Below are 57671 nucleotides of genomic sequence, written 5' to 3' on the forward strand. Positions count from 1 at the left end.
ATTGTATCTGGCCAATTCTAGTGCCACTTCGGACTTAGTTAAAAATGATGCCATTCCAAACAATGACGTTGATAGAGCAGAAACAAAAAACACTTCAACCATAGATGCTATTATACAAGACCGTATAAATTCATCAGATGCCGTGGCAGAAGTGGTTAAAGACAAAGAAGAGCCTACAGAAAACATCAGTTTAGGTAATTCATATACCAAAAAGTATAAAATAGAAGAGCCATCCCAAACTAACCGTTCTAATGTTCTAGCTGAAACCAAATCAACAATAGCAGAAAATAATAAGGACAATACAAATTATAACAATCGTTCTAAACGATACAAAACCTTCTCCATTCCAGATGTAGAAAGTGGTAGTTATGTTATTGCCAATGTTTACAAGGGCACCAAATACATGTCAGAATTTATGGATTCAATGGCAAGCCAAGGTATAGAAACAGATTACTTTACCAATCCAAGAAACGGCCTTAACTATGTTTACATCAAAGGTATACAGAACAAACAAGATGCAATAGCAGCCCAGAAAAGTAATTTAAATGGCCAATACCAAGGAAATACTTGGGTAATGGACGTAACCAATAGTTATACAGAAGGAGCATACGTAGAGAACTCCCCCAAGTCTTCCTCTACCTATAACGACTCTGTGTTGGAACAAAACCTAAATCATAAAAGTAAAAAATCAGGTATTGCCTACGAGACTTTACAGGTAAATGGTTTAAAAACTGGTTACTACATAATTGCAAATGTCTTTGCTAAACCAAGAAATGCTACACGTTTTATAAAAGAACTCAATGAACAAGGATTACATGCCAGTTATTTTATTAATCCAGAAAACAACTATAGGTATGTGTATCTAAAAAAACATCAAGAATGGACAGATGCTTTGGTCTCTTACTATTCTAACATTAACAACGCCTACGGTGATCCTATGTGGATCATGCGAGTAAAACCAAACTATAGCGCATAAATAACCATAATGAGTAAGCCCCTACTAACCAAGTTACTCTTTGTAACCCTATGCCTCTTTACCCTGCAATCAATATTTGCACAAGTAAAGAACAATTTTGATCCAAGATATAACGACAACCTAAGAGGTGATTTAACCTTAATAGGAAATAATATTGTTAACCGGGATGATGGTACTTCTACTACAGAGCCAGAAGATCCCTATAACACCACGGGCTTTAGGCTTGTCTATTATAGAGGGCGACTCTATAGAGTTCCAAACGCTACTGCTAACGATAGCTTTGACATGCAGTACATAGATGTGGATAATGATCCTTCCACTTTTAGTTCAAGTAGCGCAGATTTAAACGTACCAGACACAGATTGTTCTAGAGTAAGATATGCAGGTTTGTACTGGTCTGCTGTTTATGTTAATACCAACAGAAATGGCATAGATCAAGTACGTTTGCGTACACCTGGATCCACTAATTACATAGACATAAATGCCACAGAGGTGTTATTTGATGGGCAAGGAGATGCGGATTTTGGTTATTATAGTCCTTATGCCTGTTATGCAGATATTACAGGGTTAATTACAGGTCTCGCAAACCCGAATGGTGAATATACCGTGGCCAATATTTTGGCTAGTAATGGGGGAGGTATCTCTGGAGGAATTTCCGGAGGATGGACCATGGTGGTAGTTTATGAAAACCCAAACTATCCAGGTAAATATATAACCACTTTTGATGGTTACGCAGGTATAAAATCTGGGGAAAGTTTAGATATTCCAATTACTGGTTTTACAACTTTACCAGCTCCGTTTCCTGTTAATGCACGTTTAGGCGTTAGTACCTTAGAAGGTGATAATAACATTGAAGGAGACGGCCTAGCTTTTAGAGCAAACATGAACGGTGGTTTTACCCCGTTGGGCAATGGTGCCAACCCAAATAATAACTTCTTCAATAGTAATATTACCTTTGAAGACAACGTAATCATGGACCGTAACCCAAACAGTATTAACACACTAGGTTGGGATATAGACCATTTTACCATACCAAACACGCTTAATAACGTAATTCCAAATGGAGAAACAGGTGCTGTTTTAAGAGCTTCTTCTTCCCAAGATAAATACGATATCTTTTTTACTTCTTTTGATGTAGAGATTATTGAACCCAATATTCTGCTGACCAAAACTGTGGAAGATATTGGTGGTAATGATATTACAGGACAGGGTGTAAATCTTGGACAGTTATTAGACTATGTATTAACTTTTGAAAATACAGGAAACGATGATGCAATTAACTACCAAATAAGAGATGTTTTACCCATAAACGTAACCTTAGATGAGAGTAGTATAGTTATGCCTTCTGGCGTTACCTACACGTTCGATGCACCCTCAAGAACCATTACATTTAATGTGCCGGATAGTTTGGTAGAAGAATTTGATCCAGCATCGACTATTCGAATGCGCGTTCAAGTTGCGGAAAACTGTTTCGACTTTATTAATGCCTGCTCAGATTTAATTGAAAACCTTGCCTATTCTACGTATAGAGGTGCTATTAACTCTGCAACCATTACAGATGATCCTTCAGTAACCGATTTTGATAATTGTGGATTTGTAACCCCAGGGGCAACCAACTTTTTATTGGACGATTTAGAAAATTGTGATTATTCTAGAACCGTGTTGCTTTGTGGTGAAGATGTCTTGTTAGACTCCGGTGATAATTTTGATAATTACATCTGGTATATAGACGAAAACGGAGATAGATTAATAGACGCAGGAGACACGGTAATTACTGATGCCGATAGCGATAATGACCCTAGTACCATAGTGGTTACCGAACCGGGAGTCTATATTGTAGATAAGCAAGTTGCAGATCCTTGTAAAGGTTTTCAAGAAATTATAACTGTAGAATTATTTGGACAAACACAAAGTAACCCAATTACTGCGCTAATTAACGATACTACAAATACAGTTGAGGGTAATATTCTTGTTTGTCCAGATGATGGGGAAGAATTACCGGAAATCTTTTTGTGTGGTCTTAACGATGTAGAACCCATTCAAATTAATATCCCTGATGCGGTAAGCATTGTTTGGCAACAATTAGACGAAGCTAGTTGTGCCGAAGCCAATACAGATTGTGCCAACAAAAATAACACCTGTACTTGGAACCAAGTAGAGACTGGTTTTACCTATAACGCTTCAGATGCTGGCCAATTTAGGTTACAGATCAACTATGAAGATGGTTGTTTTAGTAGGTTTTACTTTAACGTATTTAAAAATCCTTTAGACCCACAGGTAGAAACACAAGATATCATGTGTGGTGTAGATGGCTTTATTCGTGTTACCAACATGCCGGTTAATTACGAATATCAATTGGTAAATGATGCTACAAATGCAATTATAACTCCATATAGTGCTGGCCAAGGCCCAGAATTTCCAATTGATCAGAACGGTGCCTACCGTGTAGAAATGAGACAAATTGGTGTTACTGGCGGTTGTGAATTTGTATTAGATAATATTGGTATAAGAGAACGAAATGTTAGTATCACAACAGACATTAACAATGTTAGTTGTAATGGTCTAGGCTCTATAAACGTTTCCCTATTAGATGCAGATGTACAGTATTACTACAGTTTAATACAAGGCGGAACGGAAGTAGATAGTTTTGGCCCCTCTGATGATAACAATTATACTTTTGAGAATAAGGCTGCAGGAGATTATACGGTACGTGTAACTACGGACGCAGGATGTGATTTAACTCAAGATGTTACAATTTTAGATGAATCTGATTTAGAACTAGAAGCAGTAATATCGCAACACATTTCTTGTAGGGAAGGTAATATTCAGATGAACTCTACAGGTGGGCAAACGCCACATACCTATGCCATTTATGAGTTTGTAGATGAAAGTGGCACAACCGTTACTTCTTATAGTGATCCTTCTAACGTTCCTAACAGTGAATTTCAAACAAGTGTAATCTTTGATATTCTTATACCGGGCACCTATACTTTTGTGGTAGTAGATAGAAACAATTGTTTTGCTTTCTCCAACCCAGTAGAAATCGTATTAGTTCCATCCGTAGAATACACCACCAGCTCACAAGATGAAAGTTGTTTTGGTGCAAACGATGGTAGTATTAATATAAATTTGGTTACCTCCAATGGATACAATGTTACCTATTATTTGGAAGATGAAAATGGAAATCAATTAGCTAGCAACAATTCTGGTCAGTTCTTGAATTTAGCCCAAGGAGATTATGATGTAATCATAGATCAACGTAAAGGAAATACCCAGTGCGATTTTGTGGAGTCTTTCACCATTGGTGGCCCTACAAGTGCGGTTACTGGTGATATAGCTTTGATTCAAGATTATACTTGTTTACAAAATGGAATTATAGAAGCACAAAACGTTACGGGTGGAGATGCACCGTATGAATACAGCATAGACGGTGTTAACTTTGTAAGTGGAGTAGGGGCAGAACGTTTTAGCAACCTTACGGATGGTACTTATAGAATTACCATTAGAGATGCCAATAATTGTACGTTTATTACAGACCCTATTACCTTATTGCCACTTAATCCGCCTACAGATTTAGATTTTACGGCTAGTGCAGTTACCTGCCCAGACAATACATCCAATGTTACTGCAACGGTAACCGCGGGTACGGCTCCTTTCGTTTTTGAAATAATTGCGCCTTCTTCGGTTACTCCTGATTCTGCTTCTGGGTCTACCGCAACTTTTAATAACTTAAGCCCAGATACCTATAACTTTAGAGTTACGGATAGTAGAGGTTGTGTGTATACGGAAACCTTTACCATTGCTCCAATCACTCCAATAAATGTAATTGGTCAATTAGAGAGTAATATTAGTTGTTTAAATGCAACAGACGGTGAGGCAAGGTTTATGGTAAATGGCTTTAGTACCAACTATAATTATACCATTACAGGACCACAAACTTTTAATGGTACCAATGAAACGAACACCACTATAGACCTGACTAACCTAGCGGCAGGTACCTATACTATTTCGGTAACGGATAATACCACCAATTGTACCGATACGGCATCGGTTACTGTGGAGGCACCAACAGCACAATTAGCCATTTCTATTGTAGAAACACAACCAACTTGTATAACAGACGGAAGTGTAGCTGTAACAGCAAGCGGAGGTTGGGGTAGTTATACCTACACCTTAACAAACCCAGATACCACAGTATTTGGTACCAATACTACCGGCTCTTTTAACGGATTAACACAAACTGGACAATATACGGTACAAGTAGAAGATGCAAACGGTTGTATAGTTCCTGGTAATTTTACCTTAAACGCAGCTATAGCACCCGTTTTAGAACTAGTTCCTAACGATTTTTGTTATGATAATACAACCGGATTAACGCTAACCGCAAATGTAACTAGTGGTGGCGACGGCAATTTTGAATACAGTATTAACGGAGGTGCTTTTTCTAGCAATAATAGTTTTATAAATCTTTCTGCAGGTACATATACCGTGACTGTACAAGATGGAAAATCTTGTACCGATACAGAAACAATTACAATTAACCCACAACTAACGGTAACAGCCACGGCAAGCAATATCACTGCTTGTGCTACCTCTACTACCGTAGATATTACGGCTGCGGGTGGTGATGGTAATTATGTATACGCAGTTGTTTTAACGGGTACTACTCCGGCTGCCACAGATTTCTCAACAACAAATCCGACAACAGTTAACGCTACAGGTACTTATGATGTTTACGTAAGGGATAATTCAGGTAATACAGATTATTGCGAAGCAGTAGATACGATAGTAATAAATCAAGACCCTGCCCTTAATTTATCGATTTCTAATACAGCAATATTGTGTAGCGGTGATGCTTCATCAACACTTACGGTAACTATTACAGGCGGTGAAGGTCCATATACCTACAGCATTGACAATGGTGCAACCTATCAACCAGAAAACACATTTGATAACCTTGCTGCAGGTAGCTACCATGTTAGGGTTAGAGATGCTAACACTTGTGAAATAGACCAGATTAATAACATTTCTGAACCATTACCTTTAAGCGCTTCTGCAGCAGTAGCACAACTGGCAGAGTGTAACCCTAGTGGTGCAGAAATAAGAATTACAAACGTAATTGGAGGTACAGCTCCCTATACCTATAGTTTTGATGGTGGTACCACGTATGGCGCAAGTTCTATAGAAAATCTTTTACCAGGAGACCATACATTATTTGTAAGGGATGCAAATAATTGTACTTACCCTATGACAGTTACCGTACAGCCAGAACCAACCCCACCTAATGCAACGGCTACAGTGGATTATGAGTGTGATGGTGAAGGTATAATTACAATTACACCAGACAGTGCAGATTTTGACTACACCTATTTAATAGATGGTACCCCAAATACGCCTGATACTTCTAATATTTTTAATAACGTACCTACTGGTAATCATACAATAACAGTAAATTATACCAGTAATATTGCACCAACGCCAAGTATACTTTTAACTGAAAACTTTGGTGCGGGTGCCAATACCCCAATTAGTGAAATTGATCCAGCATATTGTTATGAACCTCAAGACGGTTCTACAAGTTTATGTGGCTTTGGAACGGATACACATATCCAAGATGGTGAATATTCTGTTACCAACTTGATAGTTAATCCTTACGGTTCTTGGAGGTCCCCTAGTGATCATTCTGGACTAGCCAATGGCAGATTTCTAGCAATAAACGTAGGAGGTGTGGCCGGTGTAGGTGGTATTGTATATCAAAAAACTGGTGTTGAGGTTATACCAAATCAAGATATCGAGATATCCTTATGGGCATTTAACCTATTAAGAACAGGTTCAACTGGAGGTGATCCTTCTATAGAAATTCAATTGGTAGATGGTAGTGGTACCATTATTGCCAGTACTACAACAGGTAATATTCCTAAAAACAGTAATGCTAATGATTGGCAGAACTATACGGTTAATTTAAATCCTGGTGCCAATGCCAATTTAGATATCGTAATAAGAACTAACTCTGCAGTTACACAGGGTAACGATATTGCTATAGATGACATTCAAGCATTACAATATCCAGAGGCATGTCCTTCTAGTATTACCCTAGATGTTCTAGTAGAAGAAGGTAATGAACTAGCTGCTAGTATTACCAATTTTACCAACATCAGCTGTAATACCGGTAGTGATGGTGCAATTACCTTTCAAGTAGAAAACTTTGATACTACCAATGGTTACGAATACCAAGTAAACGGTGGTGGTTACATAACCACAACTAATGCCAGTGTAACCCTACCAAACTTAACAGCAAACACCTATGTTATTGATGTTAGGGATATCAATGATAATAGCTGTGCTATACAACTTACACAAGTTTTAACGGAGCCAACTTTAGTGGAAGTAACGGCTACATTAGATGCACAAGTTACCTGTACTGCTGGGGCAACCATTACGGCAAATGCTACTGGAGGTACCCCCAATTATACGTACCAATTAGAAGATAATGCAGGTACACCAATAACCAACTTCGATTTTGCTACTAATGGTACCAATACCGTTTTTTCAGATTTGGCAGCTGGTACCTATATAGTACGTGCAAGAGATACCAATGGTTGTGAAGATGTAATTGATTCTCCCATAGTAGTAAATGCACCTGCCGTGTTAACATTTATTACAACTGCCACTGCTTGTTATAGTGGTGCTAATGATGGACAAGTAATTGTTAACGTAACTGCTGGTAATGGCGACTACTTATTTAGTTTGAATGGTGGACCGTTTATAGCGCCTGTACCATCAACATTAACAACATATACTTTTGATAATTTAGGTCCAGGTACGTATACGGTAGATGTTATTGACGCATCTGGTTGTACGGCACCGCAACAAAGTGTTACTATTACAGACCAATTGGTTGCAAACGCTGTACTAAACCAAGATTTAACTTGTTTGGTTGATGCACAAGTAACCATAAATACCACAGGTGGTTCTGGTACTTATTCGTACGAATGGTCTAATGATGGCGGAACTACATATAATACAACTGGATTTACTGGGAATGTTTTTACAACCAATGTAGCCGGTACGTATCAATTTCAAGTAACGGATACTACCAGCCCAACATCTTGTAGCGTGGTTACCAATACTGTGACCATTACACCTGCTGTACAACCAGTAATAAGCTCTGTAACGCCAACTCACATTTTATGTCATGGAGAAAGTACTGGTGCTTTAGATGTGGTTATTGATACTTCTATAGGAGTGCCTCCTTATGTTATAAATGTAGTTGAAACCGGTTCTGGTACTATCTACAATACACAAACTACCGGATTACCGGCAGGGGATTACCAAGTAACTATTACAGATGACAAAGGTTGTGTGTCTAATCCTTTCTTGGTAACCATTAATCAACCAGATGTTATTGATTATGATGTTGATAGTCAACCAATAACATGTGATAATATAGGAGGAAATACTATTCCTGGTTCTATTTCAATTGAAAATACGACTGGGGGAACAGCAGAATATACTTATTATTTAACTGGTAATAATGGCTTTACGGATAGCCACACCACTACAGCAAGCAATCGAGATTATACTTTTACCATTTTAGAATTTGGAATTTATCAAATAGATGTTGTAGATGCCAATGGTTGTGCTGCCTTTACTACAGAAATAATAGCATCACCACCAACTGATTTAGATATTACAGTAAACACTACTCCTACAAATTGTACAGATGGAGGAACCGCAATAGTAGAGGTAGATCCAGCACTGACAACGGGCAGTGGTAGTTATGAATTTGGAATTTTAGAAACTATAACTTTTCCATACACTACTAACTGGTTTAGTAATGGAACAAATATTATAACTTTCTCTTCTGCTGACCCAGATACCGGTACCTATTTAACACCAGGTATTACCTATACCTTTGTTGTTCACGATTTAGTAACAGATTGTTATTATTTTAAAGAAGCAGATACACCAATAGATACACCTTCTAACTTAACAAATACATTGGATGTTGTTGCTAATGTTAGTTGTACAGGAGCGGCAGATGGTAACGTAACATTCACTTTTGATAATTATGATGTAGGAGCTACGGCTATTGACTATGAAATATTTTATCAACAATCTAATGACCCTATAACCCCTATGCCAATAAATGGTTCTTCGCCAGTTTCTGGACCCGTTACACCAGTAACAATTTCAAATTTAGGTCCATTGGCTCCAGGTGAATATTATATTTTACTTACTGAAGTGGGAGGTGCAAATGCAGGTTGTAGTGTCTTTGGAGGTGAATTTACCATAAGGGAATCCGTAAACTTATTATCAGTAGACGTTACATCACCAACAAACGATAATTGTAATCTTAATGCGGGTGTTATAACTGCCACAGGAAGGTTTGGTACCGCTCCTTATGAATATCAATATTTACCTGATACTGCAGCAGCTCCTTTAGCCACAGATGCTGGCTGGACTACCAATACTAGTGCTAATGTAGAAGCAGGAGATTATATCGTTTATGTAAAAGATGCTTATGCTTGTATCCAGCAAGCACCAATTACCGTTTTAGAAGATGTACGCCCAGAAATAACGCTTGCTATAGTAGATGAATGTGTTGCTGAAGGTAGTTTTGAGGTATTGGTAACCCTTGATAATCCAGCAGCTGCTAATGCTCCTTTCCAAATAAGCATTAACGGTGGTGCTTACCAAAACTTTACATTCAATGCAAGTAATGAATATACGGTTACTGGTTTAAGTTCTGGTTTAACCCAAACCATAAATGTTAGGGATGTAAATGGCTGTGAGGATTCAGATACCATAGATATTTATCCTCCTTTACAATTTAATGCTCGTTTAACCACTGCTTTGGATTGTGAACCTGCACCTGCAAACAATGCAGAGATTACTATTGATGTATTAGCTGGTTCTGGTTCTTATGATTATGCAATTGATGGTCCTGGCACGGTAGACCAAGCACAAACAAACATGGTTGGTTCCAGTGTTGTTTGGACGGATGCTAGCGTAGCTGGTGATTATGATATTACCGTGTATGATACCAGTACGGCAATTCCTTATTGTTTGGGTACAATTACTGTAAATGTGCCAGCTGCGGTACAACCTGTATTTACGCATACACCTACAGATGTTACTTGTAACGGAGGTGCAGATGGTACTATCCAATTATTTGAAACAAATACGGGTATTAATCCATTAACTTATACCATTTCACCAGCTGTTGGTTCTTTCAATAGTACAACATTAACTTTTGAGAATCTACCGGCAGGTACATATACAGTTACTGGTACAGGAACCAATGATTGCGAGTTGGTTATCAACAATATTGTTATAGATGAACCTACGCCGGTATCCATAGATACTGTAACTACTACAGATTTCCTTTGTACCAACGGTAATAATGAAAATAACGCTACTATAAGCGTAGATGCCATTACCGGTGGTAGCGGTACTTATGTGCGTTATGAATTTATAGAAGAAGATGACCCTAATACAGTTCCTGTAGAAACACCCGTAATTGTACAAAACGGAAATAACCCAGTACTTACCGTAACCGATTTTGCTGGTGGGGTATATACCATTAATGTGTATGATTCTGCAGGATGTATGGACAGCACTACCGCTACAATAGTTCCTTTTGATGAATTACAAACGGCTACAGCTGCCATTACCAATCCGTTGAGTTGTTCTCCAGGTTCAGATGGTGAGATAACTATAACAGTAACCTCAACAGCCAACGATGTTAATCAATATGAATATAGTATCGACAATGGTGCAACTTGGCAAAATACTGGCAATAGCGCTACACCTAATGTATTTGGTGGTTTAACCGCAGGTACCTATAATTTCTTGGTAAGACATCTAGTAACGGGTTGTACTATTAGTACTTCTGAAACCCTTACAGACCCTAACACGTTTACCATAGACGTAGACGTGGTTAGTGATGTAATTTGCTTTGGAACGGCTACGGGTGAAGTTACCTTTGAATTGATAGATGCAACCTATACTAGCGGATTCTCTTGGGAGATATTCAATACCAATGGTACACCAACCAATCAAGGTGACGATACCTCTGAGGGTACTGGTTCAATAGCCACTACAGGTCCTACAGCTGGTATTAATTTACCTGCAGGTAGCTATTACGTAGTAATTACGCAAGATAATTTCCCAACCTGTGAAAATACACAGGCCTTTACCATTGCTGGTCCTAATGCTGCTATTACCGCAAACCATACAACAACACCAATAACCTGTATGTCTGCTTTATTGGATGATGGTAGTATTACCATTACCAATGTACAAGGCGGTTGGGGAGGCTATACCTACTTTGTAGGTGCAGATGGTGTTATACCAACAGCTACGGATTTTGTAACTAATGCTTCTTTTGGTAACCTAACTGCTGGTACGTATGATGCTTGGGTAAGAGATAGTGAAGGTTGTGAACAATTGGTACAAGATGATATCGTCCTAACCAATCCAACCCCAATCCAAGCTACTTTACTAGTAACCAATGACAACTGTACCAACTTTGAGGGCGAATTAGAAGTAGTTGGTATACCGGTAACAGACCCAGTTAGTGGTGGTCAAGGTAGCAACTACACCTACCAATTATTCAGAAATGGTACTGCATTTGGTTCTCCACAAACCAGTACCACCTTTATAAACTTAGGCGAAGGTAATTATGAAGTGGTAGTGTTAGACCAATGGGGTTGTACTTCTACTACTAATGCCGAGTTGCTATATGATGAAATGAACATTAGTACCACGGTAGATAAACAAATAGACTGCTCTATAACGCCTGCTGGTACAATTACGGTTAACGTAAACGGTGGCTCTGGTAACTATAATTTTGAAATGACCGTACCTAATACAGGTGCTGTTATAAACCAAAACACAGGTACTTTTAATAATTTGACTGAAGTTGGTGTGTATACTTTTGTGGTTACTGATACAGATACTAACAATCCTGTTTGTACTAGAACCATAACCCAAGAATTGGTAGCACCTAGTACTACTACATTGGATACACCTATTGTTTCAGATGTTTCTTGTTTTGGTTTGGCAGATGGTAGCATTACCGTTGTACTTGCCGCAACTGCGCCAGGTATTAATGAAGATGCTCCTTACAGTTATAATTTATATGATAATACAGGAGTGCTTATTACTGGTCCACAACCTAATCCAACTTTCACTGGTTTGGCTGCTGGTTTCTATCAAATTGAAGCGGTTTCTGCTAAAGAATGTGCATCTGTACGTACTACAGTAGAGGTAGAGCAGCCTACAGCTTTAAGTGCAACTGAAATGGTAACTGCATTTGCATGCGCACCAGACAATAGTGTAAATACAGCTACTTTAACTATAACAGCTACAGGTGGTACATCGGCTTATTTATATAGCATAGATGGTACTAATTATCAAACTCAAAATACCTTTGAAATTATTGATAATGGTACTGTACAAACTATTACTTATTATGTTAGAGACGCCAATGGATGTCCGTTTACAGATAGTGTAACCGTAAATCCAATTAATACATTTAGCGCAACTGTAGCACAAGATGTACAAATTTCTTGTGCGGTAAGTGAAGAAGTAACCATTACGGTTAATGATAATGGTGATGTTAGCAACGTATACACGTTTGAACTACTGCCTATTGGTAATACAGCAGCAACCTTAACTGGTACACCTGCCTATAACCAAGCATCATTTGAATTAACAGAAGTAGGTTCTTATACCTTCCGAGTTACAGATACAGCTACTGGTTGTTATTTTGATACCACAGCTTATGAAATTGCACCCTATGATACCATTGATGTAATTGCTACAGCAACAGCTCAATCTATTTGTTATGGCGATACTTCTGGTGAAATTACTATAGATGTATCGGGTTACAACGGTACTTATGATTATACTGTATATAATCAAGATGGAACGGCTACAGCTATAAACGGTAGTGGAAATACAACTACCAATCCTTTAGTGATTACAGGTTTAGCAGGTGGTAACTATTTTGTACGGGTAACAGAAACTGCAAATCCATTATGTGTAGAAGATTCTAACATAGTAACTATAGTTTCTCCAGATAGACCATTAACAGTAGCTGCACAAGAAGTAGCCAATGTAGGTTGTTCTGATGATTTGGGTGAGATTAACGTTGTGATAGATGGTGGTTATTTACCGTACGATGTGGTTTTGACCAACACCACTACAGGTAATGTATTTACGCAAAACAATGTAGCAGCAGCCCTATTTACAGGATTAGGTGCAGGCGCATATACCATTCAAGTAACAGATAACCAAGGATGTGTTGTTTCAGATACGGAAACCCTAATTGCGCCAACGCCAATAACAGCAGGTATAACGGCTACTCCTACTATTTTACAATGTTTTGGAGATACCAATGCTTCAGTTACTGCCGTAAACCCAGTAGGTGGTGAGGGTGTTTACTTATTTGAGTTAAACTACTATGATGAAACAGGTAGTTCATTACTATTTACCAGTGGCGCACAGAATAGCCCAACATTTAATAACTTAGGTGCTGGTGTGTATAGTATACGAGTATCCGATGGTTGGAACTGTGAGTTTGAAACTTTACAAGTAACTATAAATGAACCAGATGAGGTGGCTGCGTCTTTAGTGCAAGTATCTGCTCTTACCTGTAATAATTTAGCGGTGATAGAATTAAACGCTGTAGGTGGTAATGCACCTTATGAATACAGTGTAGATGGTGTTGTATATAGTCCTATGTCTGGTGGTGATACGCATTCTATAAATGTTTCTGCCGGTATATACCAATACTTTGTTAGAGATAGTTTTGGTTGTGAGGCAATGATTACCAATCAAGTTTCTGTAGAAGAAGTTCCAGAATTAATGATTGATTTAGATCTTACGGCCGCAATAATAAACTGTACAGGTGAAGCAACTGCTAGAATAACTGCAAATGCATCTGGTGGTCTTGGAAACTATTCTTACGAATTGTTTACGGATGCTGCGTTGACCAATAGAATTGCTGGTCCACAAACACAAGAAAGTTTTAATAATCTAGCTACGGGTAGTTATTGGGTAAGGGTAACCAGTGTAGATTGTATTGCGGTATCTACAGAAGCAGTTATTACTGAGCCAGCTCCTTTACAGGTAGATAGAGAAGAATTTACAAACATTAGCTGTTCTGGAGAAGAAGATGGTAGTATTTATGTAGAAGTATCTGGTGGTACAGGAGAAATTTATTATGCCATTTCTCCAAATCTTAACCAATTTGATACGGACAATACCTTTACAGATTTGGCCCCTGGCATCTATGATATTATTGCTCAAGATGAGAACGGTTGTTTCTTAACCTTCCAATTTGAACTTACGGCACCAGAACCGTTAGAGGCTGAAGCTATTAATATTGAACATGAAATTTGTTTTGAGAGCGAAGATGGTGCATTTGAACTAGCCATTACTGGCGGTACTGCTCCTTATAGTACAAGCTTAAACTCAAATGCTGCTGCAGATTTTGTACAAGACCAATTCAGTTTTGGTAATTTACCAGCTGGTACACATGTAGTATTTGTTAGAGATGCACAAGGTTGTGAAACCAATGTATTTGTAGAAATAAATCCAGGAGTTGATCTTGCTGCCACGGTAACACCTATGTACAGTTGTAGCGGTAACATACCAGATAATAACTTGGATATTGTTTTTAACGATAGTACTGTTATGGGCAATGTACTATACGCACTAGATTCTACGGATCCTGCAAGTATGCAATTAAACGCAGACTTTACCAATATTGCGCCTGGAGAGCATTATTTAACTATTGCGCACGAAAATGGTTGTATCAATACCATTCCATTTACAATTAACTATTATGAGCCATTGACTTTAACATTGGAATCTAATAACGTAAATGAGATTACAGCCGTTGCCCAAGGAGGTGTAGAAGAATATACGTTCTATTTTGGTGATGTTGAAAATGGATCAGACAATACCTATTACATTAATAGAACCGATACGTATACAGTTACCGTTGTAGACCAAAATGGTTGTGAGATGTCTGCAGAGATATTTATGGAATTCATAGATATAGAAATCCCCAATTTCTTTACCCCAGATGGTAGCGGAACTAATGATACATGGGTACCAAATAATATTCAGGGCTTCCCTAATATACTAACTATCATTTTTGACCGTTATGGTAGAGAACTCTATAGGATGAAATTGAATGATGCTCCATGGGATGGTACATACCAGAACCAAGAGCTACCTACCGGTGATTACTGGTATGTAATTAAATTAAGAGGTGAGAATGATGACCGTGAAATGGTTGGCCATTTTACCCTCTACAGATAAAGACAGACATAAGTTAACCTACAGAGTGATGAAAAAGACCCAAATCTTAATCCTACTTCTCTGCGTTTGCCTAGGTGCCAGCGCACAAGAACTAACCTTACCCCAGCATTCCCAATACAATGCGGATAATCCATTTTTAATCTCACCTGTATATGCAGGTATAGGAGACCACATTAAAGTGCGTTTAAACGGCTTAACGCAATGGGTGGGTATAGAAGATGCTCCAGATACCCAAACGTTAGCTGCAGACGCTAGAATTGGCGATAGATCGGGTTTAGGTATGTTTATATATAATGACAGTAATGGTTTTACACGCCAAAGAGGTGCTAGGGTATCTTTTGCACACCATTTAACTTTGGATAGGTACGAGGACGAATTTTTGTCTTTTGGAATTTCTTACAACTTTAACCAGTTTAGAATTGATGTAGAAAACTTTCAAGAAGAAAACGGCGAATTACCTACAGATGATAAATCTACGACCAACCATAACTTTGATGTAGGGGTACTGTATAGAATAAACAAATTTTTCATCAGCCTAAACGCGGCCAATTTACTACCAAAGAACCTAGAGAATTTTAATCCGGTTTTTGAACCAAATACACTCCGTAATTATTACGCTTATGCTGGGTATGCCTTTTCTAAGAACAAAAACAGTAAATTAGAAATAGAACCATCCATTTTCTTTCAATGGTTCGAAAGTGATGGCCGTTCGGTGACCGATTTAAATGCAAAATTTAGATTTCATAATTTCGAAGACTACTATTACCTAGGGTTAACCTATCGTTTTTTGAACGATGCAAACCAACCACTTACTCCATTATATCTTTCGCCAATGGCAGGATTAAAAAAGAACAACCTTTATTTTGGTTACTCTTATCAAATCTTAACCAATGAAATATCTGGATACAATATTGGTACCCATGTAGTTACCGTAGGCATGGATTTGTTCCAAGGTATCAGTAACTGTAGATGTACGTATTAATTCTACCGTAATTAGCTTAATTTTGCCGCATATTTAAATACGCTATGGGTAAGATTAGATTAAATAATATTAGGGTACACGCCAATCATGGTTGCTTACAAGAAGAAGGTATTATTGGCAGTGATTATCGCGTAGATTTATCGGTTACCGCAAATTTAAAAGATGCCGCACATAGCGATAAATTATCTGAAACCGTAGACTATGTACACCTTAACAACATAGTTAAAGAAGAAATGGCCATAAAATCCAAATTATTGGAACATGTTGCCAAAAGGATATTGGATAGAATCTTTACCGAAATACCCATGGTCCTAGATGCAGAAATAGCTGTATCTAAGATAAATCCGCCAATAGGGGGAGACGTAGAAAGTGTTACAGTAGAATTGTTTCGTAAAAACGAATAAAATCTATCTTGCAAAGCTAAATTTATTGAGGTACATTTGCAGCCTTAATGGCATCGTGGCCGAGCGGCTAGGCAGAGCTCTGCAAAAGCTTGTACAACGGTTCGAATCCGTTCGATGCCTCTTCAACAAAAAAGCCTTCCAAAATGGAAGGCTTTTTTTATTTTATACGTTCTATACTATCCTGAACATTAAATTTTTCCTTTGGTAAAAATCCTTTGGTTATCAACACAATTCCGCAAATCATTAAAACAACACCCAATCCCTTTTTTACCAACCTAATACGTTTTGGTGTTAACTTCTTTTTTAACTGTTTTGCCAACAAAATTTTAATGACGTCTACCAAAAAATAAGTTAGGATCATAGTAGTAAAAAAGGCAATTAACCTATTTTCATCGTTCTCCATACTTGGACCAACAACAATTAGAACACCTAACCAAAATACAAGTACCCCTATATTAATAAAATTCAGTAAAAAACCTTTAACAATTAAAACAAGATAACTTCCTTTTAGTTTTTTAGACTCTTTCTTTTTAGTTTCTTTTTTTACATAAACTACAATGCCGTAAACCAATAAAATCATACCTCCAAAAACATAGAGTCCAGGTTCATTACTTAAATTTTCTAACAACTGAAAACTTGAGAAATAGGCAATGAATATAAATAAGATATCTGCTAAGATTACACCCAGGTCTACGGCTATTGCCGCCCTAAAACCTTTAGTTGCCCCGGTTTCTAACAAAACAAAGAAAACTGGACCAATCATAAAACTTAGTAAGATACCTAAGGGAATAGCTGTTTGTATATCTTCTAACATAAATAATTTTACTCTACACGCTCTATTTTACCTCCAAAGACTGTTTTCTGGTCCATTTTTTTAGGATTTCCATAGACTAAAACGGTGCCACCGGCTTTTACGTTGGCCTGCACATAATCTGTTGCATAGATAGCGGCTGTACCGCCCGCATTAACGCTTATTGTGGTGAGTTTACTTTTAAATACTTTACCCGTATAGGTACCTCCCGTATTTATTGTAATATCTTGATTGTTAGTAAAACCCTTTACAATAACATCTCCTCCGGTAACCGCTTTAACTAGTAATTGTTCCGTTTGGCAATTAAGATTAACCTCGCCACCTTCTTGGGCCCTAATTTCTAATAGATCTTGTACAAAAATATCTTTAGATTTAATTAATGCGTCTTCGTTTACATCTATAAGTTTTAATTCTTGGTTGTAATGTACATCCACAAAAGTTCTATAACCACTAAAAATCTTTTCTAATTCCATGCGAATTTTTAAGATTCCGTCATTATTAACAATTACCACCTTCTGTGTGTTTTCTCCGGTAATTACCGCTTTATTACTAGAAGATCTTATAAGATTTACAGAAATTCCATCAAAAGCTTTGATTTCTGTAAATTCATCTAAATCTATGGTAATATCTTGGTCTTGGGCCAGTGTATTATAATATAACAATAACACTAGAAATAAAGAAAAGTAGGTTTTCATTTTTATTTAGTATTGATTCTCAAATACATAAACTGTTCCAAAACTAAAAAATTATGATTGGTACTTACCGATTAACGAAAAATCTAAATGTCTTTTTTCTAAATCTGTGTTTTTAACCATAACAACTACTTCATCTCCAAGTTGATACGTTTTTTTGAAGCGTTCTCCCACAATTGCATATTGTGATTCGTCAAAAACATAATAATCGTCCTTGATATCACGTATACGCACCATACCTTCACATTTGTTAGCAATGATTTCTACATAAATTCCCCATTCTGTAACACCAGAAATTACCCCAACAAATTCCGTATCCGCATGATCTTGCATAAACTTAATTTGCATATATTTTATAGAATCCCTTTCGGCACTTGCCGCTAGCATTTCCATTTGGGAAGCGTGTTGGCATTTTTCTTCATAAACAACCTCTTTGGCCGTTTTACCATCATCTAGATAATGCTGTAAAAGCCGGTGCACCATCACATCTGGATATCTTCTAATAGGAGATGTAAAATGCGTATAATAATCAAATGCCAAACCATAATGGCCAATATTCTCGGTAGTATAAATGGCTTTGCTCATACTACGTATGGCAAGGGTATCTACAAGGTTTTGTTCTTTTTTACCTTTTACATCTTCCAATAATTTGTTTAAAGAACTGTTTATGGTCTTTCGGTCTTTTAACGCTATAGAATGTCCAAATCTTGATATTACCCCGTTTAAGGCCATTAATTTATCCAAGTCTGGTTGATCATGTACCCGGTATACAAATGTTTTCTTAGGCTTTTGTTTACCAATGTATTCTGCCACTTTTCTATTGGCCAATAGCATAAACTCTTCTATAAGTTTATTGGCATCTTTTGCTTCCTTAAAGTATACGCTTTCTGGGTTATTCTCTTCATCAAGATTAAAACGTACTTCAATTTTATCAAAAGAAATAGCTCCAGAATCCATACGTTTGCTTCGCATGATTTTTGCTAAACCGTCTAAGGTTAAAATAGCTTCTACTATAGTCTCATCTACCGCATAACCATCTTCTCTAATAGAAATTTCTTTAGGTATAATACCTGCTTTGGTTTCTATTATATGTTGTGCCTCTTCGTAAGCAAAACGCTCATTAGAATCTATTACCGTTCTACCAAACCATTGGTTTATTAATTTGGCTTCTTTATCCAATTCAAAAATTGCAGAAAAGGTATATTTTTCTTCTCTTGGTCTTAGGGAACAAGCATTATTGGATAGAATTTCTGGTAACATAGGAACTACCCGGTCTACTAAGTAAACAGATGTTGCCCTGTTATAGGCTTCCTCGTCCAAAATAGAATCTGGTGTTACGTAATGAGATACATCTGCAATGTGTATCCCTATTTCAAAATTGCCGTTTTCCAATTTGGTAAAAGATAGTGCATCATCAAAATCTTTTGCATCTTTAGGATCAATGGTAAAGGTTAAATCTTGCCGCATATCTCTACGTTTGGCAATTTCCTCAGGCTTTATACTGGTATCTAATTTATTTGCAAATTGTTCTACATCATAAGGAAACTCATAGGGTAAACCGTATTCCGCTAAAATGGAATGTATTTCTGTATTGTGTTCACCAGGCATTCCTAACACTTTAACAACTTTGCCGTATGGAGAATCTGCTTCCTTTGGCCAGTCACCAAGGGCTACCAAAACCTTTGATCCATCTTCTGCTTCCATTGTTTTTTCCAGTGGAACAAAGATATCTGTATACATACGGTTATCCATTGGTCTAACAAAGGCAAAGTTTTTGTTACGTTCTAAAACCCCAACATATTCCGTTTTAAATCTATTTAAAACTTTTACAATTTCACCTTCTGGTCTTTTTCCTTTTCTGGAAGGTCTTAGACTTACCATTACCTGATCTTGATGAAAAGCACCATTTAATTTACTATTGGGTATAAAAATATCTTCTGGTATACCTTCTACTACAATATAGGCATTGCCACTAGATGTTAAATCTACCTTACCAGTAACAGTCTCGTAAGCATCGGCTTTCTTTTTATACTTTCCTTTTTCAACTTCTATAATCCTACCTTTTTGTTTAAGCTGGCCTAATCTGCGTATTAGATCGTTTCTACCTTGCGTATCATCTATACCTAATTTAGCGGCTATCTGCTTGTAATTAAAGGCGTTATTAGGCTTTTCTTCCAGAACGGTAAAGATTCCTTTTGTAATCTCGTTCTTTTTTTGGCTTCTAGCCCTTTTCTTTTTCTTAGCCATTCAAAGAATATTTTTTTGAAAATTACAAATAATTAACGGGGAAGTTCGTTATATAAAGACCAATCATCCAAAAAGAGAAGGTTTATCAACAAACTAAATATTATTCTTTTTTCTTTTTTAAAATTTAAATTAAAAATGATGGTTATGATTGGTTGTTAATTTCTGGTATTGTTTTCACAACATTTTTTTGCTTTGAACAATAAAAAATTCTTATTGACAATTTATACCAGCTAAATTTTAAAGATTATCAAATACTTAGATAGGTTATCAACTGTTTTTAATAAGTGGTTTCAACATAAATTTCATGATAACTTAATGTATATTTACTGTTAATATCTGAGAATTTTTGTTGACTTAACCTTGATTAATTTTTAATTAAATATTAGCTAAACATCAATAAATCTTAGTATTGTTGAATTATCATTAAAAATCAAAATTTATTTCTTCATTTTTCTCCGCTATTTCTTCACATTTTAGAAATAATACTAATTGCTTGATTTGTAGTTTACTTTTATAGCTCTGCTTTTATTTATTAACAACACCGTTTAAAACGTTTTGTACCTTTGTTGTAAACCCAAAACAAACGAGAACATTATGAAAATTGCTATTGGTAACGATCACGCAGGTACTGATTATAAACTGGCTATTGTTGGTTTATTAAAATCTAAAGGAATAGAAGTTGTTAACTATGGTACGGATGGTTCTGACAGCGTTGATTATCCAGATTTTACGCATCCTGTGGCCCAAGATGTAGAAGAAGGTAAGGTAGATTTAGGTATAGTAATCTGCGGTAGTGGTAATGGGGCAACCATGACCATAAACAAGCACCAAGGTGTGCGTGGAGCACTTTGTTGGACAAAAGAAATTACTGCATTAGCTAGAGCGCATAATAATGCCAATGTTTTAAGCTTACCAGCAAGATTTATCTCTTTGCCACAAGCATTGGAAATGGTAGATACTTTTTTAAATACCGAGTTTGATGGAGGAAGGCACGAGAGGAGGATTGAAAAAATTCCTTGTGGTTTTTAATTAGTAATGCAGATCATTGTTGGGACATAATCACCATCATCATAGTGCCGATGCTACTGGAAAAAAGTTACTAATAAGTATAATCTTAAATGTAGTTATAACAGTAACCCAAATTATTGGTGGGTTAATCTCTGGTAGTTTAGCGCTTTTATCAGATGCACTCCATAATTTTAGTGATGTACTTTCTTTAGTGGTTAGCTATTTTGCCAATAGGCTTGCCAAGAAAAAATCAACAACCAACAAAACATTTGGTTATAAGCGAGCAGAAATAATTGCTGCTTTTGTAAATGCAAGTAGCTTATTGGTAATTGCACTATTACTAATAAAAGAAGGTATAGCACGGTTTTTAAATCCTGAACCTGTGGGTTCTAACTTGGTTATTATACTTTCAATTGTAGCCATTTTAGGAAACGGATTTAGTGTATTATTACTACAGAAAGAGGCAGGTAGGAATATGAATATGAAATCTGCTTACCTACATTTATTAACAGATATGTTGGCCTCTGTTGCTGTTCTTATAGGTGGTCTTGTCATGAAATATTTTTCTTGGTATTGGATTGATTCCCTACTAACAATTATAATAGCTTTATACCTTGTCTACATGGGGTATGATTTATTAAAGGAATCTACTCGAGTATTAATGTTATTTACACCTAAGTCTGTAGTGGTAGAAGACATTGTAAAGCATATTTCTAAAATAGACGGTATTAAAAATGTGCATCATGTACATATTTGGCAATTGAATGAAGATGAGGTGCATTTAGAAGCACATATAGATTTTATAAATGATATACGCTTATCTACTTTTGATGCAATTCTTATAGAAATTGAAGAATTGGTATATCATAACTTTGGAATTAATCACGTTAATATACAGCCAGAGTTTGGCAAATGTGATCCTAAAACCGTTATAGTTGAAGATTAATGAAGGTACAGGTTAAAAAATTTAATGAGTTAACCGTAAAAGAACTTTACGCAATTTTAGCTCTTAGAAGCGAAGTATTTGTAGTGGAACAAAATTGTGTATATCAGGATATTGATTTTAAAGACCAAAAGGCATATCACTTAATTTTAAAAGAAGAAGGAAACATAGCGGCCTATACACGAATTTTTAAAGCTGGTGATTATTTTGAAGATAATGCTTCTATTGGTAGGGTAGTGGTTTCACCAAAATATAGAGGTTTAAATTTTGGTAAAAAGGTCATGGAAGAAAGCCTAAAATTTATCAGAAAAAAAATTGAAACCAAAGGCATAGAAATATCGGCCCAAGTATATTTACTCAGGTTTTATAATAATCTTGGATTTAAAGAAGTTGGGGAACCGTATTTGGAAGATGATATTCCCCATATTAGAATGCTAAATACTAACTAATTATATACGAATAGGAGTTTTGTTGGTCAGGTTTAAATCGTTCAACAAAGTATCCGTAAACTTATAGTGTCCTCTAGTAGTAATAATTTTAAATCGGTTAGATTTTAATCTACTTAACGTATCTAAGAACAACCATTTAGATTTCAATAGATTTTCTTTGTCTGTTTTTAGACTGATGTCAAAAAAGTACTTTCTACCATTTTTTTCAGCAACAATATCTGGTGTTACTGTTGTTCCAGTACTTTTTTTAAGGAAAGACTTTGGCGTATCATAGCCTTCTACATCGGCTCTGATATTTTCAAAACCAGTGTTTTCCAAATACTTAATAGACTTCTCTAAAAATTCCGTGTTTTCTTGTTTTTCCTTTTTTATCATAACATATAAAATAAAAAAAACAGTACTAAAACCAATTTTTTAGTGTTGATTAACAAGTACTTAACAATTAAAATAACTGCCTGGCTACATTGTTTTTTATTAAAAAATCTAATTTTAAAATTAAATTTAGCGGTTGTTCTATCTTATTTTTCGAACTTAAGTATAAATAGCCTTCTTTTTTGGCAAACAAGTTAGGAACCAAACTAATACCATGTTTCTGAGGTCTTTCAATGGATTTTAAATTTATTCTGCTACTTAAATAATCTATCAGTTTAACCCTATTAACAAAGTAATATTTGCAAGAAGTAAATTTGTTGGGTTCATCACAATAAATAGAAGTAACTAAACCGTAAAAATCTGTTGTTTTCTTAGAATCTATGAACCAGCCTGGTTTTACAGTTCCATTTTTTAGATAAGATAGTTCAAAAGCAAATGTGGGTAAATCTTCGTTTATGTAGTCTAGCTGGGCTTTCTCATCTACAGAATATTGTTTGTTGGTTACCTTATGGGTTAGGTAAATATCAACTCCTAATAATTGTTCTTTTAGAGAATTATTACGTTTAAAAGTATATTGCTTTAAATGTTTTTGGTATTGGATATCTAAAAAATGTTGAAGTAGTTTCTCTTTTTTAAGGTCAGAATTGAAACTACTTTTAGGATGCACTTAGCTGTTTTTTAAATGATTAATTAAACTTAATCCAATTTTCTCAACTATACCAACCACTAGGGCGTTTCCCATAAAAAAGGCGCGTTTGGTATCCGTTATTCCAGTAAGTTGGGTGTGGTTATCAGGAAACATATTTAAACGTTCCAATTCTACGGGTGTTAATCTTCTTAAACCTTTTTTTGTTTGTATTACATGTTTAAATCTAGAAGGTGAAGCTCCCCCTTCTCCTGTAATAATTGTTCTAGAAGCTTTATCTAAATCATCAGGAAAAACCATACTACCCTCAGCATAGTTATAGGTAAAACCTGCTTTGGTTGTCCTAGTTTCCTTTTTAGAACCTTTTAAGTAGCTCCATTTTTGCAATTGTTCCTCTGGTAGGTAAAATGCTTTATCTACTTTACTATCTTCTTGTAAAACCTCTCTTAAAATGCTATGTGGACCATTAAAATCTGGCTTTAAATTTGCGGTTGTTACAGTATGCTCTAGACAGATACCACTATTTAAAAAAGGTGAAAGTTTACTGTCTAAGTTAAATTGTTCTGTTATGGCTACAAGATTCTTTTTTAGTTTAAATTGTTCAGGGCGGTTATAGTCCTCTTTTACAGGGAAACCTTTGGCCAATATGCCATTTTGCCGTAACCATTTTTCTGGAGTTTTTATTTTTTTATAAAGTGGGCTTGTATTATGTATACCCACAAAAAAAACGCGCCTTCGGCGCTGTGGCATACCATATTCAGCGGCATTTATAATACGCCATTCTACGGCATATCCTAAATTATTTAGTCCAGATAGCATAATGGCAAAATCCCTACCACGCTGTTTAACGGGGGACTTTAAAAGCCGATCAACATTTTCTAAAATTAAAAACTGTGGCTTTACTTTTTTCTCTTCTAAAATTCTATAAATAGACCACCATAAGACCCCTTTTTTACCTATAATACCCTTTGCATTTTTTAAGGTAGCGGCAACAGAATAATCTTGACAGGGAAATCCACCCACCAATACATCAAAATCTGGTATTTCTTCTGTATTTACCGTCTCAATATCTTTATTGGAATGGTTTTCTGGGCCAAATTTGGCCTCATATACCATGGAGGCATGTTGGGTTTTTGTACTAGGTTCCCATTGGTTACTCCAGATAACTTTAAAACCTTGTGTTTTTTCTAAACCTAAACGAAAACCGCCAACACCGGCAAATAGTTCACAAACGGATAGTTTTTGCATTGGCTAAAAATAGGTAATGTAAGCACAAAAAAAAACTGCCCCGACCAAGGGGCAGCATCAACCTAAATATAACTAAAAACAAACTAAATTCTTTTTTAAATCAATGAACAATCATAATTATTAACCATTGCTGTTTCATTAATACGAAGTAAACTTAAGAAAGAATATTCTTACAAAATATAGTTTGTTGTTTAGCTTAGCTAAACTGTTGTTATTTATAGAATTACTGTTGTGAGTCTTCTCCTTTTATGAATTTTTCTATAAGATTTTGTATGGCTCTTTTATCTAATGGTTTGTTTATGATTTGGCTAACCATTGGATACACTTTAATACGTTCATTATCTTCTGGAGATAGCGAAGTAGTTAGTAATATTATTTTAGGATTTGTTTTTACACTACGTTCTATAGCGTTGTATAGGTCCAAAAATTCCCAGACGTCCATAGTAGGCATGTTAATATCCGAAATAATTAAATCTGGAAACACGTTGTCTTTATCTTGAAGGTGTTCTAAAGCATCTTTTCCAGTCAAGAAAGATACAATTTCATTACAAGCGTCTGACTGCTTTAAAAATTTTGTGTGGATAAAATTAGTAGCCTTGTTATCGTCTAGTAATAAAACTTTATTGAACATAAGCTTTATATATAATTAGTGTTTAGCGGTATGGTAAATTTAAAGGTACTCCCTAAGCCAACAGTACTATTAACCCAAAGGTTGCCACCCATGTTTTCAATTAATTTTTTACAATGTGCCAATCCTATACCAGTACCCTTATAAGATTCACTACTATGTAATCTGGTAAATAGATTAAATATTTCCGTAAGGTTTTTTTTGGCAATACCAATACCGTTATCACTAATACTGATTTCTATATGGGTTGCCGTTTCTTCTCCACTTATACATATTTTAGGGACCGTATTTTCTTTTGTAAACTTTAAGGCATTGCCTATTAAGTTAAGAAATAAAGAATTTAGTTCGGTTTCATTACCATAGGCATTGGGTAAATTTGAAACACTAATTTTTGCATTTTTTTCTTTGATAACCTTGCTAAGACTATTTAAGCTATTCTTCACTACTTCATTAAGATTTACCGTAGTTCTATTAGAATTACCTTGTAGTTTGGAATAATCTAACAATCCTGTTACCAAACTGTTCATTTTTTTTGTCTCATCTAAAATCAAATTTAAGTGAGACATACCTTCTTCATTTAAAATAGATTTGTAATCATTTAAAAACAAGTCTAATAGGCTGGCAATTGTTTTAATTGGCTCTTGTAAATCATGGCTTGCGGTATAGGCAAATTGCTCCAAATTTTCGTTGCTGTTACTAAGCTGTTTTAATTTGGAAATATCGGTTAGCGTACCTACTATTTTTAATGGCAAATTATTTTTATCCCATTCTATAATTTGCGCTTTGCTGTAACCCCAGATTACAGAACCGTTTTTGTGCCTATACCTAACTTCCCCTTCAAAAGGCAGGGAACCTTTACTTGCAATATGTTTTTTAAATCCATAAATGGATTTAGATAGGTCTTCTGTAAGTATTTTTGATTTCCAAAATTCCGATTTATTGGCTTCTGGGTCATTCTCGTATCCAAAAATTTTCTTGAAAGATTTACTTATATAGCCTTCGTTCTTATTAATGTTCCATTCCCAAAAACCAATATTTGTGGTATTTAGTACTTTCTCAAAAAGCAATATTTGTTCAGCATATTTTTCTTGATACGATATTTCTTGTGTAATATCTTTAATTATGGAAACAACATAACTTAACTTTTGGTTCTTATCTAATTTTGGAATGCTGTTAAGTTTGATCCAAACCTCATTACCATTAGCATCTATATTTTTTCTAATGGTATCTTTTAATGCTATTCCCTGTTCTAGCTGCAACCAATCTATTTTGTGTTGTTCTTTGGCTTTTTCCGAACCAAAATCCATTACATGCTTGCCTATTAGTTGGTCTTTATGACTGCATTTATGAACCTTTACCAACTTTTGGTTGCAGTTTATTATACGACCCTTATTATCTAAAATAACAATTACATCTGGAGAGTTTTCAAAAATTTCTTGGTAAACATCCATGGCAGGTATAGAATGTTTTCTAAAATAATTGTTATGATAATTATCTAAACTCAACTCAAGGGATTTTATAGGTACTTATTTATAGGGCATATAATTTTAAAAATTTCATAGTTTTTATAACAAATACGCGCAAACCATTTTTATTCATGATTAAGCATGAATAAATGTTGACCGAACTTTACATGTAAGTATGAAATTCAAATTTGGTTAAGAATAATGGTTAGTTGATTCCTAATAGCTAATATAGAAAAATCTTACAAAAAACAATTAAAACCCTACAAAAAATAAGGTTTATCTAGTTGATATTAGGCCGTTTGGAGGGTAAAACTAAAGGTAGTTCCTTTGCCTTGTTCAGATTCACACCAAATTTCTCCATTGTGTGTCTCTACTATTTTCTTACATTGAGAAAGTCCTATACCAGTACCACTAAATTCTTGACTATTATTTAATCGTTTAAATATTTCAAAGACGGTGTTCAGTTTATCTTTTGGAATACCAATTCCATTGTCGCTGATGTTAATTTTGAGCATCCCTTTGTGTAGGCCTTTGGTAATATTAATGTTGGGTATTTGTTCTTTTGTTGTAAATTTTAGACTATTTCCTATAAGATTTAAGAACAAAGAATGTAGTTCAATTTCATTACCTATAACATTGGGTAGATCAATTGTTTTTACAATGGCATTTTTTTGTTTAATACTGGTATTTAAATCATTTAAAACATTTTTTAGTACCCGGTTCAAGTCAACCGTTTCTTTATGGCTAGTTTTGCCCACTTTAGAGTAATCCAATAAACCGGTAATGAGTTGCGTCATTCGTTCAGAAGAATTTTCTATAAACTCTAGATAGCTTTTACCGTCTACCCCAATTTTTGAACCATATTCTTCTTTAAATATTTGGATAAAGTCTTTTATAGTGCGCAACGGCTCTTGTAAATCATGACTAGCCAAGTATGCAAACCGTTCAAGGTCTTCATTACTTTTTGCCAAGTTTATTAAATTGGTTATATCTATATTACTGCCTACCATTCTAATAGGATTTCCTTCCTTGTCCCACTCAATTACCTTACCATTGCTTAATACCCAAATTACGCTTCCGTTTTTATGAAAAAAACGGGTTTGTATGTTGTAGGGTACTTTTCCTTTGGTTCGTATATGTTCGTTATAAAGATTAATTAGTTTTGGTAGATCGTCTGGATGAACAATTTTGTGCCAGGATTCCACTGCGTTTTTCATCTCATGGTCTTTGTAGCCAAACATGGCCTTAAAGGTTGGGCTTAAGTATTGTATATTGTCTTTTATGTTCCAATCCCAGTAGCCGGCCATGGTACTTTCCAAAACGTGTTCAAACGTTTCATTCTGTCTAATTAACTCCTCTTGTACCTTGTTTAAAACTTTAGTGGCGGTAATGTCTGTTTCGGTGCCAATCATCTTTAAGGGAGTGCCATCAGAAGACCACTCAACAACTTTACCTCTAGTAAGCAAATATGTTATTCCCCCTTTGCTATTCTTGTATCTTATTTCTACTTGGTATGGTATTTTACCTTTGGATTCTATATGTCTTGCTATACCCCGTTCTACTTTTTTTCGATCTAAAGGATGCATTAACTTAAACCAATTACCAACCGTATCTTCCAATTCTTCTGGTTTAAAACCTAGAACTTGTTCTAAAGATTTGTTACGAGTGTGATTGTCTTTTAAATCCCAAATCCAAAAACTATCAGACGTTGCTTCTAAGGCTGTTAATTGATTCTCTAAATTTTTATTGGATACAACTTCCGTAGTTACATCACGAAACATAGATAGGATAAAATCAATTTCAAAGTTTTCTTTATAAATAGGCTTTACATTTAATTCTATATATCTATGGTTGCCTTCGCCATCAATAATTTCCCTTATTTCATTGGTTAGTTTTTTTCCACTTAAAAAAAGAGAAAGGTCTTTGTTAAAGATTTGCTGTTGGGATTGCGGGAGAAACCTAGTAATTGGTTGGCCTACGATCTCGCGTTTATCACTTACATTATTTAGTTGTAATAATTTGATGTTGCAATCCAGAACAATACCATTTTTATCAAAGACACAAACAATATCCCTAGTATTATTATATAGTGCGCTAAGGTATTTTAGCGTATTAGAAGTGTAGGTTTCTTCTACATGGCGTTTACTGTCCATATAGATGATTTCCTGGTTTGTGGTGGCACCAGATTTTTTCATCTTTGGTTTGCTTAGGACACTAAGTTAGTAAAATTCCTACAAAAAACACGAAATTATCTGAAAGCCATGTATTTATGGTCTCTATTTAAGTATAGCTTGGTATTTATTTGAATCACTTAGTAGGGTAGAAGCGGTTTTTATGGCCTCATCATTTTTTAAGTGATATTTATACAGGCCTTTTCTGTAAAAGTATCTAGGAATTAATTCTTCTTCTAATTTATGTTCTATTGCTTTTTTATAGGTATCTAGAGCTTCAATCTTACTTTTATCTATAGCCACCAAAAGTTCTTTATACTTTTCTTTTACGGCAGCCCCAAGTAAAGAATCTTCGTTCTGTAATTGCTCTTCTAAAACAGCTTCGCTTTTGGTTTTAAACGAGAATCCATTTTTAGCTACAAATTGTTTAAAGGCGTTATAGTCTGTTGTGCTTAAATTAAATTGATCCAAACTAGACAGCGGGTTTTGGTAGTAATATTGCGTAGCAAAATCAAAAATAAGGTGGTTGTTATCCAAAGCTCTTACCAAATCATTGGTTTTTTGCGTGGCCAATTCTATATCTGGTAAAACCCCACCACCATCTTCTACGGTTCTACCATTTTTAGTTTTAAATTGGTTGAAGGTAGTGTTTCTTATTGCTTTTCCGTTTTGATCTCTATTCCAATAGTCCAGTGCTTGTATACACCTACCAGAAGGTGTATAGTATCTTGATATGGTAACCTTAAGTTGGGTGCCATAGGTTAGTTTTAGTGGACGTTGAACTAGACCTTTTCCAAAACTTCTAGCCCCAACAATAACCGCACGGTCTAAATCTTGTAATCCGCCAGAAACAATTTCACTGGCAGATGCGCTCCTGCCATTTATAAGTACAACTAAAGGTATTTCTGTGTCTAAGGCCTTATTTTTGGTTTTATATTCTTGATTAAATTTTTTAACCTTGGATTTTGTGGTAACTATTAATTCACCTTTAGGCACAAATAGATTAGTAACGTTGATAGCTTCTGAAAGTAAGCCGCCAGGATTACCTCTTAAATCCAAAATTAGGCGCTCCGCGCCTTTTCCTTTTAAATCTATAATTGCCGCTTTGGTCTGTTCAGATGCTTTTCGGTTAAATTTAGATAAAACAATATACCCGGTTTTGTCATCTACCATTTCATAAAACGGTACAGCGTCTATTTCTACACCACCGCGCTTAATTGTGGTTTGTTTTGTTTCGCCTTGTCTTATATAGGTTACAGTTACCTCAGAATCGTTACTTCCTTTTAATAATTCGCTGGCATTATCATCAAAGTCTGCCACATTTATTTCGCCAATTTTAATTAATTCATCACCTGCCTTTAAACCAGCTATGTCCGCAGGGTAACCCTCGTAAGGTTCTACAATTAACAACTTGTCTTTGTAAGAACGTACTAGGGCACCAATTCCAGAATATTGGCCTGCGTTATTAATACGGTACGCCTCTACGTCTTGTTCATTTAAGAATTTGGTATAGGGGTCCAACTCGTCCAACATGTTTTTAATGGCAGCATCCATTAATTCTCCTGGGTTGGTTTCGTCCACATAATTCATATTCAATTCCTTGAACAGCGTGGTAAAAATTTCTATCTGTTTGGCTATCTCAAAGAAATCGCTCTTAAAACTACTACCAACTATAAAAAAGGTAACTGCAAGAACAGGAACCAAAAACCGCTTTTTAACTTTGCCCATCATTAGATTGTACTTTCTGGAGTTTATGAAAAAGTACCTTCATTTTCTTTTCTATAAAATGAAATTCAGGTATTTCCTTACCAAGGTATAAAATGGCGAACGCAAAATTTGCCTGAATGTTGTTAAAAAACACTTCTTTTTGAAGCCTATAATTCTCTCTTAATACTCTTTTTACGGCATTACGTTCTACCGCTTTTTTAAGTGTTCTTTTGGGGGCAATAAAAGCTACCTTATTAATTTTATTTTCAATGGGCAGGTAAACCAGCTTTAGTGGAAAGGCGTTAATTGATTTTCCTTCAGAAAATAATTTATCGATGATTATTTTTTCTCTAAGCCTTTCTTTGTGTGGTAGCGATGCGTTCATGTATACCAAAATTAAAAAAACCACCTTGGAATAACACCAAGGTGGTTTTTAATCATGTTAAATTATATTTACTGGTCTGCTTGCCAGTTATTGTTGTTACGATCAATATCTGCCATTAATTGAGACGGATCTATAGATATGCCCAAGACTTGATTTAAAGGTTTGTCTATTATCAACTCATAGGTGGGTTTTGCCCAAGACCAGTCTTCTTTTACGGTTCTTTTCAGATTGGGGTATGGATTGTCTTTTTCTCCACGCATCATTCTAAGGGGTATGTAATAGGTTTCTTGGTTACCATTACCATCTACTACCAAAATATCCAATGGCATAGGCATTAAACCTTTTCGCTCTAATATTACCTTAGTTTTGTTTCCATCTGCAACTACTTCGTTAATGGCATAATCTATGGTGTTGGTTGTCTGTGTCCAATCCGTTAGGTACCAATCTAGCTCCATACCGCTAACTTTTTCTGCGGTTCTTTTAATATCGTTTGGAGTAGGGTGTTTAAACTTAAAATCCTCAAAATATTTTTTTAAGGTTTCCATTAATTTATCTTGCCCAATTACATAACCTAGTTGCGATAGAAAGATAGAACCTTTGCTGTAGGCAGCTATGCCATAGGCAAAATTTAAATCGTACCGATCTGCATGTGTAGTTTGGGGTTGTTCTTTACCAGAATTTACCAAGGCATAATAACCTTTATAGGAACCTTCAAATGGATTTTCTTTATTTTGATCCATAATCTGATTCATACATAAGCTACTAATAAAGCTGGTAAAACCTTCGTCCATCCATGAATGTTTAGATTCATTGGTAGCCAATACATGTTGAAACCAAGAGTGTGCCATTTCATGAACGGTTACCCCAACCAAGCTACCAAAGCTACGGTCTCCTGTAATTAAGGTACCCATGGCATATTCCATACCTCCATCGCCACCTTGAATTACAGAATATTGGTCATACGGATATTGCCCCACGTTAGCACTTAAAAAACGCATGGTTTCTGCAGTTTTAGGCTGTAAATCTTTCCAGTTTTTAGTAAGCTTAGGGTCGTTTTTATAAAGAAAGTGTAAGGTAGGCCCATTTTCCATTTTAAGCACATCATGGACATATTCTGGATCGGCAGCCCACATAAAATCATGAACCATTGGCGCTTTAAAATGCCAAGTTAAAGTTTTGCCTTTTGTTTTAACCTTAGTGCCTGCGTCTTGGTAACCATGCCCTATTTCATTGGGGTTTTGCAAATAGCCGCTAGCCCCAACGGTGTAGTTTTTATCTAAGGTAAGTTTTACATCAAAGTTTCCCCAAACGCCATGAAATTCTCTAGCTATGTATGGATTGGGGTGCCACCCTTCAAAATCGTATTCAGATAATTTTGGGTACCACTGGCTCATACTCAAAGCCACACCTTCCTTACTGTTTCTACCAGACCTTCTAATTTGCAATGGAACTTGGCCTTTAAATTCCATTTCTAATACGGTTTTACTATTTGGTTGTATGGGGGTGGCCAAATCTACCACAAGGATAGTACCTTCTTCAGTGAATTTTACTGGAGCACCATCTTGGGTAAGCGAAATGGCATGCAAGTAGCCAATTTCTTCTGGAGTTAACGTACTTATTCTGCTTTTGCCATCTTCTGTTAGCATTCTTTTATCGCCGTCTTTGATTGTTTGCAAACGGATGTCCATATCACTACCGGGTTGAAAGGCGTTAAAATACAGGTGATAATAGACACGATTTAATACATCTGGTGAGTTATTGGTGTAAACCAGTTTTTGAGAGCCGGTATACTGATATGTTTCTACATCCATGTTAACATCCATGGTGTAGTCTACATGCTGTTGCCAGTATGTTTGGTTTCCTTGTGCCATCAATACCGTAGAAATACCACATACTACCAAAAAGGCAATCTTTTTAATTAAATGAATCATTGTTATTTAGCGTTTTGATCTAGATTTATTTTTCCTTTCGTAAAATTATCTGCCATAATTAATGCATTGTAGGCATTTACCATTTTACCAGATTTTGAAGCTTGTTTAAACGGTTTAGTATTCCCTTCTTCACCAGCAAGAATTACATTGGTTTTAGTGGTAATTCCAGATTGCATTAGTATTTGCTTAAGTTGTTTGGCGTTTAGTTGAGGGTACTGCCCTTTTAACAAAGCGGCCACCCCACTAACTGCTGGTGCGGCCATAGACGTGCCTCCCTGAAACTCGTATTTATTATTTGGCATGGTAGAGTAAATATTATCCCCAGGAGCAAAAACATCTACATTTTGGCTACCATAATTAGAAAATGATGCGATCATTTTAGATCCATAACTAGGAGAAAGGGCCCCAACGGTTATTACATTATCCGTAAATTCTGTTGACATAAATTTATGGTCGTTAGGGAAGTTTGGATTATTTGCATTGTCTAAATCATTACCATCATTTCCGGCTGCATGAACAATTAATACATTTTTAGAGGCTGCGTAGGTAATGGCATCGTAAACCCATTCTGCTTTTGGAGAAAAAGATTTTCCAAAGCTGCAGTTTATAATTGCAGCACCGTTATCTACGGCATATCTAATACCCCTAGCAATATCCTTATCATATTCATCTCCATTAGGAACGGCACGTATGCTCATAATTTTTACATTATTGGCAACACCATCTACTCCAATACCGTTATTTCTTTCTGCCGCAATTATACCTGCAACATGGGTGCCATGAGATTCATCTTCTACAAGATTTTTTGGATTACCATTTCCGTAATTAACATCAGTTAAATCATATGGGTTATCTCCTACCACTTCTCTGCCGTTAAAATCAACGTTTATATTGTAGTTCAATTTTTCGGTAAAATAGGCTACTCCCTCTTTTAATTGCGCCAAAACCTCATCTATACTGTCTTCGTATTGATACATTTGTTTTAACACACCAACATACTGTAGAAGCTCCTGATCCGTAGTTTGTATTTTGGCTAAATCTTGTTTTGTATAGCTTTCTCGTCCCAATTCTTTTTTAACGGCTTTATCCGCATTACCCACTATAAGGTACATTTGATCATACTGCTGTTTTTGTTGCAAGGTTTTTGGATATTCTTCATCTATCAGTTTTTGGGCTTTGGCCAAACTAGCGGCGTCACCAACCTTTAAGCGTAACATTCTAGCGTATTCTAGCTGCTCATTATAAGAATCTCCTAAAAAATTGTAGCCGTGTACATCATCTACAAATCCATTATTATCATCGTCCTTACCATTGTTTGGTATCTCTTTTGTGTTGGTCCAAAGTACACCGTCTAAATCTTCATGGTCCAAATCCATTCCAGAATCCAATACCGCAACGATAACAGTGCTTCCCTTTTTGTTTTTTAAAATATCGGCATAAGCTTTTTCCACGCTCATGCCTGGTATTGTATCTGTTAGCAAATCTTTATGGCCCCAAGATTGCTTTTCAGCATCTGTAAGTTCTATTACCTTAAGGGGTAATGCATCTATATTTTCAACTGGTGTAGATACTAAAGTAGTGGCTCCACAACCCACCAAAAAAGACCCAGATAAGGCCACTAAAGCAGTTTTAGTCAATTTTATCATGTAAGAAGTTTAGTTTTAGTTTTTAAAAAAGCTCGTCAAAGCTAAAAATATTGTCCACGCGAGCACCTTTTTCTGTTTCTTTTATGGAACAGATTTGATTGTGCGCGTCATGCTCAAAAAACAGTAAAAGATTGTCTTTTATAGCACTATTTAAAAAGTTATTTTTTTCATCTAGAGTTAGTAAAGGTCTGGTATCATACCCCATTACATATGGTAAGGGAATATGCCCTACGGTTGGAATTAAATCGGCCATAAAAACCAATGTTTTTCCTTTATAGTCAATATACGGAAGCATTTGTTTATCCGTATGGCCATCTACAAACCGTATTCCAAAACCAAGCTCTGATGTTTTTATAAAGGTTGAATTGCCCCGTTCTATAAAACACAACTGACCACTTTCTTGCATAGGCACTAGGTTTTCTTTTAGAAAAGAGGCCTTTTCCCGGGCATTTGGTTTTGTTGCCCATAGCCAATGCTCCTCATTGGTCCAGAATTTTGCATTTTTAAAAGCGGGTTCATAACCCGTTCTATCTTTATTCCATTGGATACAACCACCGGAATGATCAAAATGAAGGTGGGTTAAAAAAACGTCGGTAATATCATCTTTAGAAAATCCAAGGTTAGCTAAGGAATTTTCTATAGTATGGTTTCCCCATCTATGGTAATAGCTAAAAAATTTGTCGGACTGTTTATTGCCTAATCCTGTATCTATTAAAATTAATCGGTTACCATCTTCAATTAATAGGGAACGGGCGGCAATATCAATTAGATTGTTGTTGTCTGCAGGATTTGTTTTGTTCCAAATAGTTTTGGGTACTACGCCAAACATAGCACCTCCATCTAATTTAAAATTACCTGTTTCAACGGTATATAACGTCATGTAGTCTGCAATCTATACTAAAATGGCACGTAAAATAAGAAACCAAGGTGTAATCACCTTAAAAACATCTTATTATTATTTCTTTTTTAACAAATGCTTTTCCATTCAATTTATCTATTTGTTGATTTGGTTTTCTATGCCTTATAGAAGTAATGATTTTAAAAGAAAAAGGTTATTTTACCAAAAAATTTAAAATATGGTAGAATTAGCAGGTATAATCATTTTGGGGATTATTGCACAATGGGTGGCTTGGCGTCTAAAATTACCCGCCATTCTTCCGCTAATTTTAATTGGTCTCTTGGTAGGGCCAATAGCAACCATGTTTACAGAGGATGGTCAAAAATTAATTGAGCCTATTTGGAACGGGGAAAAAGGTCTTTTTCCAGGAGAAGGATTATATTATTTTGTTTCCTTAGCCATAAGCATAATTTTATTTGAAGGAGGGCTTACACTAAAGCGTTCAGAAATTGCTAATGTAGGTCCGGTAATTACCAAGCTTATTATTGTTGGTTCCGTGGTTACCTTTTTTGGGGCTGGAGTAGCTGCGCATTATTTGTTTGACCTTTCATGGCAAATATCGTTTCTATTCTCAGCGCTAATCATAGTAACAGGACCAACAGTTATTACTCCTATTCTAAGAAACATACCGTTAAAAAAAGATGTTTCTACGGTATTAAAATGGGAGGGCATACTTATTGATCCAATAGGTGCCCTAGTTGCTGTTTTGGTATTTGAATTTATAAGTGTGGGCGAAGGTTCCGGATATACACAAACGGCTTTGATAGAGTTTGGTAAAATTATTTTATTTGGTAGCACTTTTGGCTTTACGTTTGCACATGCTCTTGCTTTTGCCATAAAAAGAAATTTTATACCACATTATTTACTAAACGTTGTTTCTTTATCAGCAGTACTACTGGTTTTTGTAGAATCGGACTTATTTGCGCACGAATCTGGGTTATTAGCGGTTGTGGTAATGGGTATGGTATTGGGCAATATGAACTTACCTAACCTTAAAGAACTCCTTTATTTCAAAGAATCTTTAAGCGTCTTGTTAATATCCATTCTGTTTATTTTACTGGCCGCGAATATTAATATATCTGACCTTGAACTATTAGTGAACTGGAATACCGTTTGGCTTTTCTTGGCAGTAGTTTTTGTAATACGGCCAATTGGAGTTTTCTTGAGTACCCAAGGCTCTAATTTAAAATTAAAAGAACGCTTATTTATTGGATGGGTTGGACCAAGAGGTATAGTGGCCGCTGGTATAGCCTCTTTGTTCGGCTCTAAATTATTGGCTAAAGGTGAAGTTGGTGCAGAATACATTACCCCCTTGGTTTTTGTGATTGTTTTGGGTACGGTATTGTTAAATGCCACTACCGCTAGGCTATTTGCCCGTTTGGTAGGCGTTTTCCTTACCAAGTCCGAAGGTATTTTAATTATTGGCGCATCAAAGGTTTCTAGGTTAATTGCCAAGTATTTAAAAAAGAACAAAAGACATGTAGTACTTATAGATAGTAATCAGAATAATATAGAAAAAGCGAAAGCTTCTGGCCTTGAAGCTTTTGTTGCAGATATTTATTCAGATACATTAACGGACAATATTGAGTTAAACGACATGGGTTACTTAATGGCCATGACAGGAAACTCTGACATAAACAAATTCGCAATTGAAAAATTTACCTCACAGTTTGGTGAAAATGGTTCGTTTAGGTTGGTAGATTCAGATGAAATGAATAATCCGGATAACAACCCAAAAGAGGGATTGTTTTCCCATACGGATGATTTTATCAAGCTAACCGAAACTGCGAGAAAGAATAGTACCATCCACGAGATAATGATTAAAGATCGTGAGCATTATGAAGCCATGATAGAGCTTACAAAGGCCAATAATGCTATTATCCCGTTATTTTTAAAACAACCAGATGGCGATTTGGTTATCATTCCTTCTTTCAGTAAAGAATTCACAGAAATAGAAGAAGGCAGCCAATTGGTTTATTTAGGAGAAGAATTTGAATTTATAGAAGAACAACTTGATGATACAGAAGAAACTAATTTAAACGATTAATGCAGGGTTTCTATTCTTAAATAGTTCTTGGGATTTATTTTATAAAATCAAAAAAGCGGCAAATTTGCCGCTTTTTTTTAATCGTTTAGTTTTAAAACCGCCATGAACGCTTGCTGTGGTATTTCTACATTACCCACTTGTCGCATACGTTTTTTACCTTTCTTTTGCTTTTCCAAAAGTTTACGCTTTCTAGAAATATCCCCACCATAACATTTGGCCGTTACATCCTTTCTAAGTGCTTTTATTGTTTCCCTAGAAATAATTTTGGAGCCAATAGCGGCTTGTATAGGAATATCAAACTGTTGTCTTGGGATAAGTTCTTTCAACTTCTCGCACATCTTTTTGCCAATTGTATGTGCATTATCAAAATGTACCAAAGCAGACAAGGCGTCCACTGGCTGTGAGTTCAATAAAATATCTACACGCACCAATTTAGATACACGCATTCCAATTGGGGCATAATCAAAAGAAGCATAACCTTTAGAAACGGTCTTTAAGCGATCGTAAAAGTCAAATACAATCTCTGCCAATGGCATATCAAAACTTAATTCTACACGCTCTGGTGTTAAATAAGTCTGATTGGTAATTTGGCCACGTTTATCAATACACAAAGACATTACGTTACCAACAAAATCTGATTTGGTAATAATAGTTGCCTTAATGTACGGCTCCTCTACGCGGTCTAGCGTAGATGGGTCTGGCAAGTCTGATGGATTGTTAACAATTAGAATCTCTTGAGTATTTTTAGTGGTAAAGGCGTGGTAGCTTACGTTGGGTACCGTAGTGATAACCGTCATATTAAACTCACGCTCCAAACGTTCTTGAATAATTTCCATGTGCAGCATACCTAAGAACCCACAACGGAAACCAAAACCAAGAGCAGCGCTACTTTCAGGAGCAAACACTAGAGACGCATCATTTAACTGAAGCTTTTCCATAGAGGAACGTAATTCTTCAAAATCTTCAGTGTCTACCGGATAAATTCCTGCAAAAACCATTGGTTTTACATCTTCAAAACCTGCTATAGGTCTTGTAGATGGGTTGTCTGTTAGCGTAATGGTATCACCAACCTTTACCTCCCTAGCATCTTTTATACCGGTTATTAGATAACCAACATCTCCGGTGCTAATTTTTTGTTTTGGATGCTGTACTAGTTTAAGCGTACCAATTTCATCGGCAAAGTAACTTTTGCCCGTTGCCATAAATTTAATTTTCTGACCCTTTTTTATTTCACCGTTTAAAACCCTAAAATAGGTCTCTACACCTCTAAATGGATTATAGACCGAGTCAAAAACCAAAGCCTGTAAAGGTTCTTCCGGATTGCCTTCCGGAGCAGGAACCCTATTGATAATAGCCTCTAATATTTCTTCAATCCCTATACCTGTTTTGGCACTGGCCGGTATCACGTCTTCTGGAGCACAACCTAACAAGTCTACAATATCATCCGTTACCTCTTCTGGATTTGCACTAGGCAGGTCTACTTTGTTTAGTACCGGAATAATTTCCAAATCGTTTTCTAATGCCAAGTATAAGTTAGAAATGGTCTGGGCCTGTATGCTTTGGGCGGCATCTACAACCAACAAAGCTCCCTCGCATGCCGCTATAGACCTGGAAACTTCGTATGAAAAATCTACGTGACCAGGAGTGTCAATAAGATTTAAGACATAAGTTTCCCCCTTAAAATTGTATTCCATCTGTATGGCATGACTTTTAATGGTAATGCCACGTTCGCGCTCCAAGTCCATGCTATCCAACAATTGGTCTTGTTTTTCTCTTTCGGTAACAGAACCGGTAAAATCCAACAGGCGGTCTGCTAAGGTACTTTTACCATGGTCTATATGTGCAATAATGCAGAAGTTTCTTATGTGCTTCATTCAAGGAATGATTTTTAAATATGCAAAGATACTATAAGGAATTTTGATTGCTTAAAAAATATAGCGTCTATAAGGGTATTTGGTAAAATTTGAGCAGATTATTTAAAGAAGGTCTAAAATGCAATAAGTTATTACTGCCAAAAAAATAATTTACTAGATTTGAAGCATATCCAACTTACCATGCATCGATTATGTTCCCTCTTACTAATTAGCCTTTTTGCATCCCTATCATATTCACAAGCGTTTGATGTTTCTGGAAAGATAATTGACCAAGATGGCCAGCCCATCTCATTTGCTAATGTCCTATTATTGAGTGCTAAAGACTCTACCTTCATAAAGGGAACATCTGCATCTGAAGAAGGTGTTTTTGTGTTTGAAGAAGTAGAACCAGCGCTATATTTTTTAAAAGCAAGTTATATTAACAATCAGTCTTCTTTATTGGGAATAGATGTAAAAGAAAGCGTTCAGATAGGTGCATTAATTATACCCTTAAATGTAGAGGAGTTAAATGAAGTGGTTGTAGCCGCGCAGAAGCCTACGGTTAAAAGACTCGCAGATCGGATTGTTTTTAATGTAGAAAACACGGTAGTTAGCCAAGGTTCAACTTTAGATATTTTAAAAAGTACTCCCGGAGTTATAGAAAATCAAGGTGGTTTTTTGATAAGGGGTCGAAAAGCAACAATCTATTTAAACAACAGAAAAGTTCAACTTTCCAATGATGAGGTTAATGATTTATTGAAAGGGTTTTCCGGGGTAAATATAAAGTCTGTTGAGGTTATGGCAATGCCGCCCGCCAGTTACGATGCAGAATCTGGTCCTATTATAAATATTATTACAAATAAAAGTGTTTTACCGGGTTATAAGGGTAGCGTTAATGGCACCTATACCCAAGCTGTTTTTCCTAAATACAGTGTTGGTACCAGTCATTATTTTAAGACTGATAAATTAAATTTGTTCGCGAATTATTCTTACAACCCAAAAAAAGAAATTAGAAAGACTAAAAAGGGAATTAATTTTATTAATGATGCCAATCAGGTTTTCTCGATTTGGGATACAGATCTTGAAGAGCTCAAAAGGGCAAAATCACACAATGTTACTGTAACAGTAGACTATAAGTTAAACGATAAAAACAGTTTAAATTTTTCAAGCTATTATTTAAACAACCCAAATGAGACCAATAATGGTAATTCTGTAACTACTATTCTGAACAATCAAAAAACGATAGATTCTACATTTCGTACAATAAACCAATTAGAAAGAGATAATACCAATTTTGCTGCAGACCTTACATTTACCCATAGATTAAAAAAAGATGGGGCCAAGTTGGACATTAATACCCATTACACCAATTATTCTGAAAATTTTCAACAAGCACTTAACTCTAATTATTTTGATGCATCTGCTAATGGAGTTAGAAGCTTTGGTTTTGATACAAGTTCAAAACAAGATATTGAAATATTCATAGGTCAATTAGATATAACAACGCCCATAGGCAATGGTTCTTTGGATGCTGGACTAAAAGCTTCTGTGATTAACTCTGAAAGTAACATTGATTATTTTAATTTCTCAGGCTCAGATGAATCCATAAGCCCGAATTTATCAGATAATTTTTTATATGATGAAAATATTTACGCTGCCTACGCATCTCTTGTAAAAGATTGGGACAAATGGTCTTTAAAGGCAGGGATTAGAGGAGAGTATACAGATGCAAAGGGTACATCCCTGAACCTAGGATTAGCAAATGATCAAAACTTTTTTGAGTTGTTTCCATCATTATACATATTGCATACGCTTAACGAAAAAAATAGTCTAGCGTTCGATTATAATCGAGGTCTTGACCGTCCAAGATATAATGATTTAAATCCGTTTAGGAATTTTGTAAATGAGAATGATTTTGAAGAGGGAAATGCTAGGTTAACCGCTAGTTTTACTCAAAATTTCAATTTAAATTACACCTATAATGACGAATGGTTTTTTGATTTGTATTACAGAGATAATGGCCAACTCATAGAAAATTTAACATTTCAAGACAATGAAAACCTTACACAAAGAAAGCTAAAGCAAAACGTTTTAGAAAGTATATCGTATGGTTTTGATATTACATTTAGTAAGGGTATTATAGACCCGTGGTACTTATATGCTTATATTTCTATTTTTCATGAACATTTGGATGTAATTGCTGTAGAAAGCAATAACGCAATGCAACGATCTAGTGTAGATGGTCTATACGCCTATTGGGCAAATTATTTAACTTTGTCTAAAGATGGTACTTTCACAGGAGAACTGGGCTTCTCTTACATGTCAAATTTTAATTTTGGAACGTATATACAAGACGAACAAATTAACCTTTCTCTGGGTTTGAGAAAATCGTTATGGAATAACCGGGCGGCATTTTCCTTAACCATAGAAGATATTTTGGAAGAATATGTGCCTACCTACACCTCTAAATACCTAAATCAAGACAACTATTACAAAAGAAGACCAGAAACCCAATTTGTTCGATTTGGATTTACCTATAATTTCGGCAACTTTAGGCTGTCAGATAATCAAAGAGCAATTAGCAAGAGAGAACGAGAAAGATTAAAATCAGAGTAGATTTCTTAGAATTTGTAATTTTGCCTATCAAAAATTAAAAGAATTGCCAAAGATAGGAGACATTCAACTGCCAGAATTTCCATTGTTGCTAGCCCCTATGGAAGACGTTAGTGACCCACCCTTTAGAGCGCTTTGTAAAGAAAATGGTGCCGATGTGGTGTATACTGAATTTATATCTTCTGAAGGATTGATAAGGGATGCGGCCAAGAGTGTAATGAAGTTGGATATTTATGAAAAAGAACGCCCAGTAGGTATTCAAATATTTGGTGCGGAAATGGATTCCATGCTAGAAGCAGTAGATATAGTGGAACGTTCAAGACCAGATATAATAGATATAAATTTTGGTTGTCCGGTAAAAAAGGTAGTATCCAAAAATGCCGGCGCTGGTATTTTACGGGATATTCCATTAATGGTAAAACTTACGGAGGCCATGGTAAAACGCACCAACTTACCCATTACCGTAAAAACTAGATTAGGCTGGGATTCTGATTCTATCAAAATAGTTGAAGTTGCAGAAAGATTACAAGATGTAGGCATAAAGGCTATATCTATTCACGGTAGAACCAGGGTACAGATGTATAAAGGCAATGCTAATTGGGAGCCCATAGCTGCAGTTAAGAACAATCCTAGAATGCATATTCCGGTTTTTGGAAATGGAGATGTAGATACTCCGGAAGCAGCAGTAAAAATGCGAGACGATTTCGGTTTGGACGGAGCAATGATTGGCCGTGCCAGTATTGGAAATCCATGGTTTTTTAATCAGGTTAAACACTATTTCAAGACAGGAGAACATTTACCACCGCCAAACATGGCACAACGTGTAGAAGCCGCACGTAGGCACCTACAAATGAGTATAGATTGGAAAGGTGAAAAGCTTGGTGTTTTTGAGACTAGAAGACATTACACTAATTATTTTAAAGGAATACCCCATTTTAAAGAATACCGCATGAAAATGGTGACCAGTGATGAAGCCGCCGATGTTTTTGCTACGTTTGATGAGGTATTGGAGAAATTTGCAGATTATCAGTTTGCCTAATTAATTTATGGCTAAAAGCTTTTTGGTGATGCGGCTACTGGCAATTTTGGCCGAAATAAGACCAAGTACAAATATGGTGGCTAACACAATAAGTAGATTAATCCATTGAAATTCTACCGGGTAAGCCAAACTAGGGGTTATTTTAAGCCATTTAAAAGCAAGTTGGGAGCCCACGATCAATACACCTAAGAAAAGACCGAATACCCCACCAAAAGAGGTGACCATAAGCCCTTGATAAAAGTAAATTTTTCTTAACTGCTTAATAGTGGCACCAAGGGCAAATAAGGTTCTTGAGTTTTGTTGTTTGTCCAAAATCATCATAATAATGGCCCCAACAACATTAAAAAGGGCAATGATTAACACAAGGGTAAAAATTAGGTATGTTGCTAAATTTTCCGTGTTTAACATTCGGTATAGTGTTCCGTTCATTTCACGCCTGTTTAGCACCTTAATATTTTTACCAAATACTTCTTTTAATTTCGCTTGGGTTTCGTCCAATTTGTTTTCATCCTTAATTTTAAAATTTATACCAGAAACCTCATTAGGATTTTTATCCAAAAAAGCCTGTGTTATTGGTAATTGGGCAAAAACATACTTCTTATCCAAATTGTCTTCTACGGAGTAGACACCACTGGCAACAACAGAAAGTTGATTATAAAAGTTATTAGAACTTAATGCGTTTGCAGAAATAGAACCTTTGCCAGGCTTAAGGGTTATTATGCTTAGTGGCTTGGTATAATTGTTTAAAGGGCCACCCAAAAGATTAAAAACACCCATTCCTATTACCACTTGGTTTTCTGCAACGCCCCAATTGCCAAATACTAGGGTGCTGTCTATAGCGGTGGTTTTTTTATATGCAGTATCTATACCTTTTATGTGGGCTATATGATTTTTACCATCATAGCTAAGATAAACACGCTCCTCAATCTCTTTTGCGTAAGAGGCTATATTTTCTAATTTTTCTAGTTGATGCTGAGTCTCTTCTGAAAAACTAAAAAATTTCCCTTCTATTGGAACGGCTTTTAAATCAGGGTCAAAAACGTTGGTAAACTGTAGACTAAATGTTTTAAGTCCCGCAAACGCAGATAATACGATAAACAGAGCGGCCGCACCGATAACAATTACCAAAAAAGTGATAAAATTAATAATGTTTACCGCATTTTGGCTGCTCTTAGAACGGAGGTAGCGCCCAGCTATGTAAGTCGATAATGACAATGGTTACGATTTTTTCCGCTTATCTAAAAGGCTACGGTCCTCTATAGGATTTTCAATTCCTTTTAAAGACTGCTCTATTCCATCAATATAATCAAGAGAATCATCTTTATAAAAAATAAGATTGGGTACCCGCCTTAACTGATTTTTTGTGCGCTGTGCCAATTCGTGCTTAATCAACGGTTCATTAGATTTAATACCCTCCAATAATTCGTCAGCATTTTTAGACGGAAAGATAGAAACGTAAACTTTGGCAATAGACAGGTCTGTGGTAATTGTGACTTTTGAAACGGAAATCAAAGTTCCTTTTAACCCACCATCCGTTGCTGCTCGTTGTAAAACCTCTGCTATGTCTTGTTGGATAATACCAGCTATTTTACGTTGTCTTTGTGATTGTTCCATACTGCAAAATTATTCATTTCATTGGCAATGTGAACTATTACCGTAATTTTAGGTAAAAATTACAAGTTCATGAATAAAATTGAACACTTGGGAATAGCGGTAAAAGACTTAGAATCTGCTAATATATTGTTTGAAAAACTATTGGGTACACCGCATTATAAGGTAGAAGAAGTGCCAACGGAAGGCGTGCGTACCTCCTTTTTTAAAAGCGGACCCAACAAAATAGAATTGCTTGAGGCCACAACTGAAGATAGCCCAATAGCCAAGTTTCTCTCCAAAAAAGGAGAAGGGGTACACCATGTAGCATTTGCGGTAGATAATATTGAGGAAGAAATTTCTAGATTAAAAAAAGAAGGCTTTACCGTTTTGAACGAAACCCCTAAAAAAGGAGCGGATAATAAGCTGGTTGCTTTCTTACACCCCAAAACCACAAATGGTGTTTTGGTAGAATTATGCCAAGAAATAATTGAATAAGCTTAAATTATTTTGGTGTAATAGAAAATAAAATATAATTTTGCACCCCTAGAAATTGGTCCTATAGCTCAGTTGGTTAGAGTAGCTGACTCATAATCAGTTGGTCCCTGGTTCGAGCCCAGGTGGGACCACCAACGGAAAAGCCCTTACAAGTACTTGTAAGGGCTTTTATTTTAACTTGATTTATTCTCATTAAAAAACCCTTGTTTTTTGCAAGGGTTTTTTTAATTGTTCGAGTTAGCTATCACACGAAACGTTATAACTGAGCTAGGCCTTGGTCTAACTCAGGCACTATTTGGTTTATAGTTTGGGTAATTCCTTCTTTAATATTAGCACTGTTGACAACCAAAACACTATAGAAAAGTATTGCACTGGCAATAAGAACAGCACCTAGTATAAAACGTTTTTCAAAAGATATTGGTTTAGTAGTCATTTTTTTATATGTTAACTAAAAGTAAAAATTTCTTTTTAATTAACAAAATATTAAGACATCTTATTTAAGTAAGATAGCTACGGCTCCTATCGCGGTAACTATAAGTATAAAGCGGCGGTAGTTTTTTTCCTTAATAATTCGTACAGCCTTAATACCCAAAAACATGCCTATAAATATGGCCGGCAATAGTTTTAAGTCTATAAGTAAAGTTTGCCAAGTAATAGTTTTCCAAACAAAAATGTGAAAAGGTAGTTTAAAGGCATTGGTAATAAGGAATAACCAAGCCGCAGTGCCTACAAAGACATTTTTTGGAAGCCGCATGGCCAGAAAAAAGATATTGCTAAATGCCCCGGCCAAGTTACCGATCATAGTACAAATTCCAGCAAGAATACCTACGCCACCTGCAAAGGTCCAATGGGTAGGTACCTGCTTAGATTTTCTTTGGTCCCAATAAATTAGAATAGCAAGGCTTAAAAATATAACGATTACCATACCTATTTTAAACTGTAGCTCGGGTAGGTCTTTCCCTATTACCACACCAATAAGAATCCCGGTAATCATCCAAGGTAAAAACCGGCGAATGTAAACCCACTCTGTATGTCTGTTATAATAGATTACGGCAATAATATCGCCTACCAATAATAAAGGCATTAAAATTCCAGTAGACTCTTTTGCCCCAAAAGCTAAGGCTAATAACGTTACGTTAAAAATGGACAATCCTTTTAAACCAGCTTTAGAAACGCCCAATAAAAATATAGAGGTAAACGCCATTGCCCATGCAGAAACGGCTATTGTAGATGTTGTTAAGATAAGTTCCAATTGCGTTCAGCGATTTAAGGATAAAGGTATTTTAAATTATTTTATATTTATCGTTAACCAACTATCAATTATGCAACTCTCTTCTCTAGACTATGGGTTTATCATAGTATTCTTTTCCATCATTTTAGGCATTGGTATATACGTTTCTAAAAAATCTGGAGAAAGTTCTAGTCAATTCTTTTTGTCCGGTAGAACAATGCCATGGTGGCTTTTAGGGCTCTCTATGGTTGCCACAACGTTCTCTACGGATACACCCAATTTGGTAACAGATATTGTTAGAACAAATGGTGTAAGCGGTAACTGGGTTTGGTGGGCATTTTTAATTACCGGCTTATTGACCGTATTCGTCTATGCCAAATTATGGCGAAAATCTAACGTAAATACGGATTTGGAGTTTTACGAATTACGATATGGAGGTAAGCCAGCTAGCTTTTTAAGAAAATTCAGGGCTATTTACCTAGGCGTAATATTCAATGTAATAACCATGTCCGCGGTGACCTTGGCAGCTATTAAAATAGGAGGTATCATGTTAGGGCTAGAACCTTGGCAAACCGTAGTAAGTGCAGGCCTAATAACAGTTATCTTTAGTGCCCTCGGCGGATTTAAAGGTGTGGTATATACCGATTTTCTTCTGTTCTTTGTTGCTATGGCAGGCGCATTGGGCGCTGCTATATATTTGGTAAATCTACCAGAGGTAGGAGGCATTACCGCTTTGGTGTCCAATGATATTATAACAGAAAAGCTGTCTATTTTACCAGACTTTAGCAATACAGAAGCTTTGATAACCTTATTAATTATACCGTTGGCCGTGCAATGGTGGAGTTCTTGGTATCCTGGAGCAGAGCCGGGCGGCGGTGGTTATATTGCACAACGTATGTTAGCCGCCAAAGACGAAAACCATGCTATTGGCGCCACGTTTTTCTTTAATATTATGCATTATGCATTAAGACCTTGGCCATGGATATTGGTGGCTTTGTCTTCCTTAATCGTTTTTCCAGATATTGCAAGTATCCAAGAGGCATTTCCTAACGTACCTGCAGATAAGTTGGGGCACGATTTAGCCTACCCAGCCATGCTAACCATGCTGCCTAGCGGACTTTTGGGAGTAGTGTTAGCTTCTTTAATAGCTGCATACATGAGTACAATAAGCACGCAATTAAACTGGGGTAGCTCATACATTGTATATGATTTTTACAAACAACAGGTAAATCCAAATGCCAGTGAAAAACAATTAGTAACGGTTGGTAGATTGTCTACTGTTGTATTAATGGTGTTAAGTGCTATTTTGGCTTTGGCACTTCAAAATGCATTACAGTTATTTGAACTTTTATTGCTTTTTGGAGCTGGTACGGGTTTAATATTTATTTTGAGATGGTTCTGGTGGCGTATTAATGCTTGGAGCGAAATTGTAGCCATGTTCGCTTCCGGTATTGTTGCCATATTATTTAAAGTAACTGCTGTAGGCCCTTTTTTGTTCAACACAGAAGATGGTTTGTTGCCAAGTTGGGCCGAATACCCAACTATGGTAATTATAATAAGTGTTTTCTGGTTGGGCGCTACTTTCATGACCAAGCCAGAAGAAGATGCCGTACTTGAAGATTTTTATAGAAAAATACAACCGGGCGGACCTGGATGGAAAAAGGTGTTGGCAAAGGCAAAACAAAAGAACATTGAAATTATTAATACTTCAGAAAAATGGAGTGTGCCTTCAGGTATCACTGCTATGTTGTTAGGCTGCGTGCTAATATATAGCTGTATGTTCGCCACCGGTTATTGGATTTATGGTGAAACAAAATTAGCATCAATATTAACAGTTGTTGCACTTATTTCTGGCGGGTTATTAATTAAAACTTGGCGGGGAATGAGAAATAACATACTATAATGGATGTAAATAAGCGGATTGTTGCGGTAGATATTTTTAGGGGTATGACCATTAGTTTAATGGTTCTGGTTAATACTCCTGGTACATGGTCTTCTGTTTATAGCCCGTTTTTACACGCACAATGGCATGGTTATACACCCACAGACCTGGTTTTTCCGTTTTTCCTTTTTATTGTTGGCACATCTATAGTATTTGCTTACAAAAACAAAAAGCCCTCCTTAAAGACATATAAAAAAATAGGCGTAAGAGCTTTAAAGCTTATTATTCTAGGCCTATTTTTGGGAGCATTTACGCTTAGCTTTCCATTTTTTAAGGATTTTGAGAACATTAGATTTCCTGGAGTATTGCAACGCATAGGAGTGGTTTTCTTTATAACGTCTGCTCTATTTTTAAACTTGAACTGGAAAAAATTAATATTTGTTGTTTTAGTACTCTTGTTTGGTTATTGGGCGTTAATGACACTTATTCCAGTAGATGGGCAGCCTTCCACATTAACTAGGGCACCCAATAATCTAGCAAACTGGTTAGATGTACAACTGTTTGGAAGCCACAACTATAAACCTGATTATGATCCAGAGGGGTTTTTAAGTACCCTACCCGCTATTGCAAGTGCCTTACTTGGTGTATTTACCGGTGAAATTTTAGTTGGTAAGCAAAAGAATAAAACAGCTTTATTATTTGGTTTAGGAGGTTGTTTGCTTATTGTAGGTCATTTATGGGATATAGTTTTCCCTATTAACAAAGCATTGTGGACAAGCTCTTTTGTTTTGGTTACTGCTGGTTGGGCAAACGTAGTTTTAGCTATAATTCACTACCTCTCAGATGACAGAAAAATAATATTTGGAAGTATTTTTAAGTATGTTGGCTCTAATGCAATTACCATTTATTTTCTAAGTAGTTTCATTTCAAAGTTGTTTTACCTAATAAAAGTTGAAGGTGAAATTTCAGTACATGAGTGGTTGTTCCATACCGTATATGTACAAGATTTTATTCCATTACAATTTTCATCTTTATTGTATGGCTTAAGCGTGGTTGGGTTTTATTGCTTTTTAGGGTATTTCTTATATAAAAAAGGAATTTTTATAAAAGTCTAGTATTAACCCCTAAGTTCCAGTAAACGAGCTACGTATTTTCCAATTACATCAAACTCTAAGTTTACCACTGTGCCCACCTTATAATTGTTAAAACAAGTGTGTTCAAAGGTATATGGTATAATAGCAACGCTAAACTGATCTTTTTTCGAATTAACCACGGTAAGACTAACCCCATCTACGGTAATGGATCCTTTTTCTATAGTAACGTTATTTTTGCTAGAATCATAGGTAAAGGTAAAAAACCAACTACCGTCTTTTTGGTCAATTTTTATGCATTCTGCTGTTTGATCCACGTGTCCTTGCACAATGTGTCCGTCCAGGCGTGTACCAAGAAGCATGGCACGCTCAAGATTTACCTGTTGGCCAACCTTTAACGCCCCAATGTTGGTTTTTTCTAGGGTTTCTTGTATGGCGGTAACGGTATAGGTGGCATCTGTTAAGGAAACTACCGTTAGGCAAACCCCGTTATGGGCAATACTCTGGTCTATTTTAAGTTCAGGGGTGAGTTTAGATGCAATGGTTATGTGTAAATTATCGCCCTCTTTCTCAAGTCGCTCTACCGTTCCCAATGTTTCAATGATTCCCGTAAACATGTCTATGTAAATTTAGCTAGCTTTGTGAATACAAAAATAGTTATACTCAAGCGGAAAGATGGGAGAACCCAACAAAATAAAATTAGGAATCTCTATTGGAGATATTAATGGTATTGGATGCGAGGTGGCCTTAAAAACATTTTTAGATAACCGCATGTTAGATTTTTGCACCCCAATTTTCTATGCGTCCAACAAAACCATATCCGAACAAAAAAAACGATTAGGATTAGAAATTTCTTTTCAGGGCATACCCAGTGCTGAAAAAGCACACCCTGGAAAAATAAATGTTTGCAATGTTTGGAAAGAAAATCCAAGGATACAGTTTGGAGAAGCCACTGAAGAAGGGGGTAAATTTGCCATAAAGTCTTTAAGAGCTGCAGTAAATGCTTTAAAAAAGAATGAAATTGATGTGTTGGTTACGGCACCAATAAATAAAAACAACATTCAGGCAGAAGATTTTAAATTTCCGGGCCATACAGACTTTTTAGCTAAGGAACTTGGCGGTGATAGTTTAATGTTTATGGTTTCTGATGACCTAAGGGTTGGTTTGCTAACCGATCATGTAGCGGTAAAAAACGTTGCAAACGAAATCACCACTAAAAGGGTAAAAGACAAGGTTTTTACAATGATGAATTCTTTAAAAGTGGATTTTGGTATTCGAAAACCAAAAATTGCTTTGTTGGGTATAAATCCACATAGTGGGGACAATGGTACAATTGGAGAAGAAGACGAAAAAATAATGAAGCCGGCAATAGCCTCTATGTTTGATGATGGCCACCAAGTTTACGGCCCATATTCTGCGGATAGCTTTTTTGGCTCTGGTAACCATAAAAATTTTGATGCGGTCATTGCAGCATATCATGACCAAGGGCTTATTCCATTTAAAACCTTGGCTTTTGGCAAAGGCGTAAATTTTACGGCAGGCTTATCCAAGGTAAGGACATCTCCAGATCATGGAACGGCATATGAGATAGCAGGAAAAGGAATGGCAGATGCCAGTAGTTTTACAGAAGCAGTGTTTTTGGCCTTAAAAGTATTTAAGAATAGGGAAGAATATGCAGAGCTAAGTAAAAATCCGCTTAAAAAACATCAATTAAAGAAAAAAACAAAAGCGCAATAATTTTTATAAATTGTTGGGTATGTATAAATAAATAGTATCTTTGCACCCGCCTTACGGGGCTGGTACACAAACAATAAGTGTAAGATGAAGCAGTTAAAGGAGTTTTTTATTCCTTTTAAAGGATTAAAACAAGGAAAGCACACGTTTGAGTACAAAATAGGCAATTCGTTCTTTGAGTCTTTTGATTATGAGGATTTTAATGATGTTAATGTGTCTGTTGAAGTGGCGCTCAATAAAATGAGCACCATGATGGAGCTAGACATGCGTGCATCTGGTGTTGTTAATGTAAATTGTGACATTACCAATGAGCCTTTTAATCAAGAAATTAATGGCGATTTACATTTGGTTGTCAAATTTGGAGACGAATTTAACGACGAAGACGATGAAATTTTGATTTTACCTCATGGAGAACACCAGGTGTATATAGCACAATATGTGTATGAACTTTTGGTGTTGGCGGTACCACAAAAGCGGGTACATCCAGGGGTAGAAGATGGTAGTTTGGATTCTCCTGTTTTAGATAAACTAGAAGAGTTACAACCGAAAGAGGAAAAGATTGATAAAAAAAATACCGACCCAAGATGGGACGGACTTAAAAAGTTATTAACGGATAAATAGGTAACAATGGCACATCCTAAGAGAAAAATATCGAAAACGAGAAGGGATAAAAGGAGAACCCACTATAAAGCATCCATGCCTACTATTGCCCAAGATAGTGTAACTGGTGAAATGCACCTTTACCACAGGGCTCATTGGCACGAAGGTAAATTGTACTACCGTGGCAAAGTGCTTATAGACAAGACAGAAGAAGAAACTGCTGCATAAGCAATAGAAAAAGAAATTTTAACTCCCGAAATTGAGAAATATCGGGAGTTTTTTTATGGAATACGTCCAATAGGTCAAGAATCCTAATTTTAGCAGAGAAAGTCATAAAAAATGAGTAATTTTCGCCGAAATTTGGTCTTTTTTGGCCTTTTTTATTTAAAAACAATTCATAATGGGTAAAACAACGGCGGCCATTACAGCCGTAGGGTCTTATGTTCCCGAGCATATTTTGACCAACAAGATGCTAGAATCCATGGTAGAGACCAATGATGAGTGGATTACGACAAGAACTGGTATCAAGGAAAGAAGAATATTGAAAGAAGAGGGGCAAGGAACATCCTTTATGGCCATTAAAGCCGCAGAAGATTTGATTAGAAAATCAAATTTAGACACGGAAAGTATAGATATGGTTTTAGTGGCAACTGCTACCCCCGATCAGCCTGTAGCCGCTACCGCTGCGTATGTTGCTAGTGAAATTGGTGCTAAAAACGCATTCGCTTATGATTTGCAAGCAGCTTGTTCTAGTTTTTTATACGGTATGTCTACTGCCGCCAGTTATATAGAATCTGGCCGATACAAAAAAATACTTTTGATAGGAGCAGATAAAATGTCTTCTATTATAGATTACACAGACCGTGCTACCTGTATTATTTTTGGTGATGGTGCCGGTGCGGTACTTTTTGAAGGTAATGAAGAAGGTCTTGGATTACAAGACGAATACCTGCGCAGTGATGGTGTTGGTAGAAATTTCTTGAGAATAGAAGCAGGAGGATCTATTTTACCAGCTAGCGAAGAAACAGTAAAAAACAATCAACATTACGTATACCAAGATGGTAAAACGGTATTTAAGTTTGCCGTCTCCAATATGGCAGAAGTATCTGCTAAAATTATGGAACGTAATAGTTTAACAAAAGACGATGTAACTTGGTTGGTACCCCACCAAGCCAATAAACGTATCATAGATGCAACTGCAAATAGAATGGGCGTGGAGCCAGAAAAGGTTATGATGAACATTCAACGCTATGGTAACACTACATCTGCTACGTTACCGCTTTTATTAGCAGATTATGAAAAACAATTAAAAAAAGGAGATAACTTGGTATTTGCTGCCTTTGGAGGCGGCTTTACTTGGGGCTCTATTTTCCTTAAATGGGCATATAATTCGTAAATTACAACTAACTAAATCAGTATAGATGGATATTAAAGAAATTCAAAGTCTAATAAAGTTTGTGGCCAAATCTGGCGCAAGTGAAGTTAAACTGGAGATGGAAGATATTAAAATCACCATCAGAACAGGTAGCCAAGGTTCTGGCGGTGAAACTACCATTGTACAACAAATACCAATGGCGCAAGCGCCAGTGGCCCAAGCTCCAGCACCTGCTGCAGCCCCAGCGCCAGCAGCTGCCGCCGCCCCAGAAGCTGCAAAAGCGGATGATGATTCTAAATACATCACCATTAAATCTCCTATTATTGGTACTTTCTATAGAAAGCCTTCGCCAGATAAGCCAGCTTTTGTAGAGGTAGGTAAAGACATTAAAGAAGGAGACGTACTTTGTGTTATTGAAGCCATGAAATTGTTCAATGATATTGAGTCTGAGGTTTCCGGTAAAATCGTTAAGATCTTAGTAGACGATTCTTCTCCGGTAGAGTTTGATCAACCATTGTTTTTGGTAGACCCTAGTTAATAAAAATTTCAATTAGCCAATTCCAGTTTTGGAGATTTTCAGAACAGGTTACTTCTACATTGAATTTTTAAACAAAACATTATGTTCAAAAAAATATTAATTGCCAATAGGGGAGAAATTGCATTAAGGGTTATACGTACCTGTAAAGAAATGGGTATAAAGACCGTAGCAGTTTATTCAAAGGCAGATGAGGAAAGTTTGCACGTACGTTTTGCAGATGAAGCGGTTTGTATTGGGCCTGCTCCAAGTAGTGAATCGTACTTAAAGATTCCAAATATTATAGCTGCTGCAGAGATTACCAATGCAGATGCCATACATCCAGGTTACGGTTTCTTGTCAGAGAATTCTAAATTCTCTAGAATCTGTGCAGAACACGATATTAAGTTTATTGGTGCTTCTGGGGAGCAAATAGATAAAATGGGAGATAAGGCTACGGCCAAAGAAACCATGAGAAAAGCTGGTGTACCTACGGTACCCGGTTCTGAAGGGCTTTTAAAAGATGTTGCCCACGCTAAAAAGGAAGCCGGTAAAATGGGCTATCCCGTAATGATCAAAGCTACTGCTGGTGGTGGTGGTAAAGGTATGCGTGCCATTTGGTCAGAAGAAGAAATGGAAAGCAATTTTGAAAGTGCCGTACAAGAAGCAAAAGCTTCTTTTGGAAACGGTGGCATGTACATGGAAAAGCTTATTGAAGAGCCAAGGCACATAGAAATACAGGTGGTTGGGGATCAGTATGGGAAGGCCTGTCACCTATCTGAAAGAGATTGTTCCGTGCAACGTAGACACCAAAAACTTACCGAAGAAACGCCATCTCCGTTTATGACGGATAAGCTTAGGGAAGATATGGGAGCTGCAGCGGTGAAAGCCGCAGAATACATTAAGTACGAAGGTGCGGGTACGGTAGAATTTTTGGTAGACAAACACCGAAACTTCTACTTTATGGAAATGAATACACGTATACAAGTAGAACACCCAATTACCGAACAAGTAATTGATTATGATTTGATCAGAGAACAAATCTTGGTAGCTGCAGGTGTACCAATTTCAGGTAAAAATTACATCCCAAAACTACATTCTATTGAGTGTAGAATCAATGCGGAGGATCCGTTTAATGATTTTAGACCTTCTCCAGGTAAAATTACTACCCTACATACGCCAGGAGGTCATGGAGTACGTTTGGATACACACGTTTATAGCGGTTACATAATTCCGCCAAATTATGATTCCATGATCGCTAAATTAATTACCACTGCTCAAACAAGGGAAGAGGCTATTAATAAAATGCGTAGGGCTTTGGATGAATTTGTTATTGAAGGTGTAAAAACAACTATACCTTTTCATAGGCAATTAATGGATAGCCCAGATTATTTGGCAGGTAATTATACCACCAAGTTCATGGAAGGTTTTAAAATGGACGATAAGTATAAAGATTAGTAATTTAACCCTCGTTTTAAACGAGGGTTTTTTATGCACTTTAGTTACTGGGAATACAAACAGTGGTTTCAACATGTAGATTATACGGTAGTTGGTAGTGGTATTGTTGGCCTATCTACGGCCTTGGCCATAAAGGAAGCGCAACCATCCGCTAGCATACTTATTTTGGAAAAAGGAAATCTTCCAGAAGGAGCAAGCACAAAAAATGCTGGTTTTGCCTGTTTTGGAAGTGTTTCTGAGCTTTTAATGGATTTAGACACCCATTCTGAAGAAGAATTGATTGAATTGGTAAAAAGGCGTTACAACGGAATAAACGCTTTAAGGGCAATGTTTGGCGATGATGCAATTGGTTTTAAGCAATTGGGAGGGCATGAAGTATTTTTAAAAAAGGATAAAGATTTATTTGAGCGGTGTAAAGACAAAATAGCTTATTTAAATACACTTTTTCATGAAGTATTTGTGCAAGAAGCATTTTCATTAACACCTAATAAATTTGGCTTTTCTGGTATAGAAGACCATTACATTACCCATTCTTTAGAAGGCCAATTAGACACGGGTAAACTAATGCAAGCATTGTTAAAAAAGGCACATAAAAGTGGCATAAAGATTATTAATGGCCTTAAGGTTTTGGGGTTCGATGCGATTGAAAATCAAGTTTCCGTTCAGCTAGAAAATTTTGACTTTAAAACCAAAAAATTACTGATAACCAATAACGGATTTGCGAAGCAATTAACGGAACAAGCGGTAGAGCCGGCAAGAGCACAAGTGTTAATTACCAAACCCATCAAAAACTTACAAATTAAGGGTACATTTCATTTAGATGCCGGCTATTATTACTTTAGAAACATAGATAACAGAATTTTACTTGGTGGAGGCAGGAATTTGGATTTTGAAGGAGAATCTACCACGCAATTAGGGAATACAGAACAAATTATATCCAAACTCAAAATGTTGTTACATCAAACCATCCTTTCTAATACTCCTTTTGAAGTAGATTATACATGGAGTGGTATTATGGGGGTGGGCCCACGGAAAAAGCCAATTATAAAAGAGTTGACAAAGAATGTGTTTTGCGGTGTTCGTTTAGGTGGTATGGGTATAGCAATTGGTGCTGCGGTTGGCCAAGACCTGGCAAATAAAGTTTTGAGAACATGATAAAGGGAGAGCTACTAGCATATTGTAAACAATTTGTAACAGGCAAATTGAAAAACCTAAACAACCGAATACAAGAGGTAAACCAAGCATTACTTTCCGAAACAAAAAGCACTGCCGGCGATAAACATGAAACAGGGCGGGCTATGGTGCAATTAGAACGAGAGAAGTTAGGTTCGCAATTGGCAGAGTTGGAAAAAATGGAAAAGGTGCTAGCTAGAATATCAGAAACCCCAAATACCATAGGAGCTCTAGGAAGCCTTGTTGTAACGGATAAAGCAACCTATTACCTTTCTATTTCGGCAGGGCAATACAAAACAGAAAAACATGCCGTTTATTGTATTTCTACGGTATCACCAATTGGCAAGTTACTTTTAGGGAAAAAGGCAGGGGATTGTATTGAATTTAATGGCAAACCAATTACTATTAAAACAATATACTAGTAATCTGGCTTTGGAGGTTTTCTCAAGTGTTTTTTTAAAGCCATTTTTTTCTTGGCGTCAAGACGTTTTAAAATGGCATTCTTACTGGGTTTGGTTGCCTTTCTTTTAGCAACCGGTTTTAGGCTGGATTCTAATATATTCCATAGCCGCTTTATTGCCAACTCTTTATTCTTGTGCTGACTTCTAGTTGTACTGCTTTGTAAAGACAAAACACCTTCTTTGGTTAGGCGATGTTGCAATTGCTCTTTTAAGCGTAGTTTTTCTAAATCGGACAGTCCGGCAGAATTGTTGATGTTAAATAGTAATTCAACTTTGGTGGCTACTTTGTTGGCATGTTGTCCACCAGGTCCACTACTTCTAACGGCTCTAAATTCTAATTCTTTAAGAATGATAGTCCTTTGCATGCGTTTTAGAAATACGTTCCAATAGTGTTTTGGCCGTTCCTTTTAGTGCTACTTTGGTGCCGGGTATTATGGAGCGGGAATGTATAAACCAGACCATTAAATTGGTTTCGTGAAAGGCTTTGACCAAAAAATGGCTTCCTTTAAAAAAGGACTCTTCTACGGTTACCATAAAATCACTATTCTGTGTTACACTAAGC

Annotated in this window: 43 protein-coding genes and 2 tRNA genes (2 of these 45 running past the window's edge); 23 read left to right on the forward strand and 22 right to left on the reverse strand. The window is 36.2% G+C overall.

Annotation, left to right across the window (positions count from 1 at the left end; all coding sequences use genetic code 11):
- The 5 genes from BUL40_RS01585 to BUL40_RS01605 all read left to right on the forward strand — a co-directional run.
- Nucleotides 1-976, forward strand: partial view of a PorP/SprF family type IX secretion system membrane protein gene (locus BUL40_RS01585; RefSeq protein WP_244901799.1) — the 3' end only. Its footprint begins 1217 nt before the window's first position; the window shows 976 of its 2193 coding nt (coding positions 1218-2193); the start codon falls outside the window, past its left edge; the stop codon is at nt 974-976.
- Between the two features lie 9 nt (nt 977-985).
- Nucleotides 986-15316: a T9SS type B sorting domain-containing protein gene (locus BUL40_RS01590; RefSeq protein ID WP_080317806.1), complete on the forward strand. Its 14331-nt coding sequence runs from the start codon at nt 986-988 to the stop codon at nt 15314-15316.
- Between the two features lie 28 nt (nt 15317-15344).
- On the forward strand, nt 15345-16298 hold the full coding sequence (locus tag BUL40_RS01595) for a PorP/SprF family type IX secretion system membrane protein (RefSeq protein ID WP_029511561.1): 954 nt from the start codon (nt 15345-15347) through the stop codon (nt 16296-16298).
- A gap of 44 nt (nt 16299-16342) precedes the next feature.
- Nucleotides 16343-16702, forward strand: a complete 360-nt coding sequence (folB, locus tag BUL40_RS01600) for a dihydroneopterin aldolase (RefSeq protein ID WP_010519502.1) — start codon at nt 16343-16345, stop codon at nt 16700-16702.
- Between the two features lie 49 nt (nt 16703-16751).
- Nucleotides 16752-16822: transfer RNA gene (locus BUL40_RS01605), tRNA-Cys, on the forward strand.
- Between the two features lie 37 nt (nt 16823-16859).
- Here the strand turns inward: BUL40_RS01605 and BUL40_RS01610 are convergent.
- The 3 genes from BUL40_RS01610 to rnr are packed head-to-tail and all read right to left on the reverse strand — an operon-like array spanning nt 16860 to nt 20452.
- A complete protein-coding gene (locus BUL40_RS01610) occupies nt 16860-17516 on the reverse strand; it encodes a LysE family translocator (RefSeq protein WP_010519503.1) in 657 nt (218 codons plus the stop codon).
- 8 nt (nt 17517-17524) lie between these two features.
- A complete protein-coding gene (locus BUL40_RS01615; protein ID WP_080317807.1) occupies nt 17525-18208 on the reverse strand; it encodes a head GIN domain-containing protein in 684 nt (227 codons plus the stop codon).
- Nucleotides 18209-18259: 51 nt separating this feature from the next.
- Nucleotides 18260-20452: a ribonuclease R gene (rnr, locus tag BUL40_RS01620; RefSeq protein WP_080317808.1), complete on the reverse strand. Its 2193-nt coding sequence runs from the start codon at nt 20450-20452 to the stop codon at nt 18260-18262.
- 594 nt (nt 20453-21046) lie between these two features.
- On the opposite strand from rnr, the gene rpiB reads away from it, so the two are divergent.
- The 3 genes from rpiB to BUL40_RS01635 are packed head-to-tail and all read left to right on the forward strand — an operon-like array spanning nt 21047 to nt 22852.
- Complete coding sequence (gene rpiB, locus BUL40_RS01625) at nt 21047-21481, forward strand: ribose 5-phosphate isomerase B (protein ID WP_010519506.1); 435 nt, start codon at nt 21047-21049, stop codon at nt 21479-21481.
- A gap of 19 nt (nt 21482-21500) precedes the next feature.
- Nucleotides 21501-22406 (forward strand): cation diffusion facilitator family transporter, encoded by a 906-nt coding sequence (locus tag BUL40_RS01630; protein ID WP_080318015.1) that lies wholly within the window; start codon nt 21501-21503, stop codon nt 22404-22406.
- The gene (locus BUL40_RS01635) at nt 22406-22852 is read left to right on the forward strand and encodes a GNAT family N-acetyltransferase (protein WP_080317809.1); all 447 of its coding nucleotides are present in this window, start codon (nt 22406-22408) and stop codon (nt 22850-22852) included. The genes BUL40_RS01630 and BUL40_RS01635 overlap by 1 nt, the downstream gene beginning before the upstream one ends.
- On the opposite strand, the gene BUL40_RS01640 is transcribed toward BUL40_RS01635, so the two are convergent.
- From BUL40_RS01640 to BUL40_RS01690, 11 genes are all read right to left on the reverse strand, one after another.
- Nucleotides 22853-23227: a hypothetical protein gene (locus BUL40_RS01640; protein ID WP_010519509.1), complete on the reverse strand. Its 375-nt coding sequence runs from the start codon at nt 23225-23227 to the stop codon at nt 22853-22855. It lies immediately after the preceding gene.
- A 67-nt stretch (nt 23228-23294) separates the two neighbouring features.
- Nucleotides 23295-23891: a hypothetical protein gene (locus BUL40_RS01645; RefSeq protein WP_080317810.1), complete on the reverse strand. Its 597-nt coding sequence runs from the start codon at nt 23889-23891 to the stop codon at nt 23295-23297.
- Entirely contained in the window at nt 23892-25118 is a 1227-nt protein-coding gene (gene dcm, locus BUL40_RS01650) for a DNA (cytosine-5-)-methyltransferase (RefSeq protein WP_080317811.1), read from the reverse strand.
- A 223-nt stretch (nt 25119-25341) separates the two neighbouring features.
- Nucleotides 25342-25749 carry a response regulator gene (locus tag BUL40_RS01655; RefSeq protein ID WP_080317812.1) on the reverse strand — a complete coding sequence of 136 codons (408 nt, stop codon included), beginning with the start codon at nt 25747-25749 and terminating at the stop codon, nt 25342-25344.
- Nucleotides 25750-25754: 5 nt separating this feature from the next.
- Nucleotides 25755-27251: a PAS domain-containing sensor histidine kinase gene (locus tag BUL40_RS01660; RefSeq protein ID WP_141239629.1), complete on the reverse strand. Its 1497-nt coding sequence runs from the start codon at nt 27249-27251 to the stop codon at nt 25755-25757.
- A 251-nt stretch (nt 27252-27502) separates the two neighbouring features.
- Nucleotides 27503-29407 (reverse strand): PAS domain-containing sensor histidine kinase, encoded by a 1905-nt coding sequence (locus BUL40_RS01665; RefSeq protein ID WP_080317814.1) that lies wholly within the window; start codon nt 29405-29407, stop codon nt 27503-27505.
- Nucleotides 29408-29488: 81 nt separating this feature from the next.
- Entirely contained in the window at nt 29489-31111 is a 1623-nt protein-coding gene (locus BUL40_RS01670) for a S41 family peptidase (RefSeq protein WP_010519515.1), read from the reverse strand.
- On the reverse strand, nt 31098-31475 hold the full coding sequence (locus tag BUL40_RS01675) for a ribonuclease P protein component (RefSeq protein ID WP_029511563.1): 378 nt from the start codon (nt 31473-31475) through the stop codon (nt 31098-31100). The genes BUL40_RS01670 and BUL40_RS01675 overlap by 14 nt, the downstream gene beginning before the upstream one ends.
- A gap of 68 nt (nt 31476-31543) precedes the next feature.
- The gene (locus tag BUL40_RS01680; RefSeq protein WP_080317815.1) at nt 31544-33406 is read right to left on the reverse strand and encodes a M1 family metallopeptidase; all 1863 of its coding nucleotides are present in this window, start codon (nt 33404-33406) and stop codon (nt 31544-31546) included.
- 2 nt (nt 33407-33408) lie between these two features.
- Nucleotides 33409-35052: a S8 family peptidase gene (locus BUL40_RS01685; RefSeq protein ID WP_080317816.1), complete on the reverse strand. Its 1644-nt coding sequence runs from the start codon at nt 35050-35052 to the stop codon at nt 33409-33411.
- Nucleotides 35053-35074: 22 nt separating this feature from the next.
- Nucleotides 35075-35932 carry an MBL fold metallo-hydrolase gene (locus BUL40_RS01690; protein ID WP_080317817.1) on the reverse strand — a complete coding sequence of 286 codons (858 nt, stop codon included), beginning with the start codon at nt 35930-35932 and terminating at the stop codon, nt 35075-35077.
- 196 nt (nt 35933-36128) lie between these two features.
- Here BUL40_RS01690 and BUL40_RS01695 point away from each other — a divergent pair, with 196 nt between their 5' ends.
- On the forward strand, nt 36129-37997 hold the full coding sequence (locus BUL40_RS01695) for a cation:proton antiporter (protein ID WP_080317818.1): 1869 nt from the start codon (nt 36129-36131) through the stop codon (nt 37995-37997).
- Nucleotides 37998-38074: 77 nt separating this feature from the next.
- Here BUL40_RS01695 and lepA read toward each other — a convergent pair whose 3' ends face one another.
- The gene (gene lepA / locus BUL40_RS01700) at nt 38075-39871 is read right to left on the reverse strand and encodes a translation elongation factor 4 (RefSeq protein WP_080317819.1); all 1797 of its coding nucleotides are present in this window, start codon (nt 39869-39871) and stop codon (nt 38075-38077) included.
- Nucleotides 39872-40030: 159 nt separating this feature from the next.
- Here lepA and BUL40_RS01705 point away from each other — a divergent pair, with 159 nt between their 5' ends.
- Nucleotides 40031-42466, forward strand: a complete 2436-nt coding sequence (locus tag BUL40_RS01705) for an outer membrane beta-barrel family protein (protein WP_244901800.1) — start codon at nt 40031-40033, stop codon at nt 42464-42466.
- Between the two features lie 43 nt (nt 42467-42509).
- Nucleotides 42510-43502: a tRNA dihydrouridine synthase DusB gene (gene dusB, locus BUL40_RS01710; protein ID WP_080317821.1), complete on the forward strand. Its 993-nt coding sequence runs from the start codon at nt 42510-42512 to the stop codon at nt 43500-43502.
- Here the strand turns inward: dusB and BUL40_RS01715 are convergent, their stop codons facing one another.
- Both BUL40_RS01715 and rbfA read right to left on the reverse strand, forming a co-directional pair.
- Nucleotides 43503-44717, reverse strand: a complete 1215-nt coding sequence (locus BUL40_RS01715; protein WP_176465426.1) for an ABC transporter permease — start codon at nt 44715-44717, stop codon at nt 43503-43505.
- Between the two features lie 3 nt (nt 44718-44720).
- The gene (gene rbfA / locus BUL40_RS01720) at nt 44721-45116 is read right to left on the reverse strand and encodes a 30S ribosome-binding factor RbfA (RefSeq protein ID WP_080317822.1); all 396 of its coding nucleotides are present in this window, start codon (nt 45114-45116) and stop codon (nt 44721-44723) included.
- Between the two features lie 69 nt (nt 45117-45185).
- On the opposite strand from rbfA, the gene mce reads away from it, so the two are divergent.
- Together mce and BUL40_RS01730 are read left to right on the forward strand one after the other, a co-directional pair.
- Nucleotides 45186-45590, forward strand: coding sequence for a methylmalonyl-CoA epimerase (gene mce, locus BUL40_RS01725; RefSeq protein WP_080317823.1), 405 nt, complete (start codon nt 45186-45188; stop codon nt 45588-45590).
- A 57-nt stretch (nt 45591-45647) separates the two neighbouring features.
- Nucleotides 45648-45724: transfer RNA gene (locus BUL40_RS01730), tRNA-Ile, on the forward strand.
- Between the two features lie 122 nt (nt 45725-45846).
- Here BUL40_RS01730 and BUL40_RS15705 read toward each other — a convergent pair.
- Together BUL40_RS15705 and BUL40_RS01735 are read right to left on the reverse strand one after the other, a co-directional pair.
- A complete protein-coding gene (locus tag BUL40_RS15705; RefSeq protein ID WP_176465427.1) occupies nt 45847-46023 on the reverse strand; it encodes a hypothetical protein in 177 nt (58 codons plus the stop codon).
- Nucleotides 46024-46083: 60 nt separating this feature from the next.
- Complete coding sequence (locus BUL40_RS01735) at nt 46084-46794, reverse strand: sulfite exporter TauE/SafE family protein (RefSeq protein ID WP_050810858.1); 711 nt, start codon at nt 46792-46794, stop codon at nt 46084-46086.
- Between the two features lie 118 nt (nt 46795-46912).
- Here BUL40_RS01735 and BUL40_RS01740 point away from each other — a divergent pair, with 118 nt between their 5' ends.
- Together BUL40_RS01740 and BUL40_RS01745 are read left to right on the forward strand one after the other, a co-directional pair.
- Nucleotides 46913-48724 carry a sodium:solute symporter family protein gene (locus tag BUL40_RS01740; protein ID WP_080318017.1) on the forward strand — a complete coding sequence of 604 codons (1812 nt, stop codon included), beginning with the start codon at nt 46913-46915 and terminating at the stop codon, nt 48722-48724.
- Nucleotides 48724-49818, forward strand: coding sequence for an acyltransferase family protein (locus BUL40_RS01745; protein WP_080317824.1), 1095 nt, complete (start codon nt 48724-48726; stop codon nt 49816-49818). The genes BUL40_RS01740 and BUL40_RS01745 overlap by 1 nt, the downstream gene beginning before the upstream one ends.
- A 2-nt stretch (nt 49819-49820) precedes the next feature.
- On the opposite strand, the gene BUL40_RS01750 is transcribed toward BUL40_RS01745, so the two are convergent.
- On the reverse strand, nt 49821-50411 hold the full coding sequence (locus tag BUL40_RS01750; RefSeq protein ID WP_080317825.1) for a riboflavin synthase: 591 nt from the start codon (nt 50409-50411) through the stop codon (nt 49821-49823).
- Nucleotides 50412-50469: 58 nt separating this feature from the next.
- On the opposite strand from BUL40_RS01750, the gene pdxA reads away from it, so the two are divergent.
- The 8 genes from pdxA to BUL40_RS01790 all read left to right on the forward strand — a co-directional run bounded on the left by pdxA (nt 50470) and on the right by BUL40_RS01790 (nt 57070).
- A complete protein-coding gene (gene pdxA / locus BUL40_RS01755; protein ID WP_080317826.1) occupies nt 50470-51531 on the forward strand; it encodes a 4-hydroxythreonine-4-phosphate dehydrogenase PdxA in 1062 nt (353 codons plus the stop codon).
- Nucleotides 51532-51615: 84 nt separating this feature from the next.
- The gene (locus BUL40_RS01760; protein WP_080317827.1) at nt 51616-52149 is read left to right on the forward strand and encodes a YceD family protein; all 534 of its coding nucleotides are present in this window, start codon (nt 51616-51618) and stop codon (nt 52147-52149) included.
- 6 nt (nt 52150-52155) lie between these two features.
- Entirely contained in the window at nt 52156-52356 is a 201-nt protein-coding gene (rpmF, locus tag BUL40_RS01765) for a 50S ribosomal protein L32 (RefSeq protein ID WP_029511569.1), read from the forward strand.
- A gap of 172 nt (nt 52357-52528) precedes the next feature.
- Entirely contained in the window at nt 52529-53524 is a 996-nt protein-coding gene (locus tag BUL40_RS01770) for a beta-ketoacyl-ACP synthase III (protein WP_080317828.1), read from the forward strand.
- 25 nt (nt 53525-53549) lie between these two features.
- A complete protein-coding gene (accB, locus tag BUL40_RS01775) occupies nt 53550-54041 on the forward strand; it encodes an acetyl-CoA carboxylase biotin carboxyl carrier protein (protein WP_010519536.1) in 492 nt (163 codons plus the stop codon).
- Between the two features lie 81 nt (nt 54042-54122).
- Nucleotides 54123-55475, forward strand: coding sequence for an acetyl-CoA carboxylase biotin carboxylase subunit (gene accC / locus BUL40_RS01780; protein WP_010519537.1), 1353 nt, complete (start codon nt 54123-54125; stop codon nt 55473-55475).
- A gap of 33 nt (nt 55476-55508) precedes the next feature.
- The gene (locus BUL40_RS01785) at nt 55509-56630 is read left to right on the forward strand and encodes an NAD(P)/FAD-dependent oxidoreductase (protein ID WP_080317829.1); all 1122 of its coding nucleotides are present in this window, start codon (nt 55509-55511) and stop codon (nt 56628-56630) included.
- A complete protein-coding gene (locus BUL40_RS01790; RefSeq protein WP_080317830.1) occupies nt 56627-57070 on the forward strand; it encodes a GreA/GreB family elongation factor in 444 nt (147 codons plus the stop codon). The genes BUL40_RS01785 and BUL40_RS01790 overlap by 4 nt, the downstream gene beginning before the upstream one ends.
- Here the strand turns inward: BUL40_RS01790 and arfB are convergent.
- Together arfB and BUL40_RS01800 are read right to left on the reverse strand one after the other, a co-directional pair.
- Nucleotides 57067-57474, reverse strand: coding sequence for an alternative ribosome rescue aminoacyl-tRNA hydrolase ArfB (gene arfB, locus BUL40_RS01795; RefSeq protein ID WP_080317831.1), 408 nt, complete (start codon nt 57472-57474; stop codon nt 57067-57069). The genes BUL40_RS01790 and arfB overlap by 4 nt on opposite strands.
- Nucleotides 57452-57671, reverse strand: the final stretch of a protein-coding gene (locus tag BUL40_RS01800) for an ABC transporter ATP-binding protein (protein ID WP_010519541.1). 782 nt of this gene lie beyond the right edge of the window; only the last 220 of its 1002 coding nucleotides appear in the window; the start codon falls outside the window, past its right edge; the stop codon is at nt 57452-57454. The genes arfB and BUL40_RS01800 overlap by 23 nt, the downstream gene beginning before the upstream one ends.

The organism is Croceivirga radicis (assembly GCF_002072105.2).
GTDB classification, from domain to species: Bacteria; Bacteroidota; Bacteroidia; order Flavobacteriales; family Flavobacteriaceae; genus Croceivirga; species Croceivirga radicis.

Excerpts from the sequence above, each read along its gene's own strand:
- BUL40_RS01590 (WP_080317806.1), top strand. The coding sequence starts at position 986 with ATGAGTAAGCCCCTACTAACCAAGTTACTCTTTGTAACCCTATGCCTC.
- BUL40_RS01595 (WP_029511561.1), top strand. The coding sequence starts at position 15,345 with ATGAAAAAGACCCAAATCTTAATCCTACTTCTCTGCGTTTGCCTAGGT.
- folB (WP_010519502.1), top strand. The coding sequence starts at position 16,343 with ATGGGTAAGATTAGATTAAATAATATTAGGGTACACGCCAATCATGGT.
- BUL40_RS01610 (WP_010519503.1), bottom strand. The coding sequence starts at position 17,516 with ATGTTAGAAGATATACAAACAGCTATTCCCTTAGGTATCTTACTAAGT.
- BUL40_RS01615 (WP_080317807.1), bottom strand. The coding sequence starts at position 18,208 with ATGAAAACCTACTTTTCTTTATTTCTAGTGTTATTGTTATATTATAAT.
- rnr (WP_080317808.1), bottom strand. The coding sequence starts at position 20,452 with ATGGCTAAGAAAAAGAAAAGGGCTAGAAGCCAAAAAAAGAACGAGATT.
- rpiB (WP_010519506.1), top strand. The coding sequence starts at position 21,047 with ATGAAAATTGCTATTGGTAACGATCACGCAGGTACTGATTATAAACTG.
- BUL40_RS01635 (WP_080317809.1), top strand. The coding sequence starts at position 22,406 with ATGAAGGTACAGGTTAAAAAATTTAATGAGTTAACCGTAAAAGAACTT.
- BUL40_RS01640 (WP_010519509.1), bottom strand. The coding sequence starts at position 23,227 with ATGATAAAAAAGGAAAAACAAGAAAACACGGAATTTTTAGAGAAGTCT.
- dcm (WP_080317811.1), bottom strand. The coding sequence starts at position 25,118 with ATGCAAAAACTATCCGTTTGTGAACTATTTGCCGGTGTTGGCGGTTTT.
- BUL40_RS01655 (WP_080317812.1), bottom strand. The coding sequence starts at position 25,749 with ATGTTCAATAAAGTTTTATTACTAGACGATAACAAGGCTACTAATTTT.
- BUL40_RS01665 (WP_080317814.1), bottom strand. The coding sequence starts at position 29,407 with ATGAAAAAATCTGGTGCCACCACAAACCAGGAAATCATCTATATGGAC.
- BUL40_RS01670 (WP_010519515.1), bottom strand. The coding sequence starts at position 31,111 with ATGGGCAAAGTTAAAAAGCGGTTTTTGGTTCCTGTTCTTGCAGTTACC.
- BUL40_RS01675 (WP_029511563.1), bottom strand. The coding sequence starts at position 31,475 with ATGAACGCATCGCTACCACACAAAGAAAGGCTTAGAGAAAAAATAATC.
- BUL40_RS01680 (WP_080317815.1), bottom strand. The coding sequence starts at position 33,406 with ATGATTCATTTAATTAAAAAGATTGCCTTTTTGGTAGTATGTGGTATT.
- BUL40_RS01685 (WP_080317816.1), bottom strand. The coding sequence starts at position 35,052 with ATGATAAAATTGACTAAAACTGCTTTAGTGGCCTTATCTGGGTCTTTT.
- BUL40_RS01690 (WP_080317817.1), bottom strand. The coding sequence starts at position 35,932 with ATGACGTTATATACCGTTGAAACAGGTAATTTTAAATTAGATGGAGGT.
- BUL40_RS01695 (WP_080317818.1), top strand. The coding sequence starts at position 36,129 with ATGGTAGAATTAGCAGGTATAATCATTTTGGGGATTATTGCACAATGG.
- lepA (WP_080317819.1), bottom strand. The coding sequence starts at position 39,871 with ATGAAGCACATAAGAAACTTCTGCATTATTGCACATATAGACCATGGT.
- rbfA (WP_080317822.1), bottom strand. The coding sequence starts at position 45,116 with ATGGAACAATCACAAAGACAACGTAAAATAGCTGGTATTATCCAACAA.
- mce (WP_080317823.1), top strand. The coding sequence starts at position 45,186 with ATGAATAAAATTGAACACTTGGGAATAGCGGTAAAAGACTTAGAATCT.
- BUL40_RS15705 (WP_176465427.1), bottom strand. The coding sequence starts at position 46,023 with ATGACTACTAAACCAATATCTTTTGAAAAACGTTTTATACTAGGTGCT.
- BUL40_RS01735 (WP_050810858.1), bottom strand. The coding sequence starts at position 46,794 with ATGGCGTTTACCTCTATATTTTTATTGGGCGTTTCTAAAGCTGGTTTA.
- BUL40_RS01740 (WP_080318017.1), top strand. The coding sequence starts at position 46,913 with ATGCAACTCTCTTCTCTAGACTATGGGTTTATCATAGTATTCTTTTCC.
- BUL40_RS01745 (WP_080317824.1), top strand. The coding sequence starts at position 48,724 with ATGGATGTAAATAAGCGGATTGTTGCGGTAGATATTTTTAGGGGTATG.
- BUL40_RS01750 (WP_080317825.1), bottom strand. The coding sequence starts at position 50,411 with ATGTTTACGGGAATCATTGAAACATTGGGAACGGTAGAGCGACTTGAG.
- pdxA (WP_080317826.1), top strand. The coding sequence starts at position 50,470 with ATGGGAGAACCCAACAAAATAAAATTAGGAATCTCTATTGGAGATATT.
- BUL40_RS01760 (WP_080317827.1), top strand. The coding sequence starts at position 51,616 with ATGAAGCAGTTAAAGGAGTTTTTTATTCCTTTTAAAGGATTAAAACAA.
- rpmF (WP_029511569.1), top strand. The coding sequence starts at position 52,156 with ATGGCACATCCTAAGAGAAAAATATCGAAAACGAGAAGGGATAAAAGG.
- BUL40_RS01770 (WP_080317828.1), top strand. The coding sequence starts at position 52,529 with ATGGGTAAAACAACGGCGGCCATTACAGCCGTAGGGTCTTATGTTCCC.
- accB (WP_010519536.1), top strand. The coding sequence starts at position 53,550 with ATGGATATTAAAGAAATTCAAAGTCTAATAAAGTTTGTGGCCAAATCT.
- accC (WP_010519537.1), top strand. The coding sequence starts at position 54,123 with ATGTTCAAAAAAATATTAATTGCCAATAGGGGAGAAATTGCATTAAGG.
- BUL40_RS01785 (WP_080317829.1), top strand. The coding sequence starts at position 55,509 with ATGCACTTTAGTTACTGGGAATACAAACAGTGGTTTCAACATGTAGAT.
- BUL40_RS01790 (WP_080317830.1), top strand. The coding sequence starts at position 56,627 with ATGATAAAGGGAGAGCTACTAGCATATTGTAAACAATTTGTAACAGGC.
- arfB (WP_080317831.1), bottom strand. The coding sequence starts at position 57,474 with ATGCAAAGGACTATCATTCTTAAAGAATTAGAATTTAGAGCCGTTAGA.